Annotated in this window: 52 protein-coding genes and 1 tRNA gene (1 of these 53 cut by a window edge); 30 read left to right on the top strand and 23 right to left on the bottom strand. The window is 59.0% G+C overall.

Features of this window, described 5'->3' with window-relative positions; genetic code table 11:
• The 6 genes from rpsO to rbfA all read right to left on the bottom strand — a co-directional run.
• Nucleotides 1-19: the 5' portion of a 30S ribosomal protein S15 gene (gene rpsO, locus KMP13_RS14725; protein ID WP_215266713.1), read on the bottom strand. It extends 251 nt beyond the left edge of the window; 19 of the gene's 270 nt are visible here — the first part of the coding sequence; its start codon is at nucleotides 17-19; its stop codon lies beyond the left edge, outside the window.
• Nucleotides 20-193: 174 nt separating this feature from the next.
• The gene (locus KMP13_RS14720) at nucleotides 194-1168 is read right to left on the bottom strand and encodes a calcium-binding protein (RefSeq protein WP_215266712.1); all 975 of its coding nucleotides are present in this window, start codon (nucleotides 1166-1168) and stop codon (nucleotides 194-196) included.
• A 102-nt stretch (nucleotides 1169-1270) separates the two neighbouring features.
• Nucleotides 1271-1780, bottom strand: coding sequence for a DUF1643 domain-containing protein (locus KMP13_RS14715; protein WP_215266711.1), 510 nt, complete (start codon nucleotides 1778-1780; stop codon nucleotides 1271-1273).
• Between the two features lie 42 nt (nucleotides 1781-1822).
• On the bottom strand, nucleotides 1823-2731 hold the full coding sequence (gene truB, locus KMP13_RS14710; RefSeq protein WP_215266710.1) for a tRNA pseudouridine(55) synthase TruB: 909 nt from the start codon (nucleotides 2729-2731) through the stop codon (nucleotides 1823-1825).
• Nucleotides 2732-2824: 93 nt separating this feature from the next.
• Nucleotides 2825-3544, bottom strand: a complete 720-nt coding sequence (locus tag KMP13_RS14705; RefSeq protein ID WP_215266708.1) for a phosphodiester glycosidase family protein — start codon at nucleotides 3542-3544, stop codon at nucleotides 2825-2827.
• Nucleotides 3545-3576: 32 nt separating this feature from the next.
• Nucleotides 3577-3972: a 30S ribosome-binding factor RbfA gene (gene rbfA / locus KMP13_RS14700; RefSeq protein WP_215266707.1), complete on the bottom strand. Its 396-nt coding sequence runs from the start codon at nucleotides 3970-3972 to the stop codon at nucleotides 3577-3579.
• Nucleotides 3973-4061: 89 nt separating this feature from the next.
• Here rbfA and dapB point away from each other — a divergent pair, with 89 nt between their 5' ends.
• Nucleotides 4062-4871 (top strand): 4-hydroxy-tetrahydrodipicolinate reductase, encoded by an 810-nt coding sequence (gene dapB, locus KMP13_RS14695; RefSeq protein WP_215266705.1) that lies wholly within the window; start codon nucleotides 4062-4064, stop codon nucleotides 4869-4871.
• A gap of 129 nt (nucleotides 4872-5000) precedes the next feature.
• Here the strand turns inward: dapB and KMP13_RS14690 are convergent, their stop codons facing one another.
• Entirely contained in the window at nucleotides 5001-5201 is a 201-nt protein-coding gene (locus tag KMP13_RS14690; RefSeq protein WP_215266704.1) for a DUF1674 domain-containing protein, read from the bottom strand.
• Between the two features lie 95 nt (nucleotides 5202-5296).
• On the opposite strand from KMP13_RS14690, the gene KMP13_RS14685 reads away from it, so the two are divergent.
• The 7 genes from KMP13_RS14685 to KMP13_RS14655 all read left to right on the top strand — a co-directional run bounded on the left by KMP13_RS14685 (nucleotide 5297) and on the right by KMP13_RS14655 (nucleotide 13923).
• Nucleotides 5297-6559: an RsmB/NOP family class I SAM-dependent RNA methyltransferase gene (locus tag KMP13_RS14685; protein ID WP_215266702.1), complete on the top strand. Its 1263-nt coding sequence runs from the start codon at nucleotides 5297-5299 to the stop codon at nucleotides 6557-6559.
• Between the two features lie 114 nt (nucleotides 6560-6673).
• Nucleotides 6674-8416, top strand: a complete 1743-nt coding sequence (locus KMP13_RS14680) for a heparinase II/III family protein (protein ID WP_215266701.1) — start codon at nucleotides 6674-6676, stop codon at nucleotides 8414-8416.
• 24 nt (nucleotides 8417-8440) lie between these two features.
• A complete protein-coding gene (gene purH / locus KMP13_RS14675) occupies nucleotides 8441-10030 on the top strand; it encodes a bifunctional phosphoribosylaminoimidazolecarboxamide formyltransferase/IMP cyclohydrolase (protein ID WP_215266700.1) in 1590 nt (529 codons plus the stop codon).
• A 19-nt stretch (nucleotides 10031-10049) separates the two neighbouring features.
• Complete coding sequence (lspA, locus tag KMP13_RS14670; protein ID WP_215266699.1) at nucleotides 10050-10523, top strand: signal peptidase II; 474 nt, start codon at nucleotides 10050-10052, stop codon at nucleotides 10521-10523.
• Nucleotides 10524-10574: 51 nt separating this feature from the next.
• Nucleotides 10575-11090 carry a DUF3035 domain-containing protein gene (locus KMP13_RS14665; RefSeq protein ID WP_215266697.1) on the top strand — a complete coding sequence of 172 codons (516 nt, stop codon included), beginning with the start codon at nucleotides 10575-10577 and terminating at the stop codon, nucleotides 11088-11090.
• Between the two features lie 173 nt (nucleotides 11091-11263).
• On the top strand, nucleotides 11264-12610 hold the full coding sequence (locus KMP13_RS14660; protein WP_215266696.1) for a M16 family metallopeptidase: 1347 nt from the start codon (nucleotides 11264-11266) through the stop codon (nucleotides 12608-12610).
• Nucleotides 12607-13923 (top strand): M16 family metallopeptidase, encoded by a 1317-nt coding sequence (locus KMP13_RS14655; protein WP_215266695.1) that lies wholly within the window; start codon nucleotides 12607-12609, stop codon nucleotides 13921-13923. The genes KMP13_RS14660 and KMP13_RS14655 overlap by 4 nt, the downstream gene beginning before the upstream one ends.
• 122 nt (nucleotides 13924-14045) lie before the next feature.
• Here KMP13_RS14655 and KMP13_RS14650 read toward each other — a convergent pair whose 3' ends face one another.
• Both KMP13_RS14650 and deoC read right to left on the bottom strand, forming a co-directional pair.
• Complete coding sequence (locus tag KMP13_RS14650; protein WP_215266693.1) at nucleotides 14046-16382, bottom strand: aldehyde dehydrogenase family protein; 2337 nt, start codon at nucleotides 16380-16382, stop codon at nucleotides 14046-14048.
• A gap of 17 nt (nucleotides 16383-16399) precedes the next feature.
• Nucleotides 16400-17383 carry a deoxyribose-phosphate aldolase gene (gene deoC, locus KMP13_RS14645; protein ID WP_215266691.1) on the bottom strand — a complete coding sequence of 328 codons (984 nt, stop codon included), beginning with the start codon at nucleotides 17381-17383 and terminating at the stop codon, nucleotides 16400-16402.
• A gap of 198 nt (nucleotides 17384-17581) precedes the next feature.
• On the opposite strand from deoC, the gene KMP13_RS14640 reads away from it, so the two are divergent.
• From KMP13_RS14640 to KMP13_RS14610, 7 genes are read left to right on the top strand one after another with little or no spacing between them, the layout of a single operon-like run.
• Nucleotides 17582-18535 carry a metal ABC transporter solute-binding protein, Zn/Mn family gene (locus KMP13_RS14640; RefSeq protein WP_215266689.1) on the top strand — a complete coding sequence of 318 codons (954 nt, stop codon included), beginning with the start codon at nucleotides 17582-17584 and terminating at the stop codon, nucleotides 18533-18535.
• 3 nt (nucleotides 18536-18538) lie between these two features.
• Nucleotides 18539-19342 (top strand): metal ABC transporter ATP-binding protein, encoded by an 804-nt coding sequence (locus KMP13_RS14635; RefSeq protein ID WP_215266687.1) that lies wholly within the window; start codon nucleotides 18539-18541, stop codon nucleotides 19340-19342.
• Nucleotides 19343-19346: 4 nt separating this feature from the next.
• The gene (locus KMP13_RS14630) at nucleotides 19347-20552 is read left to right on the top strand and encodes a metal ABC transporter permease (protein WP_215266684.1); all 1206 of its coding nucleotides are present in this window, start codon (nucleotides 19347-19349) and stop codon (nucleotides 20550-20552) included.
• Nucleotides 20549-21478: a metal ABC transporter permease gene (locus KMP13_RS14625; RefSeq protein WP_215266682.1), complete on the top strand. Its 930-nt coding sequence runs from the start codon at nucleotides 20549-20551 to the stop codon at nucleotides 21476-21478. The genes KMP13_RS14630 and KMP13_RS14625 overlap by 4 nt, the downstream gene beginning before the upstream one ends.
• A 56-nt stretch (nucleotides 21479-21534) precedes the next feature.
• Nucleotides 21535-23451 (top strand): DNA mismatch repair endonuclease MutL, encoded by a 1917-nt coding sequence (gene mutL, locus KMP13_RS14620; protein ID WP_215266680.1) that lies wholly within the window; start codon nucleotides 21535-21537, stop codon nucleotides 23449-23451.
• Between the two features lie 11 nt (nucleotides 23452-23462).
• Entirely contained in the window at nucleotides 23463-24878 is a 1416-nt protein-coding gene (rmuC, locus tag KMP13_RS14615; protein ID WP_251363875.1) for a DNA recombination protein RmuC, read from the top strand.
• Complete coding sequence (locus KMP13_RS14610; protein ID WP_215266676.1) at nucleotides 24871-26226, top strand: adenylate/guanylate cyclase domain-containing protein; 1356 nt, start codon at nucleotides 24871-24873, stop codon at nucleotides 26224-26226. Before rmuC ends, KMP13_RS14610 begins: the two co-directional genes overlap by 8 nt.
• Here the strand turns inward: KMP13_RS14610 and KMP13_RS14605 are convergent.
• The 7 genes from KMP13_RS14605 to KMP13_RS14575 form a co-directional block, all read right to left on the bottom strand.
• Nucleotides 26219-27361 carry a saccharopine dehydrogenase family protein gene (locus tag KMP13_RS14605; protein ID WP_215266674.1) on the bottom strand — a complete coding sequence of 381 codons (1143 nt, stop codon included), beginning with the start codon at nucleotides 27359-27361 and terminating at the stop codon, nucleotides 26219-26221. The genes KMP13_RS14610 and KMP13_RS14605 overlap by 8 nt on opposite strands.
• Before the next feature lie 24 nt (nucleotides 27362-27385).
• The gene (locus KMP13_RS14600; protein WP_215266672.1) at nucleotides 27386-28438 is read right to left on the bottom strand and encodes a saccharopine dehydrogenase; all 1053 of its coding nucleotides are present in this window, start codon (nucleotides 28436-28438) and stop codon (nucleotides 27386-27388) included.
• Nucleotides 28439-28450: 12 nt separating this feature from the next.
• A complete protein-coding gene (locus tag KMP13_RS14595; protein WP_215266670.1) occupies nucleotides 28451-29065 on the bottom strand; it encodes a glutathione S-transferase family protein in 615 nt (204 codons plus the stop codon).
• Between the two features lie 17 nt (nucleotides 29066-29082).
• Nucleotides 29083-29736, bottom strand: a complete 654-nt coding sequence (locus KMP13_RS14590) for a histidine phosphatase family protein (protein ID WP_215266668.1) — start codon at nucleotides 29734-29736, stop codon at nucleotides 29083-29085.
• A gap of 168 nt (nucleotides 29737-29904) precedes the next feature.
• On the bottom strand, nucleotides 29905-30144 hold the full coding sequence (locus tag KMP13_RS14585; RefSeq protein ID WP_215266667.1) for a WGR domain-containing protein: 240 nt from the start codon (nucleotides 30142-30144) through the stop codon (nucleotides 29905-29907).
• Nucleotides 30145-30231: 87 nt separating this feature from the next.
• Complete coding sequence (locus KMP13_RS14580) at nucleotides 30232-30936, bottom strand: response regulator transcription factor (protein ID WP_215266666.1); 705 nt, start codon at nucleotides 30934-30936, stop codon at nucleotides 30232-30234.
• The gene (locus tag KMP13_RS14575; RefSeq protein ID WP_215266665.1) at nucleotides 30933-32840 is read right to left on the bottom strand and encodes a hybrid sensor histidine kinase/response regulator; all 1908 of its coding nucleotides are present in this window, start codon (nucleotides 32838-32840) and stop codon (nucleotides 30933-30935) included. The genes KMP13_RS14580 and KMP13_RS14575 overlap by 4 nt, the downstream gene beginning before the upstream one ends.
• A 229-nt stretch (nucleotides 32841-33069) precedes the next feature.
• Between KMP13_RS14575 and KMP13_RS14570 the strand changes: the two genes are divergently transcribed.
• From KMP13_RS14570 to KMP13_RS14560, 3 genes are all read left to right on the top strand, one after another.
• Nucleotides 33070-35043 (top strand): AMP-binding protein, encoded by a 1974-nt coding sequence (locus tag KMP13_RS14570; RefSeq protein WP_215266663.1) that lies wholly within the window; start codon nucleotides 33070-33072, stop codon nucleotides 35041-35043.
• 87 nt (nucleotides 35044-35130) lie between these two features.
• Nucleotides 35131-35949 carry an ABC transporter ATP-binding protein gene (locus KMP13_RS14565; protein WP_215266662.1) on the top strand — a complete coding sequence of 273 codons (819 nt, stop codon included), beginning with the start codon at nucleotides 35131-35133 and terminating at the stop codon, nucleotides 35947-35949.
• Between the two features lie 29 nt (nucleotides 35950-35978).
• Nucleotides 35979-36965: a branched-chain amino acid ABC transporter permease gene (locus KMP13_RS14560; RefSeq protein ID WP_215266658.1), complete on the top strand. Its 987-nt coding sequence runs from the start codon at nucleotides 35979-35981 to the stop codon at nucleotides 36963-36965.
• 30 nt (nucleotides 36966-36995) lie between these two features.
• Here the strand turns inward: KMP13_RS14560 and KMP13_RS14555 are convergent, their stop codons facing one another.
• Nucleotides 36996-37355, bottom strand: coding sequence for an SHOCT domain-containing protein (locus tag KMP13_RS14555; RefSeq protein ID WP_215266656.1), 360 nt, complete (start codon nucleotides 37353-37355; stop codon nucleotides 36996-36998).
• A 114-nt stretch (nucleotides 37356-37469) separates the two neighbouring features.
• Here KMP13_RS14555 and KMP13_RS14550 point away from each other — a divergent pair, with 114 nt between their 5' ends.
• The 6 genes from KMP13_RS14550 (at nucleotide 37470) to KMP13_RS14525 (ending at nucleotide 44171) form a co-directional block, all read left to right on the top strand.
• Nucleotides 37470-37742 (top strand): hypothetical protein, encoded by a 273-nt coding sequence (locus KMP13_RS14550; protein ID WP_215266655.1) that lies wholly within the window; start codon nucleotides 37470-37472, stop codon nucleotides 37740-37742.
• 41 nt (nucleotides 37743-37783) lie between these two features.
• Nucleotides 37784-38860, top strand: a complete 1077-nt coding sequence (locus KMP13_RS14545) for a branched-chain amino acid ABC transporter permease (protein WP_215266654.1) — start codon at nucleotides 37784-37786, stop codon at nucleotides 38858-38860.
• Nucleotides 38861-38945: 85 nt separating this feature from the next.
• Nucleotides 38946-40229 (top strand): ABC transporter substrate-binding protein, encoded by a 1284-nt coding sequence (locus tag KMP13_RS14540; RefSeq protein ID WP_215266653.1) that lies wholly within the window; start codon nucleotides 38946-38948, stop codon nucleotides 40227-40229.
• Between the two features lie 57 nt (nucleotides 40230-40286).
• On the top strand, nucleotides 40287-41141 hold the full coding sequence (locus tag KMP13_RS14535) for an ABC transporter ATP-binding protein (protein WP_215266651.1): 855 nt from the start codon (nucleotides 40287-40289) through the stop codon (nucleotides 41139-41141).
• Nucleotides 41142-41155: 14 nt separating this feature from the next.
• Nucleotides 41156-42352, top strand: coding sequence for a phenylacetate--CoA ligase family protein (locus KMP13_RS14530; RefSeq protein ID WP_215266649.1), 1197 nt, complete (start codon nucleotides 41156-41158; stop codon nucleotides 42350-42352).
• Between the two features lie 142 nt (nucleotides 42353-42494).
• Nucleotides 42495-44171 carry an ABC transporter permease gene (locus KMP13_RS14525; protein ID WP_215266647.1) on the top strand — a complete coding sequence of 559 codons (1677 nt, stop codon included), beginning with the start codon at nucleotides 42495-42497 and terminating at the stop codon, nucleotides 44169-44171.
• A 76-nt stretch (nucleotides 44172-44247) separates the two neighbouring features.
• Here KMP13_RS14525 and KMP13_RS14520 read toward each other — a convergent pair whose 3' ends face one another.
• The 3 genes from KMP13_RS14520 to KMP13_RS14510 form a co-directional block, all read right to left on the bottom strand.
• Nucleotides 44248-45261, bottom strand: coding sequence for an extracellular solute-binding protein (locus KMP13_RS14520; RefSeq protein WP_215266646.1), 1014 nt, complete (start codon nucleotides 45259-45261; stop codon nucleotides 44248-44250).
• Between the two features lie 204 nt (nucleotides 45262-45465).
• On the bottom strand, nucleotides 45466-45591 hold the full coding sequence (gene ykgO / locus KMP13_RS14515; RefSeq protein WP_005648635.1) for a type B 50S ribosomal protein L36: 126 nt from the start codon (nucleotides 45589-45591) through the stop codon (nucleotides 45466-45468).
• A gap of 87 nt (nucleotides 45592-45678) precedes the next feature.
• Nucleotides 45679-45753: transfer RNA gene (locus KMP13_RS14510), tRNA-Val, on the bottom strand.
• Between the two features lie 157 nt (nucleotides 45754-45910).
• On the opposite strand from KMP13_RS14510, the gene KMP13_RS14505 reads away from it, so the two are divergent.
• Complete coding sequence (locus KMP13_RS14505; protein WP_215266645.1) at nucleotides 45911-46771, top strand: N-formylglutamate amidohydrolase; 861 nt, start codon at nucleotides 45911-45913, stop codon at nucleotides 46769-46771.
• 10 nt (nucleotides 46772-46781) lie between these two features.
• On the opposite strand, the gene KMP13_RS14500 is transcribed toward KMP13_RS14505, so the two are convergent.
• Complete coding sequence (locus KMP13_RS14500; protein ID WP_215266644.1) at nucleotides 46782-48035, bottom strand: DNA polymerase IV; 1254 nt, start codon at nucleotides 48033-48035, stop codon at nucleotides 46782-46784.
• Between the two features lie 83 nt (nucleotides 48036-48118).
• Between KMP13_RS14500 and KMP13_RS14495 the strand changes: the two genes are divergently transcribed.
• Nucleotides 48119-48538, top strand: a complete 420-nt coding sequence (locus tag KMP13_RS14495) for an NUDIX hydrolase (RefSeq protein ID WP_215266642.1) — start codon at nucleotides 48119-48121, stop codon at nucleotides 48536-48538.
• A 399-nt stretch (nucleotides 48539-48937) separates the two neighbouring features.
• On the opposite strand, the gene pyrF is transcribed toward KMP13_RS14495, so the two are convergent.
• Nucleotides 48938-49666: an orotidine-5'-phosphate decarboxylase gene (pyrF, locus tag KMP13_RS14490; protein ID WP_215266640.1), complete on the bottom strand. Its 729-nt coding sequence runs from the start codon at nucleotides 49664-49666 to the stop codon at nucleotides 48938-48940.
• Nucleotides 49667-49907: 241 nt separating this feature from the next.
• On the opposite strand from pyrF, the gene clpB reads away from it, so the two are divergent.
• The gene (gene clpB, locus KMP13_RS14485; protein WP_215266639.1) at nucleotides 49908-52526 is read left to right on the top strand and encodes an ATP-dependent chaperone ClpB; all 2619 of its coding nucleotides are present in this window, start codon (nucleotides 49908-49910) and stop codon (nucleotides 52524-52526) included.
• 72 nt (nucleotides 52527-52598) lie between these two features.
• On the opposite strand, the gene KMP13_RS14480 is transcribed toward clpB, so the two are convergent.
• Nucleotides 52599-53078, bottom strand: a complete 480-nt coding sequence (locus KMP13_RS14480) for a fasciclin domain-containing protein (protein ID WP_215266638.1) — start codon at nucleotides 53076-53078, stop codon at nucleotides 52599-52601.
• Between the two features lie 304 nt (nucleotides 53079-53382).
• On the opposite strand from KMP13_RS14480, the gene KMP13_RS14475 reads away from it, so the two are divergent.
• The 3 genes from KMP13_RS14475 (at nucleotide 53383) to msrQ (ending at nucleotide 56480) form a co-directional block, all read left to right on the top strand.
• On the top strand, nucleotides 53383-54873 hold the full coding sequence (locus KMP13_RS14475) for an FMN-binding glutamate synthase family protein (protein WP_215266636.1): 1491 nt from the start codon (nucleotides 53383-53385) through the stop codon (nucleotides 54871-54873).
• 72 nt (nucleotides 54874-54945) lie between these two features.
• Nucleotides 54946-55857, top strand: coding sequence for a protein-methionine-sulfoxide reductase catalytic subunit MsrP (gene msrP, locus KMP13_RS14470; RefSeq protein WP_215266634.1), 912 nt, complete (start codon nucleotides 54946-54948; stop codon nucleotides 55855-55857).
• Nucleotides 55858-55859: 2 nt separating this feature from the next.
• On the top strand, nucleotides 55860-56480 hold the full coding sequence (gene msrQ, locus KMP13_RS14465) for a protein-methionine-sulfoxide reductase heme-binding subunit MsrQ (RefSeq protein WP_215266729.1): 621 nt from the start codon (nucleotides 55860-55862) through the stop codon (nucleotides 56478-56480).
• Nucleotides 56481-56926 lie beyond the last annotated feature (446 nt).

The following is a 56926-nucleotide window of genomic DNA, read 5'->3' as shown; positions in this document are numbered from 1 at the left end:
CTTCAGCAGTAATCGACATCGGGGTCTCCTTAAATAAGGTTAAAGGTGAATGGCGCAGGCCGGGATGTCGTCCAGCTCAGGCCCGTGGAGAAATCCGCAAGACTTCATGAGAATCCCTGCAGATGGGCGCGTATAGTCTGAATTTTGGACTTTGGCAAAGGCAAACTTGGGCGCTTTCCGCTGACCTGCGGGCTTATTGGACCGATGGCTCATCCCCGGTGACAATCATATGTAAGAAAATGTCGCTCATCTGGATTTCGGATTCGGCCGTGAGGCTGGCCACCAACTGTCCGTCTACATGAACTTCAATGTTGTCGGAGGCTTCGCTTGGTTCATGTATCGCGATTTCAGGCGGGGCTTCTGGATCAAATTCCCAAGGAATGACCAGCTCATCTTCTCCGGTCTCAAAATCCATGATTTCTATCGCGAAACCGTCATCGGCCTGGCTGGCGGTGATTTCATCCGCGCCTGTGCCCCCAGTAACAATATCATCGGCACCCGCAAAGATCGTGTCGTCCCCAGCGCCGCCATTCAAGTAGTCGCGCAACGCGTCGCCATCACCCAGCAACAGATCATTGCCATAGCCACCAAACAGCGTGTCTTCGCCGTCTCCACCTTCCAGCGAGTCGGCACCATCATTGCCATGTAGCGCATCATCGCCCGCATCTCCGGACAGAACATCGCCGTCCTGACCACCATGGACGGTGTCATCACCCTCTCCGCCATCCAAAGTGTCCGCACCGTAATGTCCAAACAGCTGGTCATCATCGGCGCCCCCTTCCAGCAGGTCGTCACCCTCTTCTCCGTGCAAAAGGTCGAAACCGTCCCCACCGTTGAGCGTATCGTCATCCTCGGCCCCAAACAGCGCATCATTGCCCGCGCCGCCCAAAACCGTGTCTTCGCCGGAACCACCGTTGATCTGATCCGCGCCTGCCAGACCTTCGATCTGTTCATCGCCGTCGCTACCAGAAATCGTATCGGCCTCTGCACTGCCAAGCAGCACGTCCAGTGACATAATATCCTCGTCTGAAGACGGGTCAGATCCATCGTCGAATGCGAAAGCATCGTCTGTGTCAGAATTGTCGGGGTGGTCATCATTGTCGGAGCCGTCGATCATCAGCAGACCGCTGGCGGCGATAAGTGTCATAACACCGGCAATCATAAACATCGCACAAAACTCCAACCCGCGCACAAACACACGCGCGGCCTAATCTTTACCCTCACATAGAACTTATAAAACAAATAGAGAACACCGGTTAATTTCCAATGTCTAAATTCGCCAAACCTGCGGTTTTTGCGCGTAGGAAATATAGAGCGGATGTTTGGGATGGCCCGCTTTGCTCAATCCCAGATGATGCAATGGACGCCCAGCAACGCGCAGGATTTCGGCGACCTTTGGCCCCTGTCCGCGATGTTCGCCGTGGGTGCCCCAGGCGCAGATCACCATATGCGCCCACGCCAACCCTTCGCGCAGAATGTCCATGTTATCAGGACCTTCCGGCGCTTCCGTCGCGCGCATGTCGCGGGGATCTGTGGCACGATAGGCAAAGATATTGGTGGCGCGAAACCCACCAAACCCCAAGGCTCGGGCGCGGCGTTCGCAGCGTTCAATGGTGGGGTCATTTTGAACTTCGGTCGCTTTGGACGGGTTCAGCATGATGAACATCACCCGCTGTGCGTCTGGCTCCCAGATCCGCGTCAGGCTATAGCGATAGGTCTCGCAATCTGAATACACAGCGGAGGAGGGCGCGTCGCCCTTGGTATGATGGCGCGTGATCATGCCCCGCGCCATGCCATGAGTTTTGTGGCCGTGCAAGTAGGCCTATTGGTTGAACACCCGGTTTGGATGCAGGCTGCCGGATTTGTAGACCCCAACTGCGACGGCTTTTCCTTCCAGTGACGCCCAGGCCTCATCACCGTATTCAACCGCATCATTTGGCATCACCATGCCGGGATTGCCGTTTCTCAGACGCACCGCGCCTTCGGCGGTACATTTGACCTCGGGCAGACCGTCCAGGCCCTGTTCCAGCGGGCGCAGATGGGTGTCCAATTCGGGCGTGCGTTCCATCCGCATGACGTCGTCCCATTTCATGCCCTCTTCCACATCAAAGGGACCGGACCAGATGCGGCGCAGCTCTTTGACGTAGGCATGACATCCCAACGCCGCGCCCAGATCGCGCGCGATGGAGCGGACATAACCACCCTTGCCACACGTCATTTCCAGCACAACATGGTCGGCATCGGGGCGGTCTATCAGGAACAGCTCTTCCACCCACAAGGCGCGCGCAGCCAGCTCAACGTCTTCGCCGTCACGCGCCAGTTTATAGGCCCGTTGCCCGTCGATCTTGACCGCAGAGAACTTGGGCGGCACCTGCTGGATGTCACCCAGAAACGGCACCAGCGCCTCTTTGATCTGCTCATCGGTGGGGCGCTCGTCGCTTTGAGCGATCACTTCCCCTTCGGCGTCATCGGTATTGGTAGCCTGACCCAGGCGTACGGTGAACGTATAGGCCTTCATCGCATCGGTGATAAAGGGCACGGTCTTGGTGGCCTCACCCAATGCAATCGCCAAAACGCCGGTGGCTTCGGGATCCAATGTGCCCGCATGGCCGGCCTTTTGCGCTTCCATCGCCCAGCGGACCTTGTTCACAACCGCGGTCGAGGTCATCCCTGCCGGTTTATCGATCACCAGCCAGCCGGAAATATCGCGCCCTTTGCGTTTGCGTCCCATTACGTGTCCTCGATGCTTGATGTGAGGCGCGCGGCGTAGCCCAAGCCTTGCGCCCTGTCAATTCTACATAGCCGCAATCGAGTGGGATTTACATCATTCCGCTTTGTCTTCGACGACGCCCACAATGGGCCCCATCATAAATCCCGCATCGCTGCGCCCGACCTGCGGGGCATGCAAACGTGAGATATTGCCATCGAAGTACAGCGCATTGGGCAGCTGCAAGTGGTCGCGAAACAGGCTGCCAAATTGATGAAACGTCACCGCATTGCGCGAGATGACAAAGACCGCGCGGGTGCCATCCGCCGACGTACCCACCCCGTTTCGGATAAAGAATGAGGTTGAATCGGGCAGAAACCGAGGGTGCAGCGCGCCGTCAATCACCAGCATCGGGCCGGATTGGGTGGCATAGTCGCAACGCACATCGCTGTCGCGGAAGGTCAGCGTCTCGTAAACATCTGCGCGACCCTGGCGGATGCAGAATATCCCATTGGGCAGCAGGCCAAAGTTGCCAGGTCCTGCATTGGGGACCAGCTTGGTGACTTCTTCGCCCTGTTCGACAAACAGCCCAACGGGAGAGCGATCCGTGTGATACATCCCGGCATTGGTGGCAAAGCTCAGCACTTTGCCTTGATCTGCCAGATCCGCATCCAGACGCGAAAAATGCCCATGCACGTCACCGCCGTCATCCTTCAGGAAAAGCTGCAACTGTTCTTGGGCCGCGTCGACCTCACACAGCGTATAGCGATTGCCGTCATGGGCGAGGTCACGGCATTCCACCGCTGCCGCAGACTGCGGCGCACCTGCCCATGCCATGCAGGTGCACAGCAGCAGACAGGCAGCGCGGATCACTCGTCAATATCGCGGCGCACCGCGTCCTGACCCAGCATCCGGCGGGTGTCGTCCATCTGGTCAAAGGTCTGATCCAGCTGGAACCGCAGATCGGGCGTGAACTTCAGACCCAGCTTTTTGCCAATCGCTCGGCGGATCTCGCCTTTGTTGCGCGCCAACAGCTGCACAACCTCATCCTGACCCTGTCCGCCCAAGGGCAAAACATAGGCGGTTGCGATTTTCAGATCCGGCGATGTGCGCACTTCGCCCACCGTGATCGACATACGGTTCAGGTCCGGATCATGGATATCCCCACGCGCCAGCACCTCCGACAAGGAGCGGCGGATCAGCTCGCCGACACGCAGCTGACGTTGGGAGGGACCGGGACCATCATGAAATTTGTTCTTAGCCATATTTCCGATCTATGCCGAAACGCACCCTTTGCCAAGCGCTCCTCGCCGCGTTAGGAGGAATTCAGCACGTTATGCAAAGGACCAGAGCGATGACTGACCTCCCCGGAATTGTGATCACCGGCGCCTCGGGGCGTATGGGACAAATGTTGATCAAGACCGTTCAGGAGAGCGACAAGGCGCGTCTGGTTGCTGCGGTTGAACGCACAGGCCACGACTGGATTGGCCGTGACCTCGGCGAAGCCATGGGGGGGGGCGCTATGGGGGTGACTGTCACCGACGACGCGCTGGCGGCATTTTCAACCGCCCAGGCAGTGATTGACTTCACCGCACCCGAGGCAACAATTGCGTTTTCGAAGCTGGCGGCGCAGGCCGGCTGCGTTCATGTCATCGGCACCACCGGCATGGCGGATGATCAAATCGCCCAACTTGCACCGGCGGCACAGGACGTGACGATCATTCGCGCTGGCAATATGAGCCTGGGCGTCAACCTCTTGATGCAGCTCACCAAAAAGGTTGCCGCGGCACTGGATGATGATTTCGACATCGAAGTGATCGAAGCCCACCACCACCACAAAGTCGACGCGCCTTCAGGCACTGCTTTGATGCTGGGCGAAGCCGCCGCTGAAGGGCGCGGTGTCAGCTTGGCCGAGGTCGAAGACCGCGCCCGCGACGGGATCACCGGCGCCCGCAAAAAGGGCGACATTGGCTTTTCCGTGATCCGGGGCGGAGACATCGTGGGCGAACACGACGTCTTGTTTGCAGCCGCCGGCGAACGCATCGTTTTGCGCCACATGGCCACCGACCGCGCCATTTTTGCCCGCGGAGCCGTCAAAGCGGCCCTGTGGGGCCAAGGCAAAGCGCCGGGTCAATACGATATGGTGGATGTTCTGGGGCTCTGATGTAAACGGCCCTATGGGCCGTGCCTCCGGCGGAAGTATTTAAGAAAAAGATGAAACGGGCGCGCAGTCAGACCTTCATCTTTTCAAAAATACTTCGGGGGTGCGGGGGCTGGCCCCCGCTGGAGCGGATCAAAAATCGACCGCGATGCCTTTTTTCTCCCAATCGCCAAACCGCACGGGTTCCGGGCCGTCACGCCCACCCAGTTCGGTTGGCAGCGGCGCTTCGGCTTCTGCGGCTTTGCGGCGCTCTTCGGCCTCGGCCAGAGCGCGCTGCGCGGCGGGCGGCAGGTCTTTCCACTCAGGTTTGATCTCGGGTGTCTCGTCGGTCATTGACGGGTTCCTTTATGCTCTGGGCATGATATACGCCGCTCTTCATCAGGAACAAGCGGTTCCCGCAACCACCCGCATCTCAAGAGGAGAGCCGGATGTCCGACGCAACCCAAGCGCGCCGTACCGTCATCTATTTGCTTGATCAGGTTTTGGGCGAACAGCGCCTACTGGCCGAAAGCTATGCCGCAGGGGTGTTGGATCGACTGGAGCCGCAAGATCGGGCACGGGCGCAACGGTTGGTGGCAGATACGCTGCGCAATCTGGAACGCTGTGACAAGATCCTGTCGAAATATCTGAAAAAAGCCACGCCTTTGCATGTGAAAAACGCTCTGCGCCTTGGGGTTTATGAGCTCTGCGCCGGTGGCGCGGCGCATGGTGTGGTCAATACGATCGTCAATATTGTGGCCCGTCACAAACGTCACGGCGCGCTCAAAGGTTTGGTGAATGCGGTTTTGCGCAAGGTTGCCGAACATGGGCCTGCCGAATGGGCGAAACTGCGCACCCCGCGCCTGCCGAAATGGCTGCGCAACCCGTTGGTGCAAGCTTGGGGACCAGATGCGATTCGGGTCATTGAAGACGCCCATCACGCGGGCGCCCCCCTTGATATCACGCCCAAAACCGACGTTGCAGGTGATGCCCTGAACGGAGACGTTCTGCCCACAGGCTCCATCCGATTGCAGGACGCGGCGCAAGTGTCGGCTTTGCCCGGGTTTGACGCGGGCGATTGGTGGGTGCAGGACGCCGCGGCCGCTATGCCGGCGCGTCTGTTGGCGACGCAATCCGGTGAAGCCGTGCTGGACCTTTGTGCGGCACCTGGCGGAAAAACCCTGCAATTGGCCGCATCCGGGGCAGATGTGACAGCCGTGGATATCTCTGAAACCCGTCTGGGTCGGCTGCGTGAGAACCTGGAACGCACCAAGCTTTCGGCCAAGGTCATTGCAGGCGATGTGCTGGAACAAAGCGGACAATATGATGCGATCATCCTTGATGCGCCCTGTTCTGCCACCGGCACCATTCGCCGCCACCCGGATCTGCCACATGCCAAGGATGGCAGCGACTTTGGCGCATTGATTGACCTGCAGGCACAGATGCTGGCCCATGCGTGGAGCCTGGTCAAACCCGGCGGGCGTATGGTGTTCTGCACTTGCTCGCTTCTGCCGGACGAGGGCGAATGCCAGGTGGAAGAGGCGCTGGGTATGTTCCCGGACATGGCGGCCGACCCTTCAGCTTTTGCACAGCTCGGAGTTGATTCGTCCTGGATCACCGAAGAAGGCGGCCTGCGCCTGCGGCCCGATTATTGGGCAGAGCGTGGCGGGATGGACGGGTTTTACATGGCTCTTCTGCGCAAATCTTCTTGAACGACACGACGGCATAGACTCAACCCCGGTGACTTGGCGTAGACAGCGCGCTATGGTCACGGGAAAAGGCCTGCAATTTTACACCTCTAGGCCGGGCGTTGAGACTATTTGAGCATGTCACACTACAGCCGAATTTCGACCAATGGGACACGATTTCTGAACCGTTGGTATGCCTATCGCGCGCGCCGACAACCCTCGGCGACGGGGTTTGTGTCGCAACCTGAACCGCGCACCATTGGCAGTTTTGCACGTGGGCGACAGCTGGTTGCAGGCAATCTCCTGTTTGCGGGCTACCTTTTGGAATCGCAAACAACCGGGCTGTGGGAAGTGGACGCGCCAGACCAGGCGTTTGATGCGGAACGCCACGGGTTTGCCTGGCTGGATGATCTGGCTGCCGTCGGAGATCTGAATGCCCGCAAAAAAGCCCAGACCTGGGTTTGGGGATGGATCGAGGCGCATGGCATGGGCGGCGGCATCGGGTGGAGCCCGGATCTGACGGGGCGGCGGGTCATTCGCTGGATCAACCACGCTTTATTCCTGCTGGCAGGCCGTGACAAAGCGGCGTCGGATGCATTTTACACCTCGCTTTCGCGACAAGCGTGGTTTCTGTCGCGCCGTTGGCAGGGTGCGACGCCCGGCTTGCCGCGTTTTGAGGCACTCACGGGGCTGGTCTATGCGGGACTGGCGCTGGAAGGGCGCGAAGAGCTTGCGGAACCTGCAATCAAAGCACTGTCTGACGAATGTACGCTTCAAATTGATGACCAAGGGGGGCTGCCGACGCGCAACCCGGAAGAGCTGCTGGAGGTCTTTACCCTGTTGACCTGGGCCGCCGCCGCGCTGAGCGAAAGCGGTCGCCGTGTGTCCGCGCCACATCTGGCCGCCATCGACCGGATCGCCCCGACCTTGCGCAGCCTGCGTCATACGGATGGCGGGTTGGCGCGGTTTCATGGGGGCGGACGCGGGATGGAGGGGCGTTTGGATCACGCCCTGGCCGCCGGTCCAACCAGCAAGAAACTGCCCGATGGCCTTGCGATGGGATATGCACGACTTTATGCGCGCCGCACCTCGGTGATTATTGATGCGAGCCTGCCGCCCAAGGGGGTTGCCTCCTATAACGCGCATGCCTCGACCCTGGCGTTTGAACTGACGTCGGGGCGGCGACCGCTGATAGTAAATTGTGGCTCGGGCGAAACCTTTGGGCTGGAATGGCGCCGCGCCGGGCGGGCCACGCCGTCGCATTCCACATTATGTCTGGCCGGCCATTCCATGGCGCGTTTAGCGCAACCGCAAAAGATCTCAAGCCGTGAAGCCTTGATCGACGGGCCGGCCCGCGTCCCGATCGAGGTCGAAGAGCAAAGTACCGAGACCAAGGTAGAGCTGGCCCATGACGGTTATGAACGCGACTTTGGCCTGACCCATGCGCGTACGCTTGAGCTGAGCGACGATGGGCGATCCCTGACGGGAGATGATATGTTGCTGGCGCTGGACGCCACAGGTCAGCAGCGTTTTGATCAGGCCAAACGCAGCGCCGGGGCGACCGGGATTGGTTATGATCTGCGATTCCATCTGCATCCGGATGTGGATGCACGCCTGGATATGGGAGGCGCGGCCGTGTCACTTGCGCTCAAAAGCGGTGAAATCTGGGTGTTTCGTCAGGACGGACGGGGCAATTTGCGGCTGGAACCCAGCTTTTATCTGGAAAAAGGCCGCCTGAAGCCTCGCGCTTCTCAACAAATCATTCTATCTGGCTACGCAATAGAGTATGCGACGCGGATCCGGTGGGTGTTAAGCAAGGCCCAAGACACTGCTGTTGCCGTTCGCGACCTCAACCGGGACGAGCCCGATAGTTTTGATTGAGCCTGACGAAGGACTGCCACACCCATGACCAATCTGCATCCCGTGCGCCGCGCGCTGCTTTCTGTTTCCGATAAAACCGGTCTTGTTGACCTAGGCAAGGCACTGTCCGCGCGCGGTGTGGAGCTTTTGTCCACCGGCGGATCCGCCAAAACGCTGCGCGACGCGGGCCTGACGGTCAAAGATGTCTCTGATGTTACCGGCTTTCCCGAAATGATGGACGGTCGTGTCAAAACTCTGCACCCCAAGGTGCACGGCGGCCTGCTGGCCCTGCGCGACAACGATGATCACGTCGCGGCGATGACAGAACACGGCATTGGTGAGATCGACCTGTTGGTGGTGAACCTCTACCCGTTTGAAGAAACCCTGAAACGGGGTGCCGCCTATGATGAGATGATCGAGAATATCGACATCGGCGGCCCAGCCATGATCCGCGCCGCCGCCAAGAACCACGGCTTTGTCACCACCGTGGTCGACGTCGAAGATTACAGCGCGCTGTTGACCGAACTGGACTCCAATGACGGTCAGACTTCTTATGCGTTCCGTCAGAAACTGGCACAGATCGCCTATGCCCGCACCGGCGCCTATGACGCAGCGGTCTCCACCTGGATGGCCAGCGCAATCGGCGAAGAGACCCCGCGCCGCCGGGTGTTTGCAGGCGAAGTCAAACAGACGCTGCGTTATGGCGAGAACAGCCACCAGAAAGCGGCGTTTTACACCGATGGATCCGAACGCCCCGGCGTTGCCACCGCCGTGCAGCTGCAGGGCAAAGAGCTCAGCTACAACAATATCAACGACACCGACGCAGCTTATGAGCTGGTGGCAGAGTTCAACCCGGATGAGACCGCAGCCGTTGCGATCATCAAACACGCCAACCCATGCGGCGTGGCAACCGGTGCAACACTGACCGAGGCCTATCAAAAAGCGTTTGATTGCGACCGCACCTCCGCCTTCGGCGGGATCGTGGCGCTAAACCAACCGCTGGATGCGGCAACCGCAGAAAAGATCACCGAGATCTTTACCGAAGTTGTTATCGCACCGGGCGCTTCGGACGAGGCAAAGGAAATCTTTGCCAAGAAAAAGAACCTGCGTCTGTTGCTGACTGATGCGCTGCCGGTCTCTCGTGCAGCCATCACTGCATACAAACAGGTTTCCGGCGGCGTTCTGGTTCAGGACAAAGACGTTGGATATGTTGATCTGGCCGATCTGAAAGTTGTAACTGAAAAGAAACCAACTGATGAGCAGATGCAGGACCTTCTGTTTGCGTGGAAAGTGGCGAAACACGTCAAATCCAACGCCATCGTTTATGTCAAAGGCAGCGCAACCGTTGGTGTTGGTGCTGGCCAGATGTCCCGTCTCGACAGCGCCAATGTCGCCGCCGCCAAGGCAGAGCGTATGGCCGCAGAACTCGGTCTGGACGAAAGCCTCGCCAAAGGGTCCGCTGTGGCATCTGACGCGTTCTTCCCTTTTGCTGATGGTCTTCTCGAAGCCGCAGCCGCAGGCGCGACCTGTGTGATCCAGCCGGGTGGCTCGATGCGCGACCAGGAAGTGATCGACGCGGCAAATGAAAACGGTCTGGCGATGGTCTTCACCGGCATGCGCCACTTCCGCCACTAAAAAACAGGATCGGCGTCTTATGCGTTTGATGGTTGCAGGCTGCGCACTGGCCTTTGGGCTGGATCAGCTCAGCAAAAATCTGGTGATCCACCGGATGGGCTTGGTGGATCGCTTTGCCATCGACGTCTGGCCGCCGATCCTGAATTTTCGCTACGGCGAGAACACCGGTATCAATTTCGGCCTGTTCGACGGCGCCGCCGATATGGGCCGCTGGATCCTGATCGGGGTGTCGATCCTGATCTGTATCGCGCTGTCTGTCTGGACCCTGCGCCAACCGCCTCACCGGGGGCTGCGCTTTGCGGCGGGTCTTGTGGCAGGAGGCGCGCTTGGGAATGTGCTGGATCGCGTGGTCTACGGCTATGTGCTCGATTTTCTGAACATGTCCTGCTGCGGTATTCACAACCCGTTTGTGTTCAATGTCGCGGATGTCTTTATCTTTGGCGGTGCGGCAGCTTTGATCCTCTTTGACGGTCAGCTGAAAAAGCCCACGTGACCTTACCTTCAAAATCCGCTAAGACGCGATAAACGGACCGGAGTTATTCTGATGCAGATCTCTAAAAGCTTGGTTGCTATCGTACTGCTTGTTGCGGTCTCTGCTTGTGGCAATGGCGGCCTGCATGATCTGCGCGCGCCCGGCACCGGGCCGGATGAGTTTCTGATCCAGCCCGCCCAACCGCTGGAAACCCCGCCAAGCTTTACGGAACTGCCACAGCCGACACCGGGTGGGTTCAACCGCACCGATCAAAACCCGCAGGCTGATGCGATCGCGGCTCTGGGTGGCGATCCGGCGGCAGTGGCCCCTGGAAATAGCGTGCCTGCGACCGATTCTGCACTGCTGGCCGCCACGGGGCGTTACGGCGTGCAATCCGACATCCGTCAGGATCTGGCCGAAGAAGACGCGAAGTTCCGTCGCCGTGAACAACGAACAGCGCGTATCAAATTGTTCCCGGTTGATCGCTATGGTGACGCTTACAAGCGCCAGTCGCTTGACCCATTTGCGGTGAACCAGGCCTACCGCAACGCGCAAACCGGCACGCCTTCGGCCCCTCCTGCGGAATAAATTCTCTAAAATCTGCTCACATCATCGCCATCGGTCTTGTTCCTGTGCCTAGGAATCGTAATTTGTATGGCAAAGATCACAGCTATAAAAGTGCCGACTCCCCTATCGGGAGGACAGCAGAGCAGTACCGGCGCAGTTACTTTGAACGCGCCGCATTTGACGGAGGACGACGTATGATCCGAAGGATCACATGCGCTTTGGCGCTGGTAATGGGCCTCGCAGGCAACGCCAGCGCAACCGAAGCAAAAGTCACGGCTTTTACTTTGGAAAACGGCATGGATGTTGTTGTGGTCGAAGACCACCGCGCGCCGGTAGTACAACAGATGGTCTGGTATCGCGCAGGCTCAGCAGACGAACCCGTGGGCCAATCCGGCGTGGCGCATTTTCTCGAACATCTTCTGTTCAAGGCGACCGACACCCTCGCCTCGGGGGAGCTTTCGGCTACGGTGGCGGCCAATGGCGGGCGCGACAATGCCTTTACCAGCTATGATTACACCGCCTATTTCCAACGGGTCGCGGCGGATCGTCTGGAACTGATGATGCAGATGGAAAGCGACCGGATGGTCAACCTGCGTCTGACCCTCAGCGATATCGAGACCGAGCGTGAGGTCATTCTGGAAGAGCGCAACCAGCGCACCGATAGCGATCCCGGCGCCTTGTTCCGCGAACAGATGAACGCGGTGCAATACCTCAACCATCGCTATGGTCAGCCCGTCATCGGCTGGCGTCATGAGATGGAAGAGCTGGAGATGGAGGACGCGCTGTCCTTTTATTCCACCTATTACGCGCCCAATAACGCCATTCTGGTGGTCTCGGGCGATGTCGACCCCGAACAGGTCCGCGCCCTGGCTGAGACGTATTATGGTGTGATCCCGGCCAACCCGGAGCTGCCTGAAACGCGTCTGCGCACGTCTGAGCCACCACAAATCAGCGCGCGCCGGGTCAGCTACAAGGATCCTCGTGTGGCGCAACCCTATGTGATGCGCACCTATCTTGCCCCCGAACGCGACAGCGGCGCCCAGGAAAAAGCCGCTGCGCTGTTTATGCTGGCGCAGTTGCTGGGTGGTGGCAGCACATCGTATCTGACCAACGCCTTGCAGTTTGACCAGCAATTGGCGGTCTATACCACGGCTTATTACCGGGGCACGTCGCTCGATGACACGACCTTTACCTTCCTGGTGGTGCCCGCACAGGACGTGAGCCTGGAACAGGCCGAAACGGCGCTCGACGACACATTGGCGGCCTTTATGGAAGAGGGGATCGACGAAACCCAGTTGGAGCGGATCAAGCTGCAACTGCGCGCGGATGAGATCTATGCCCGCGACGATGTAGACCGGATTGCCAACCGATATGGTCGCGCGCTGACCTCCGGGTTAACGGTCGAGGACGTGCAAACCTGGCCGCAAATTCTTCAATCCGTGACAGCCGATGAAATCATCGCTGTGGCACGTGAAACACTGCGCTCTGAAACCTCGGTCACGGGATGGCTGATGCAAGACGAGCCGGAGGTGACTCAATGACCCCGCTAAGACTTTTTGCAGCTCTCTGGTTCGTGCTGCTGGCAGCCCTGCCGGCCCGCGCGATCGAGATCAAAGAAGTAACTTCGCCCGGGGGCTTCAAAGCCTGGTTGGTTGAGGACCCCTCCATCCCCTTTACCGCGCTTGAACTGCGGTTTCGCGGCGGCACCTCGCTGGACGTGCCAGAGAAACGCGGCGCTGTGAACCTGATGACGGGCCTGTTGGAAGAAGGCGCCGGCGATCTGTTGGCGCAGGATTACGCCCGTGCGCTGGAAAGCCTGGCGGCGAATTTCTCCTATTCCTCAGATCGCGACACCGTGTCGATCTCGGCGCGCTTCCTCAGCGAAAACCGGGACGAAGCGGTGGAACTTCTGCGCCAAACCCTGCAGGAGCCGCGCTTTGATCAGGACGCTTTAGATCGCGTGCGGGCCCAGGTTCTGGCAGGTTTGCGGTCCGAAGAAACGGACCCCAACGACATCGCGGGCAAAGTCTTTGCAACCATGACTTACGGCGATCACCCCTATGGCACGCCGGAAAATGGCACCTTGGAAACCGTGACGGAGCTGACGCGCCAGGACATCTTTGACGCCTATGAGGCGGTGTTTGCAAAAGACCGCATCTATATCAGCGCGGTGGGCGATATCTCGGGCGACGAGCTTGGCGCAATCATGGATGCGCTGCTGAGTGATTTACCTGAGATCGGCTCACCGATGCCGGGTCCGGTTGATCCGGTTTTGGTCGAAGGGGTTGAGATCATTGACTTCGAAACCCCGCAATCGGTTGCCATTTTTGGACAGCCCGGATTGGATCGGGACGATCCGGACTTTTTCTCGGCCTTTGTGCTGAACCAGATTCTGGGTGGCGGCTCTTTCAACAGCCGCCTGATGAAGGAAGTGCGTGAAAAACGTGGCCTGACCTATGGCGTCTATTCTTATCTGCTGCCCCGTGATCTGGCTGCGGTCTATCTCGGCTCTTTTGCATCCGCGAATGAGAAAATGGCCGAAGCCGTGGATGTGGTGCGCAGCGAATGGAGCCGGATTGCGACCGACGGCGTCACAGCCGAAGAATTGCAAGATGCCAAAACTTATCTCACCGGAGCCTACCCGCTGCGGTTTGATGGCAACGGGCGCATCGCCTCCATTCTGGTTGGCATGCAGATAGACGGCCTGCCCATCGACTATGTCGAGACCCGCAATGACAAAATCAACGCGATCACACTGGATGAGGCCAACCGAGTGGCAGGTGAGCTTTATGATCCCTCCAACCTGCAATTTGTGATTGTCGGTCGCCCCGAAGGCCTTCAGGCGACCCAATAACGAACGTCCATTATCTATCTGGTCCCAAACGGTAAAAGAGCGCCCTTTTGGGCGCTCTTTTGCTGGACAAGACCCTGTTCCAGATATCTGGAGCAGGGCCCGCTTGGGGCAGGGGGCAACGGTTATTCGCCGTAGGGAACCCAGATGTTTTTGACCTCGGTCGCTTCCTGCAAAATCCGCTTGCTGTGATCCGTGGACCAGTCCAATGCGTGGCCATTGTTGACCCAGCTGCGTTTGAGATTGCTGGCTGCCGCCTCTTCAACCGTTTGGCTGAGGGGGCTGGAAGAGTGGCACCAGACCGCGTCCAGATTCATATGGGCGGCAAGAGTTGGGGCCAGATCACCATGTGCTCCGGTCAGGATGTTCACCACACCGGCGGGCACGTCAGATGTTTCAAGAACTTGGTAGAAATCTGTGGCCGCCAGCGGGAAAGGCTCGGATGCGGCAAGGATCACGCGGTTGCCCATGGCAATTGCCGGCGCCATCAGTGAGATAAGACCCAACAGCGGTGCCTCATCTGCACAAAGGGCGCCGATAATCCCGACGGGTTCCTTCATTGCCAAGGCAACGCCCCGGATCGGTACATTGTGCACCTGCCCGTCGTATTTATCCGTCCAAGCTGCTGCCGTGAACAGACGTTGGATAGACGCCTCAACCTCTGCCGCACCGGCGTCGGTGCCTGTCATTGCATCAATGCGTGTTGCGAACTCATCCGCGCGGGCTGAGAGGTTTTCGCCGATGTAATACAGGATCTGCGCCCGCAGGTGACCGGTTGTTTTGGCCCAGCCTGCCGCGGCGGCTGCAGCTTCAACCGCGTTGCGCACGTCTTTGCGGCTGCCTTTGCCCACTTGGCCCAGCAAATCGCCGGTAGGACCATAGATCCCTTGTACATAGCCGCTGTCAGGGCGCGTTTGCTTGCCACCGATGTACATTTTTGCCGTGCGGTCGATCGCATCACGTGGCGCGCCGTTGCCGGTGAACGCTTTTACGGGGCTCAGCTTTTTGGTCGCGGCGGGATTTTTGCAATAGGCCTGCAAGCCTTCCCAACCGCCTTCACGACCAAAACCGCTTTCGCGCACACCGCCGAAACCAGCGGCGGCATCGAACATATTGGTGCCGTTGATCCACACCACACCGGCCGCCAGTTTCGGAGCGATATCCAGAGCGAGGTTTACATTCTCACTCCAGATCGTCGCGGCCAGACCGTAGCGGGTGTTGTTGGCCACTTGCACCGCCTCTGCCGGGGTGCGGAAGGTGGTGGAGACCAAAACCGGGCCAAAGATCTCTTCCTGCATCAACGTATCTGCCGGATGCAGTTCTTCGATCAGGGTCGGCGGGAAGAAACATCCCGCTTCGGGCATCTCGACCTTGGGCTGGTACATCTGACCTGCGGTATTGGCCTCGACCAGCGTTTGGATGGTCTGCAATTGCACCGGATCGACAACCGCGCCGACGTCGATGGATTTGTCCAGCGGGCTGCCCAGACGCAGGCGATCCATCCTGACCTTTAGTTTCCGGTGAAACGCGCCCGAGATGCTTTCTTGCACCAACAGGCGTGACCCCGCACAACAGACCTGACCCTGGTTGAACCAGATCGCATCCACCAGACCTTCGACGGCGGAATCCAAATCGGCGTCGTCAAACACGATATAAGGCGACTTGCCCCCCAGTTCGAGCGTCAGCGATTTGCCGCTGCCCGCCGTTGCCTGACGGATCTTGCGCCCCACTGCGGTGGAGCCGGTAAAGGCGATTTTGTCGACCTTGGCGTTGACGATCATCTCACCCACGGCACCATCGCCGGTGATGATGTTGACCACACCCGCGGGAACCCCGGCCTCAGCGCAGATCTCCGCAAACAGCAGCGCGGTGAGCGATGTGTATTCTGCCGGTTTCAGCACCACGGTATTGCCCATGGCCAGCGCCGGTGCGATTTTCCATGCCAGCATCAACAGCGGAAAGTTCCAGGGAATGATCTGGCCGCACACGCCGAGCGCTTTGGCACCGGGCAGTTCGCTTTCCATCAGCTGCGCCATGCCCGCGTGATAGTAGAAATGCCGCTGTGCCAAGGGGATATCGATGTCGCGAGATTCGCGGATCGGCTTGCCGTTGTCCAGGGTCTCAAGCACCGCAAACAGGCGGGCGTGCTTCTGGAGTAAACGCGCCAAAGCATAAAGCACCCTTGCACGCCCGGGTCCGCCCATTTTTTCCCACGCAGGCTGTGCGGCGCGTGCTGCCGCGACGGCGGCCGCGACATCATCGCTGGTAGCTTGGCTCAGCCGTGCCAGTTCGACGCCGGTTGCGGGATTGCGCGATGCAAACCCGTCGGTTGTGACGGTGAATTCTCCGCCGATGAAATGGCCAAACGCCCGCTTATGACCTTCCAGCCAGGTTTGCGCTGCACTGTCGCTTTCTGGAGCGGGGCCATAGTCCATGGTCTCAAAGATCTCTTTTACTGTCATTGTCTTGGTCCCTCGCATCAGCCGATTGCGTGGCGGTTGGCGGCGGAATAGGTGCCGGTTAGGTGATGCTCTAGCTGGCGTTCAATATCGCCAAGCAGCGATGATGCGCCAAAGCGGAACAGGTCCGGCTGCAACCAGCGGTCACCCAGCTCTTCTTTGATCAGGCTCAGATAGACCAAAGAGTCCTTTGCCTTGGAAATCCCACCCGCCGGTTTGTAGCCCACCCGGATCCCGGTCGCGTCGTAATAGTCGCGAATGGCACGGATCATCACCAAAGAGACGGGCAGGGTGGCATTGACGCTTTCTTTCCCGGTCGAGGTTTTGATGAAATCAGCACCAGCCATCATGCAGACCAGCGAGGCGCGTGCCACGTTGCGCAAAGAACCCAGTTCACCCGTGGCCAGGATCGCTTTGACATGGGCCTCGCCGCAGTGTTCGCGAAAGGCCTTCATCTCATCGTATAGCGCCTGCCAATTGCCTTCCAACACGTGACGGCGTGAGATGACGATATCGATCTCGTCTGCACCGGCGGCAACACTGGCGTCAATCTCTGCCAGTCGCAGCGGCAGGGGGGAGAGGCCGGCCGGGAAGCCCGTGGATACAGCTGCCACCGGAATACCCGTACCCTGCAAGGCACCAACAGCCGCTTCGACCATGTCGTGATAGACACAGACCGCACCGGTGGTCAGACCGTCAAAGCCCAGTTCGGCCAACAGATCCGCCCGCACCGGTTGGCGCGCCTTGGCACACAGCCGACGCACCCGGGCTTGGGTGTCATCACCGGACAGGGTGGTCAGGTCGATCATGGTGATCGCTTTGAGCAGCCAGGCGGCCTGATAGTCCTTTTTGACCGACCGACGCGCGGCCAATTGCGCACAGCGCCGCTCAATCGCAGAGGTATTGGCCTGCGCGCGCGCGACCCAGTTCAGATCCAGCGCCATGCCGGGATTTCGCGGCGCGCTCAGATGGGCATCGGTGTCGGGTTTGGTTTGACGGTTCATCATCGTCCTCACATATCTTGCGTGAACCTCGCATGCAGATGCCCGTTTTTCAACCAAACCTCACCCGTTTCCGCCCTGAATTTTGATCAACTGGACAAATTTCAGTGACGTTCTTGAGAATAATTCGCAATAGCATTGACACAGTTGCAAATCGTTCTCAATATCACTCAAAGTTAGGACAAAAGGATTTCGAATCTCATGTTGACCCGTCGTATTGCCATTGCTGCTGTTACTGCTCTTCTGGCCCTGCCAGTGGCGGCGCTGGCCGCGCCACTTAAAATTGTGGCCACCACGGGAATGATTGCGGATGCCGCCCGTCAGGTCGGCGGAGATGAGGTTACGGTCACCGCGCTGATGGGGCCGGGGGTTGACCCGCACGCCTACCGTCAGACCCGCACCGATATTGTCGCCATGACCCGCGCAGATCTGGTTCTGTGGCACGGTCTCTATCTCGAAGCGCAGATGCAAGACTTTATGCATGACCTGGAAAGGCGCCGCACCGTTGTCGCGGTTGCCGAGGCCCTGCCCAAGGATGTGCTGCGCGGGCATGACGATTACGCTGATAAATTCGACCCGCATGTCTGGATGACCCCTCTCCTGTGGAAAGACGTCGTGACCGAAGTGCAGCGCGCACTGTCCGAGGCCCGCCCCGAAGCGGCAGAGACATTTGCCACCAACGCCGCCGCGCATCTGGCGGATCTAGACGGGCTGGTCACCTATGGCCGCTCGGTTCTGGACAAAGTGCCCGCGGACAACCGGGTCTTGCTGACCGCACATGATGCCTTTGGCTATTTTGGCCGCGACTACGGTTTTGAGGTTCTGGGCGTTCAGGGCATCTCAACCCAGTCCGAGGCCGGGTTGAACCGGATTTCCGAACTGGTGAACATGCTGGTTGCGCGCAAGATTACGGCCGTCTTTGTCGAAAGCTCAGTCTCTGATCGCTCTGTGCGCGCCCTGATCGAAGGCGCCGCCGCACAAGGCCACACGGTCAAGATCGGCGGTGAGCTGTTCTCGGACGCGATGGGCGCAGATGGCACCTACGAGGGGACATATCTCGGCATGCTCGACCATAATTTCACCACCGTTGCATCGGCCCTTGGCGCGGATGTGCCCACCCGTGGCATGAACGGCAAGCTTTCGGCGGGATTTTAAACCATGCTCGACCTGATCTGCGAAGACGGCACCACATTTACGGAAAACAGCCTCGCCCAAAGCCCGTTGGCCATTCGTGGGCTGACGGTCACCTACGGGCAGAAACCGGCGGTTTTCTCGGTGGATATGACGGTGCAACCCGGTGAAATGACCGCGATCATCGGCCCCAATGGCGCCGGTAAATCCACCATGCTCAAGGCCGCATTGGGCGTGATCCCATCGGTCTCTGGCCGGGTGCAGGTCTTTGGCAAACCGCTGCCAAGCCAACGCGCCCGTGTCGCCTATGTGCCGCAGCGCGCCAGCGTGGATTGGGATTTCCCAACCCGCGTGATCGATGTGGTTCTGATGGGGCTGTACCGTCAGGTCGGCCTGTTGGGTCGGATCCGGGGCCAACACCGCGCCTCTGCACTGGACTGTCTGACCCGCGTTGGCATGGCTGATTTTGCGGATCGTCAGATCGGCCAACTGTCTGGCGGTCAACAACAACGCGTCTTTCTGGCGCGCGCTTTGGCCCAGAATGCGGATCTCTACCTGCTTGATGAACCTTTTGCAGGCGTGGATGCCGCCACCGAAAAGGCGATTATCACCGTTCTGAAATCCCTGCGCGCCGAAGGCAAAACCGTTGTTGTGGTGCATCATGATCTGGCAACCGTGGCTGAGTATTTCGACAATGTGTTCCTGATCAACACCCGCAAAGTTGCCGAAGGACCGGTTGAGACCACCTTCAACTCGGTCACGTTGCAGGCGGCCTATGGTGGACGGCTGGCGGCGACACAGGTTGAACAGCTGAACCAGATCACCGGGTAAACCGATGATTTGGGACGCGCTTTTGCTCCAGCTTGGCTACAACGCCACGCTGGTCTCGGTTGGCGCTGCGCTTTTGGGTGCGGCGGCGGGTATCACCGGCACTTTCCTGTTCTTGCGTAAACGCGCGCTGGTGGCCGATGCGGTCAGCCACGCGACCCTGCCTGGCGTTTGTATCGCTTTTCTGGTGATGGCGAGCCTTGGCGGTGACGGGCGCAACCTGATCGGCCTGTTGGTTGGATCGGCTTTGTCGGCCTGGGTGGGCCTGTGGTGCCTCAACTGGCTGACCCTGCGCACCCGACTGGCCGAAGACGCGGCGATCGGCGCAATCCTGTCCACTTTCTTTGGCTTTGGCGTGGTGCTTTTGACCGTGATCCAGACTGCAGGGATCGGCCGCCAAGCCGGGCTCGAAGGGTTCCTGCTCGGCTCCACCGCTGGCATGTTGTTCAACGACGCGCTGCTGATCGCAGGCGGCGGTGCAGCAACTCTGGTGATCATCGCGCTGACCCGCCGCGCGTTGACATTGGTCTCCTTTGATCCGGAATATGCCTCAGCCCAAGGGATCAACGTGCCCCAGGTCGATATGTTGATGATGGGGCTGGTTATGGCGGTCACAGTGATTGGCCTCAAAATCGTTGGTCTGATCCTGATTGTCGCCCTGCTGATCATTCCCGCCGTCACCGCGCGGTTCTGGTCCGAACGGTCCGACATCGTGGTGCTTCTGGCCGGGCTCTTTGGCGCGGCTGCGGCCTATGTCGGCGCGGGCGTCTCTGCCTCGGCGCCGAACCTGCCCACCGGACCGTTGATTGTGTTGATGAGCGCGGGCCTTTTTGCCCTGTCGCTGTTCTTTGCCCCCAGCCGAGGCGTCTTGGCCGCAGTCATCCGCCAACGCCGGTTCCAACGCCGGGTGCATCTGCGTCAGGGGCTGTTGGCTCTGGCCCAAGGGCAGCCGATCTATGAAAACCTCACGCTGCGTTTGTTGGGTCGCGCCGGTCTGGTGCGCCGGGATGGCGTGGCGACTGAGACGGGACGCGCCCGTGCGGCCAAAGCGTTGAGGGACGAAAAACGCTGGGAAATCCTGCGCCGCGATCACGCGCAGGAACCCGCCGCCGAGCTCTATGATGGGCTGCGCGCTATCGAAACCGTGCTGACCCCTGATGAAATCCGAGAGATCGATGCCAAAATCGGTGCGCCCCAGGAGATTCCCACATGAGCGGCGCTGAATTTGTCCCCCTCTCCCTGCCGCCCATCGCCATTGGCACCTGCGCAGCGATTGCCTGTGCCTTGCCGGGGAATTTTCTGCTGCTGCGCCGTCAGGCCTTGATCGGTGATGCGATCAGCCACGTGGTGTTGCCGGGGATCGTGGTGGCTTTCATTCTCACTGGTGTGATCTCCACCTGGCCGATGATGATTGGTGCGGCCGGCGCTGCCCTGATCGCGGTGCTTTTGATAGAGGGGATCCGCCGTTTGGGCCGCATTGAACCCGGTGCCGCGATGGGCGTGGTCTTTACCACCATGTTCGCTGGCGGGGTTTTGCTGCTGGAACAGACCGACACATCCAGCGTGCATCTGGACGTGGAACATGCGCTTTATGGCAATCTGGAAAGCTTGATCTGGCTGGACGCCACCGGCTGGGCTTCGCTGCTGGACCCGCTGGCGCTGGCCGGTTTACCGCCCGAGCTGCCGCGCATGGCATTGGTGCTGGTGCTGACGGGGCTGTTTATCGCGATCTTCTGGCGTGCTCTCAAGATCTCAACCTTTGATGAAGGCTTTGCGCAATCGGTCGGGATCACCACCACCCCGCTTGGCCTGGCGCTGGTGGTGGTGGCGGCCGTTGCCGCCGTTGCGGCCTTTGATGCGGTGGGGTCGATTATCGTGATCGCCATGTTCATCTGCCCTCCGGCAGCGGCCCGGATGATGACCAACCGGCTGGAACGCCAAATCGCCTGGAGCGTTGGTTTCGCGGCCCTTTCCGCCATCCTGGGCTATGTGCTGGCGGGCTACGGCCCCTTGTGGTTGGGCCTTTATGATGCGGTATCTGCGGCTGGTATGATCGCCACCGTCTCCGGCGTGATCCTCGCCGTCGCCGCGCGCTTTGGCCCCTGCCGCACCCGCGCCGGAGCGCCCGCAGGCGTCTGACCACCGCCAAATTCGCTGCTGGCGGAATCATGGCCCTCCATGCTAAATTTAGAGGTATGAGCATCGCCAACCCCCAAATCAGCCCCAAACCACAAGGCGACACCCGCCCTGTCATCCGCCAACTGGACGACAGCGCCATCAACCGTATTGCAGCGGGTGAGGTGGTCGAACGTCCTGCCTCGGCGGTTAAGGAGCTGGTGGAAAACGCCATTGATGCCGGCGCCACCCGCATCACTGTTGAGGTCGCAGACGGTGGCAAAACCCTGATCCGGGTCACCGATGATGGGGTTGGCATGACGCCCGATGATCTGCCACTGGCCCTGTCGCGGCACGCCACGTCCAAGATTGACGGCTCGGACCTGTTGAACATCCACACCTTTGGGTTTCGCGGCGAAGCGTTGCCCAGCCTGGGCGCGGTGGGCCGCCTGACGATCACCAGCCGGGCCAAAGGGCAGGACGCGGCGCAAATCCGTGTCTCGGGCGGCACGATGGAGCCCGTGAAACCTGCCGCTCTGCGCGCAGGCACCATTGTCGAGTTGCGCGATTTGTTCTTTGCCACGCCTGCACGGTTGAAATTCATGCGCTCGGACCGGGCCGAAAGCCAGGCGATTTCTGACACCATCAAACGGCTTGCCATGGCCGAACCTTCGGTTGGGTTCATCCTGCGCGATGTGTCGGGCGGCGGGGACGGGCGGGTGACCTTTCGCGCCGATCCTTTGTCGGGCGACCTGTTTGACGCGCTGCACGGGCGGCTGTCCCATGTGATCGGTCGCGATTTTGCCGAAAACGCCCTGCGGATTGATGCCACACGCGAAGGGCTGCGCCTTTATGGCTATGCCGCGCTGCCGACCTATTCGCGGGGTGCGGCGGTCAGCCAGTTCCTGTTTGTGAACACGCGTCCGGTAAAGGACAAGATGCTGACCGGTGCCCTGCGTGCTGCCTATATGGATTTCCTCAGCCGCGACCGTCACCCGGCGGCGGCCCTGTTTATCGACTGCGATCCGACCCTAGTTGATGTGAACGTCCACCCCGCCAAATCCGAGGTCCGGTTTCGCGATCCCGGCCTTGCGCGCGGGATGATCGTCTCCTCCCTGCGCCATGCTTTGGCCGAGGCCGGACATCGCGCGTCTTCAACCGTCGCCGGGGCCACTTTGGGGGCGATGCGTCCCGAAGAGCCAACCGCCAGCGGCGCCCCGCGGGCGTATCAGATGGAGCGTCCGTCCTCTGGTGCGCGGGCTGCATCCTATGCTGCGCAACGTCCGGATTTCATGCCTGCGCCGCCACATCCCACAGCCGCACACGGCTTTGCGGATATGGCCGACAGCTACAGCGGACGCGTGGTGACCACGCCTGACCCCGCGACGGACGCAAGCGTTGACGCGAAAACCGAACATCTCCCCCTTGGTGCGGCGCGCGGGCAGGTGCATGAAAACTACATCATCGCCCAGACCCAGGACGGCATGGTCATCGTTGACCAACACGCGGCCCATGAACGTCTGGTCTATGAACAATTGAAAACTCAGATGGCCGAAAACGGTGTCACGGCCCAAGGGTTGCTGATCCCGGAAATCGTGCAATTGTCAGACGGCGACTGTGCCCGCCTGCTTGAAGTCGCGGAAGACCTGCGCAAATTTGGCCTCAGTATCGAACCTTTCGGCGGAAATGCTGTGGCGGTGCGTGAAACACCTGCGATCCTGGGTGAAGTCAACGCCGAAGCCATGTTGCGCGACATTCTGGATGAACTCGCCGACCAAGGCGAAAGCCAACTGGTGCAATCCCGGCTCGAGGCGATCCTCAGCCGGGTCGCCTGTCACGGATCGATCCGCTCGGGACGCCGTATGCGCGGGGAAGAGATGAACGCCCTGCTGCGCGAGATGGAAGCGACTCCCCATTCCGGCCAATGCAACCACGGCCGACCCACATATGTAGAACTCAAACTGGCCGACATCGAACGGCTTTTTGGCCGCAGCTAACGGAGCGCGATTTGGAAAACCTAAACCTGCCGTTTGACCCCGCCGCCCTGACGGCGCTGCATTATGCGGTCGCGGGACTGGTCGCGTTGACGCTGTTCCTTCTGGTGAACCTCAACCGCAGCCGCGCGGCAATCGCACAGGCGCAACGGGAAAACAGCGATCTGCGCAGTCACGTCGCCGCATTAGAGGCCGAGGTCGCCCGGCTGCCGGATTTGGAAGGGGAGACCAAAACCCTGCGTCGGATCCACGAAAACGAGCTGGTTGCCCGTCACAAGGCCGAGGCCGAAATTAAGACGATGTCTGCACAACACGCCGCCCGCCTGGAAGAGCTGCGCCAGATGAACCAGCAGATGGAGCATAAGTTTTCCTCGCTCGCGTCGGGCGTGTTGAAACAGAACTCCGAAAGCTTCCTGAATCTGGTCAGCGAACGGTTCCAGACCCACAGCAAAACCGCAGATCAGGATTTGGCTAAACGCCACCAAGCCATCGAAAGCCTGGTCAAACCGCTGGACGAAAAGCTTGGCAAATTTGGCGAACGGATCAAGGAAATCGAGCAGGCCCGCAACGAGGCCTATGGCGCGATCAAGGAACAGGTGAAGAATCTGGCCGATGGTCAAGCCGCGCTGGGTGGCGAAACCCGGCGGTTGGTGCAGGCCCTGCGCGCCCCTAAAACCCGCGGTCGCTGGGGTGAGATGCAGATGCGTCAGGTGTTCGAGATGGCCGGCATGAGCGAACACGTGGATTACGAGCTGGAAAAGTCCATGGACACCGACGCAGGCCAGCGCCGCCCCGACGCTGTGGTACGCATTCCCGGCGGTCGCTCGATCATCGTCGATGCCAAAACCCCACTGGAAGCCTATCTGGACGCGATTGAGGCAGAGACGCCACAGGAGCAAGAAACCCATCTGCAGCGCCACTCGCAACACGTTCGGACCCACGTGAAACAATTGTCCTCCAAGGCCTATCAATCCGCTCTGGGAGAAACCCCGGATTTTGTGGTCATGTTCATCCCAGGTGAGACATTCGTATCGGCAGCGGTCGAGGCGGACGCGGGTCTGATCGAATATGCCTTTGAACATAAAGTCTTGATCGCGACGCCAACCACGTTGATGGCGCTGGTCAAATCCATCGCCTATGGCTGGCAACAAGAGAAAATGGCCGAAAACGCAATCGAAGTGCAGAAAACGGCCAAGGATCTGTATGATCGATTGAACACGTTTTCTCGCAATCTTGCCTCGGTTGGGAAATCCCTCTCGGCTTCGGTCAACCACTACAACAAAGCGGTGGGATCGTTGGAATCCCGCGTCTTGCCCTCGGCCCGCCGGTTTGAAGCGATGGGCGTTGTCTCGCAAAGTGGTGAGTTGGAAGACCCCGGTGCCGTCGAAGTGGAGCCACGCCAGATGACGTTGCTGGGCAGCGATGGGTGATCTGCTGAAGCCGTTTCGCAGCACAGGGCAGGCCAGCGTGGCGCGCTCGCTGCTGCGCGAGGCGCAGATTGATGCGGAACGCGTGGTGGCGCGGCTGCGGATCGCCGTCTCAATCGGTTTGTTCCTGACGATCTTTTTTGTGGTGACCGAAGTCCCGGTTGAGGGTCGCGCCTATATCCACCGGCAGATCCTGATCGCGGTTGCAACCCTTGCAGCCTATATGGTGCTGGGTATTCTGAGCCTGTGGATGCTGCATCGCGGCTGGTTCCGCGCCTGGATGATCTGGATTGTAGCCACAGCGGACTGTTTGTTTTTAGTGGCAAATTCCACGCTGAGCGTGGTGAACTCGGGCCTGCCGGGGGACAATGTTTTTGTTATGCCGTCGGTCTGGTTGATGCCGATCACCCTGGCCTTTGCGGTGCTGCGGTTCAATCCCGCGATCCAGATCTATACGGTGGTGATGATCGTGGTTGGCCATGGTCTGTTGCTGCCGATCATGCCGGATGTGGTGGTCGAGGACACGCTGCGCCAACTGCAATCTACCCTGCGCCGACAACCGAATGTGGCGCGTCTGGCGATGGTTGCTTTTGCCGGCAGTGTTTTGGTGGTCGCCGCCCTGCGCACCCGCAGGCTGTTGCGCCATTCCATTCGCGAAGCCACCCAAAAGGCCAAGCTGACGCGCTATTTGCCGGCCCAGATTGTTGGCGATTTGGCCGAACAGGACCCGGATGCCCTGCGCCAGGGACAACAGCAGCAGGCGGCAGTGCTGTTTGTCGATATTCGTGGATTCACCCGCTGGTCAGAAGGACGCGCGCCGGATGAAGTGGGCGCCTTTATCACCGAATTCCGCCGCCGGATTGAACGGGCGGTCCAAGCCCATGACGGTGTCATCGACAAATACATCGGCGACGCGGCGATGGTGTTTTTCGTGGGGGAGCAAGAGGCCGCCCGTGGGATTGCCTGCGCGCAGGCGATCTTGGCTGAGATTGCGACCTGGTCGGATCGGTTGCGGGCAGATGGCGAAGATCCTGTTGCCGTGGGTGTCGGTCTGCATCTGGGGCCGGTGTTTCTGGGCGTTGTCGGCACGCAGGAACGGTTGGAATACACGGTTTTGGGCGACACGGTGAATGTCGCTGCGCGCTTGCAGGATGCCTGTAAACCGACGCAGCAAAAACTGATTGTTTCGGCGGATACCTTGGACGCAGCCCTGCCCGCAAACGCGCCCGCGCGCGCGGGGTGGATTGCGCTGCAAATGTCGGGCTTGCGCGGGCGATCGGGGGAGGTTGCCCTCTTTGGATGGGCGCAAGGCGCGTCTGGTGACGCGCCCTCCACCACGTCACTCAGCTGAGATGGTCGATGACTGCAACATGTTGGGCGAGCTGTGAAATTTCACCCATCCAGGCAGTAATCAATTCCAGATCGGCAGTGGCCGCCTGGACACCGGGTTTCAGCTTTTGCGCCAATACCGCCTCAATCGCGAGGGATACGGGGACCGAGACAAGTCGCGCCATCGCCGTGCCGCGCGCATCACCCCAAGCGTCCAACACATAGGATTTATGCCATTGTTCCACATTCTCTTTTTCGGCCTTTAGCGCCACACAGAGCACCACGCGGTCGGCCTCGTCCGTGTCATATGCGTTCTCTGTCCAGAACTGATCTGACATCGCTTTGAGGCGGGCGTCACCTGCGGCGCCGTCCAGTGTTTCGACCTCAGCAAAGACGTCTTTCCAGGCCTCGGCCCAGCCGTTCAGCCGCAAGGTGCCACGCACGAAATCGCGGACCTTCCAGTCGGGGGCAAATTCGTACTGCGTCACAAAGGGCAACGAGTCGCGGTTGGGGTAGACCTCAAAGCTTTCGGGTGATGGCAAAGGGGCGGTGTAGGTGGAGATCGCGTCCCACGGCCGGGCCACATCCAGCGTTTCAAAGTTACGCAGCGAACGGGACGGCGAGCGCAGCGCCTTTAGAACGCCAAGCGGGGACCAGCTGAATTTGTAGCGGAAGGGGTTGGGTGTTTTCGGGATCCCGCCGCAATAGGAGATGAAGCTCAGGTCGTTATCCGCGTCACAGGCGGGTGAGGTTTTGTAGGCGTCCACCAGCGCATGGGCCATCAAGTGGTCGATGCCGGGATCCAACCCGATTTCATTGACCAGACAGAGGCCCGCGGATTTGGCTTGTGCATCCAGCGCGCGCATTTCTGGCGAGATATAGGAGGAAGAGACAAAATGCGCCTGTTTGGAGATCGCAAGCTGAGCCAAGGGCACATGCAGATCACCGGGCAGCATGGAGACCACTATGTCGCCCGCCTGCAGCGCGTCCGTGAGATCGGCGATCGAAAAGACGCGAACATCCTGGGTCAAATCGCCGACCGCGTCCTGCGCTTTGGCCGTGGTTCGGTTCCAGACAGTGACCGCGTGTCCGTTTTCCAACAGGCGACGCAAGCCGGGAATGGCCGAAAGGCCAGTTCCACACCAATGAATTGTCATCAAATTTCTCCCAGAGCGGGCCGGTTAATCCGGCACATGTTTTTTGAATGTCTCAAATGCGCGGCCCCATACGCCTGCCTGCAGATCGCCAAGGGTCAAGAGCGACGGCAAGAGCTGCGCGGCGTAATCCTCGGAGCTTTCCAGCGGCAGGAGAGAGGGCAGATTGTCGATGGCCATCACATCCAGCACCGGCGCGTCGGCCACACGGACCACGGGGTCGTCCCAGCTGGTGGCGGTGTCATAGACCGGAACCGGGTTGTAATCGCTGTCGGGGTCACAGGCGATATCGCCAATCGCCGACAAGGCGCGGTCTGCGGTCAGGGCGGTCGTGGGCACAAAGACCGGCGTGCCGGGGCGGGCCAGGATTGAGTTGAAGAACAGATTGTGCTGCAGGATTTCCGGGAATGGGCCCCCTGCTGCGGTTTCTTCCATGTCCCATTTGGTCACGGGGACGCCCATTGTTTCGCATAGATCCGCAGCGCCGGACCCAACGCGGCCTTTGGCACCGATGACAATGGCATTGGGGCGCGAGGTTTTCAGGTCGGACATGGCGCTGGCAAGTTCGGCGATCAGATCGTCCTTGTTGGCATAGGAGCTGACCGCATCACACTGCGCACCATATTGTTGCGCGATCCAAGCTTTCAGCGTGACGGCCGCACCGGCGTAGCCCGCCCAATAGCCAAAGGCGGCAACGCGGCGACCGTTTTCTTCCACCAGATATTCCAGATCATAGAGCGTGCCATCGCCGGCCTTGAACCGATCCAGCAGGGCTTTGCCAGAGTGCTGCCCTTTGAAGGCATGGCCGAACATGATGTGGCGATGGGGCAGGGGGGTGCCGTCCTCCGGCAGTTCTTTGAGGCCAAAGACGATGGCGTCGTGCGGGGCATCGGGCCAGCTGTTTTCTGCGGTGATGGCGCAGCCTGCGTCAACGTAACCTGGAAGCGGAATGATCCGGGTGGCGCTTTCTTCAACCGTAACTGTAATCCCAGCGTCGATCAGGGCTTTGGCCCCGGCGGGTGTCAGCCCTACGCGATCTTCGTTGGCTCGTTGTTCCGCGCGCACCCAAAGATGTGTCATATCCGTCGTTCCTTACATCATCCCGCGTTCCTGAACGGCTCTGACCGATGCGCGGGACTCCATCATCTTGATAAAGTCTTGGATCTTGGGGAAATCATCCAGGTTGACCCCATCGTCCTGAAGCCAAGTACAGATCACATAGAGATATATATCCGCAAGTGAGAATTGATTGCCCAGGACAAAGGGACCTTGCAGCATATGTTCACTGACATATGCGCAGCATCCGGCCATGTTTTCGGGCACTTTTTTGCGCATATCGTCAAGCGACGTCTCAAGGCTGGCCCACCGGGCGCCGCGTTGTCTGTGGGCGTGGTTCACATGCATGGTGGACGCGAAATAGAACATCGCTTCGCGCATGCGGGCCACCTGCACCGGGTCACTGGGGCGCAGACCTGCATCCGGCGCAAGGTCCGCGACATATTCCAACAACGCCCCGGCTTCGGTCATTGTGTTTTCACCGTGGACCAATGTGGGCACGCGCGCCTTGGGGTTCAGGCTGGTGTAGGGTTCTTTGGTCTGGGCACCATTGGCGAAATCCACTTTGACCGCTTCGAACTCCAGCCCTGCTTCTTCCAAGGCGATGCCAACGGTGCTGGCTACACTGTGGCGTGAGAAATACAATTGCATGAGTGTTCTCCTGAGAACTAGAGGTGGGTCTGCGCGAACCGCCGGTCCTGGGCCTCGAGATGGGGCACCGCGTTGAACAGATCGGGGCTGATCACGCCGTTCGCGATATAAAGTCGGTGGAGCGAAGAATTCATCGTGGCCAATACAATGCGGGCTGTGGCCTTGGGGTCTAGGTCCAGACAGAATTGCATGATCATGCCAACCACTCCGCCAGAGGTCACGACCAGCGCTGGGCCTTCGCCTGCTGCGATCTCTTGCAACGCGGCTTGGGTGCGCGCCTGGAAATCCGACCAGGTTTCATATGGCTGTGCAATGCGACCCTCGGACCAAGCAGAGAAGACCTTTACCACGTTGTCGGCAAAATCTTCGCGCTCGGTTGGGATCGGTTCGCCAAACTGCTCTTCCAACGCTTTGGCGAGGGAGAAATACTGCATCTCGTTCAGGCGCGGATCTTGCACAATCGAGTCTGCAAAACCCATGGACTGTGCGGTTTCCACATGGCGAGTCAGGGTGCCGGAAAAGACGCGCGGGTAGTGATATCCGGTGGCACGCAGGTGATCGCCGAGCCAGCGCGACTGTTGGTGGCCAAGGTCGCTCAACTTGTCATAACTTGCTTCGTCGCGCGCGCCGGTATTGGCCTGTCCGTGGCGGACCAGGGTTATCTGGCTCATGGGGGTCTCCTGCCTGTCGTCCCTCAGGATTTAGGCAGGTGTGCGGTTCGTGAACAGGGGGAAAATAACATATTCCATTTTTGTATGTTTCGCACGCGAAACAAGTTTCTGGAATATGACCGAGCGCCGCATTTACGCAATGCAGCGCGGCGGCGGATGTGTCGCGCCTTAAGCGTCCAGCGTGTCGCGAAAATAGCCTTTGTTGATCATGCGGTTGCGATGTTCATCAGCAGCAATCGAGGCCTCGCGCAGGTTGCCATAGATATTAATCATCGTATGGCCATCGCTGCCCGACACCCCCCATTCGCGCAACACGGAAATCTCGGAAAAGAGGTTCATCGCCAATTCGATCCGATAATACCGCGGGGGCTGGAGTTCGCTTTGATTATAGAGCAAACAGGTCGTCATAGGGTTATGCTATCGTGAGAATACCTATGATTCAACCTATATATGGATGAATTTGCACGGTTAACAACTATATATTGTTAACCTTTATTACCATTGCACGTCATCCAGAAAAATATACCCGGCGCCGTAGATCGTTTTGATCAGCTTGGGGTTTTTGGGGTCGTCCCGCAGCTTGGTTCTGAGGCGGGAAATGCGTACATCCATAGCGCGGTCAAAGCTTTCGCCGGCCGCACCACCCAGGTGTTCCTGCATCTGTGCGCGTGAGATCAGCCGTTTGGGGTTTTCCAGAAACAGGCGCAGTACTTCGCCTTCGGCCTGAGAAAACGGCACGTCTTCTCCGTTCTCATCGCTCAGCAGAAACCGGTCGAAATGCGCCTGCCAGCCGGTGAACCGTGCGCTGTTTTTTGCCGAGGCGCCATGTCCCGCGCGGGGACCACTGCGCAGGCGGGCGCGGACGCGGGCGACTACCTCGATAGGGTCAAAGGGTTTGGTGATGTAGTCGTCGGCGCCAAGTTCCAGCCCCGCCACCCGGTCCTGCACCTGCGCGCGACCGGAAATGATGATCACCGCAGCCCCGTGGTCCTGGCCCAGACGGTGCACCAGCGCCAACCCATCGGTGTCGGGCAATGACAGATCGATCAGGCAGACATCCGGGGTGATCCGCTTCAACGCGGCCTCAAACTCACGCGCGCGGCCAAAGGATTGCACCCGGAACCCCGCGTCCTCCAGCGTTTCGCACAGCAGCTGACGGATGTCCGGCTCGTCATCCAATATGGTGACCAGCGCGCTCATGTCGGGGTCTCCGGTCGGATCAATGCGGCCAGCTGCGCGGTTGTGAAGGGTTTTTGCAAAACGGGCGCTTTCTTGAGGGCAGAGCGGAATATCGGGTCGGCGGTCACAGCCGAGGTCATCAGGATCACCGGTGGCCAAGGGCGGGTGCGGTCCAGTCCGTCCAGCAGATCTAACCCGGTTTCGCTGCCTTTGAGTTTGACGTCGGACAAGATTAACACAATTTCCGGCAGATCACGCGCCAGGGCAAGGCCGTCATTGGCGGTCTCGGCCTCGATCACCGAATAGCCGAGATCGGTGAGCATGTCGCGATAGGTGGCACGCAGTTCTTCGCTGTCTTCCACCAAAAGCGCCATGCCGCCCTTGGCATCGGGGGCCAGGCGGAACGGCAGGCGTAATGTGACGCTGGCGCCCGAGATTGTGTTGCCCAACCGGACATCGCCGCCGTTCAGTTTCACCATATCATAGACCATCGCCAGCCCAAGGCCGGAGCCATTGCTGCCCTTGGTGGTGAAAAACGGGTTCAGCCCCTGTTCCAGCGCCTCGGGCGAGAAGCCAGGCCCGGTGTCGATAACGCTGATTTCGATCCATGTGCGGCCGACCTCATGCGCACTGACAGTGATCTGGCCAGAGGCCCCACAGGCGTCGCGGGCGTTCAGGATCAGGTTCAGCAATGCATCTTGCAACTTACCTGCGTCCAGCAGCAGAGCGTGTGGTTTGGTGTGATTGATCACCGACAAACCTACACCGCGCGGCAAAGAGGGTGAGGCGAGGATTTTCAACTCTTCCAGCAGTGCGGCGAGGATGGTGGCCTGGGGACGCAAAGGACGCTGCCCAGTCATCTGCGAGATCCGGTGCAGCAGGCGTCCGCCCCGTTCGGCGGCGGATTGGGTGGCGGTGATCAGCTGCGTGGCTTCAGCACCCAGATCCATTTTGGACAGCTTGCTTTGAATGCCTAGGATCACGGTCAACAGGTTCGAAAAATCATGCGCCAGCCCGTTGGTCATCTGCGCGGCCATATCCCGGCGCCGGGTCTGTTGCAGGGCGACACGGGCCTGGGTTTCCTCGGTCACATCCATCGACAGGACATAGACACCGCCGCCGCCATCCGGGGTCAGAGCGACACGAATGCGGCGGCTGTCGTGATCTTCGGTAAATTCAAACACCGGACGTTCGCCTTTGTAGGCGGCAATCAGATGAGGTTCGATTCGGGCAAAGGCAGAGATGCCCAACGCCTCAGCGATGTGCAGGCCTAGAATTTCGGTGGGGCGGCCCGGAAACACGCTGCTGAGACGGCGATTGGTAAAGGTGTAGAACCCACGTTCGTCCAGATGGGCGATATGGGCGGGCATCATCTCGGTTGTCAGTCGAATGCGGCTTTCGCTGATGGCGACATCGCGTTTTGCCGCCGCAAGGGCGGTGTTTGACGCGGCAAGTTTGCGGTTGGTGGCCGACAGTTCCTCGGTATGGGCGATGAGCTGACCCGACAGCTCTTCAGACCGGCTGCGCAGCATGGCCTCGATCCGTTTGGGGCGGGTTATATCGGTATAGACCGTGACCCAGCCGCCTTCTGGAAGGGGGGACCCTTCGATAGAGATCACCTGACCGTTGTGGCGCGCCCGTTCAAAGTAATGCGGATCGAACGTTTTTGCCTGGGCGACGCGGCGCGCTACAAAGGCGTCGAGATCGGCGATCGCGCCATAATCACCGCTTTGCGCGATAAAGCGGATCGTGTCTTCAAACGGCGCGCCGCGGGTGACCAATGCCTCTGGCAGGTTGAACATATCCTGAAAGCGCTGGTTGCAGACGGCCAGACAGAGGTCGCGGTCATAGATCGACATGGCCTGGGCGATCAGGTTCAACCCGGCCTGGGTCATTGTGGCGTATGATGCGTCAGTCCGGTCCATGAATGCCTCTCATGGGTACCATCGAACGCGTATTTGGCAAGCATGTCGACCGTTTTGTGCCGCGACGTTTCTGAAGCCTTAACGAAAGTGGGCCGCTGAAACAATTCGTAATGATTGGGAAAACTTACTGACAAGATTAACTATGATTATGCATTCAGTCCCACTCCCGGGGCCGATGGTGTTGGAGGACACGCGGCCAAACATGGGGGGCGGGTTGGGAGGAGAACATATGGCAGAGGTGCGTGCGAATGCAGGCAGGGAGATGTCCCTGCCGACCTTGTTGCAGCGAAATGCTGAGAGATACGGAGATCGGCCCGCCTACCGCGAGAAGGAATATGGGATCTGGCAAAGCTGGACCTGGGCCGAAACCGAAAAAGAAGTCGAGGCTTTGGCGCTGGGCCTGTTGGACCTGGGGCTAAAACCCGGTGATTATGTCGCCGTTATTGGCCGCAACCGCCCCTATTTGTATTGGTCCATGGTGGCCGTACAGGCGGTAGGCGGTGTGCCTGTGCCGCTTTATCAGGACGCGGTGGCCGAGGAGATGGCCTATGTGTTGGCCAATTGCGGTGCGCGGTTTGTGATTGCGGGCGATCAGGAGCAGGTCGACAAGGTTCTGGAGGTACAAGAGCAGCTGACCGCGCTGGAGCAGATGATCTACCTCGATCCCAGGGGGATGCGCAAATATGACCACGGGCAGCTACACAGTTTCAAAGCTTTGCAGGCCCAAGGTCGCAAGGCGGCGCTGGCCCTGGCGGATGAGCTGAACGCGCGGCGTGCGGCGTTGGATTATGCCAGCACCTGCGTGATGCTTTATACGTCGGGCACCACGGGCAAGCCCAAGGGTGTGGTGCTCTCCAACCGTAATGTGATCGAGACTGCGCGCAATTCGGCGCAGTTTGATCAGCTAAGTTCTGATGACAGTATTCTGTCCTACCTGCCGATGGCCTGGGTTGGGGATTTCATCTTTTCCGTGGCGCAGGCCTATTGGTGTGGGTTCTGCACCAACTGCCCCGAAAGTCCCGAGACCATGATGACCGACCTGCGCGAGATCGGGCCGACCTACTTCTTTGCCCCACCACGGGTATTTGAGGGACAGCTGACCAGCGTGATGATCCGGATGGAGGATGCAGGGTCATTGAAACGACGCATGTTCCACCATTTTCTGGCGCACGCCAAAAAAGTTGGTGGGCGCATTCTGGATGGCAAACCGGTGGGCTTGCTGGACCGTCTAAAATATGTGCTAGGCAATGTGCTGGTCTATGAACCGTTAAAGGACACGCTGGGCTATGGTCGAATTCGGGTGGGGTATACGGCCGGTGAGGCGATCGGGCCGGAGATTTTCGACTTTTACCGCTCGCTTGGGATCAATCTGAAGCAGCTTTATGGGCAGACCGAAGCGACCGTTTTTATCACCCAGCAGCCTGATGGCGAAGTTCGGGCGGACACTGTTGGGGTGCCCTCGCCCAATGTGGAGCTGAAGATCGACGAGACCGGTGAGATTTTCTACCGCTCGCCGGGGGTGTTTGTGGAGTATTTCAAGAACCCGGAATCCACTATGAAGACCAAGGACAAAGACGGCTGGGTGGCGACCGGGGATGCGGGGTTTATTGAAGCCGCAAGCGGACATTTGCGGATCATCGACCGGGCCAAGGACGTGGGAAAAATGGCCAACGGTGCGATGTTTGCCCCCAAATTTGTTGAGAATAAGCTGAAGTTTTATCCCGATATCCTGGAAGTTGTTCTGTTTGGCAACGGGCGGGACCGCTGTGTGGCATTCATCAATATCGACCTGACTGCGGTGGGGAATTGGGCTGAGCGCAACAATATCGCCTATGCTTCGTACCAAGAGCTGGCGGGGCATCCGGAGGTGTTGAAATCCATCGCTTCTCATGTGGGAGAGGTGAACCGGTCGGTGGCTGAAGACGAGATGCTGTCCGGCTGTCAGGTGCATCGCTTTGTAGTCTTGCACAAGGAACTGGACGCCGATGACGGCGAGATGACCCGGACCCGGAAGGTGCGCCGCGCCTTTGTGGAAGAAAAATATCAGGACATTCTGGCAGCGCTGTATGCGAGTGAAAGCCGCGTCTTTGCCCGCACCGAGGTGACTTATGAGGATGGGCGCAAAGGTGAGGTCAGCGCCACGTTGGAGATTTTGGATGCGGAGATTTCGGCATCCGTGAAGCAATTGGAGGCGGCAGAATGAGGGACGCTGGAACGACGCTCGCCCGGCTGCGCCGAACATCGCCCCGCCCACCGTCCCGTTGGGCGATCTGCACAGATGGAGCGTAGTATGTTGGATCAGTCAGTAGAGTTTGTCACGGCCGACGGGCGTACCATCGGCGGCGTGGTGATGGAGATGAAACACATCACGCTGCGTTTTGGCGGGGTGGAGGCGATCAAGGATATCTCATTCGACATTCGCGAAGGGGAAATTCGCGCCATTATTGGTCCTAACGGGGCAGGCAAGTCGTCGATGTTGAACGTGATGTCTGGCTTCTATGTGCCGCAAGAGGGTGAGGTCTGGTTTCACGGCAAGAAACGCAAACCCATGCGCCCCTATGAGGTGGCGCGTCAGGGCATTGCACGCACGTTCCAGAACATCGCCTTGTTCCAAGGGATGAGCGTTTTGGACAATGTGATGACGGGTCGGTTGAACCACATGTCGGCGAACCTGTTTCAGCAGGCCTTCTGGAAAGGACGCGCCGAGGCTGAGGAAGTGGAAAACCGCGAGAAGGTCGAACAGATCATTGATTTCCTTGAGATCCAGGCGATCCGCAAAACGCCGGTGGCGCGGCTACCCTATGGGTTGAAGAAACGGGTCGAGCTGGCGCGGGCGCTGGCAGCGGAGCCGAAGCTGTTACTCTTGGATGAGCCGATGGCAGGAATGAACGTAGAGGAGAAAGAGGACATGAGCCGCTTTATCCTGGATGTGAATGACGAGTTTGGCACCACGATTGCCTTGATCGAGCACGACATGGGCGTGGTCATGGATCTGAGCGACCGGGTGGTGGTGATGGATTACGGCAAGAAGATCGGCGACGGCACGCCGGATGAGGTGCGTAGCAACCAGCAGGTGATCGATGCCTATTTGGGGGTGGCCCATGACTGATCTGCGCACGATGACACAGGAGAAACATCATGTCTGAACAGCTGGTTTTTGCAATGGAAGTCACGCTGAACGGGTTAATGTCCGGGGTTCTATACGCGCTGGTCGCGTTGGGCTTTGTGTTGATCTACAAGGCGTCCGGAATTTTCAATTATGCACAGGGCGTTATGGCGCTGTTTGCAGCCATGACCTTGGTTGGGATCATGAACGGGCAGGTGCCTTTCTCCCACCTTATTAACGCAGTTTTTGGCGGCCACATCACCCATTTTGGATGGAACCTGCCGGGGGCGCTGGCGATTGGGCTGACGGTCGGGGTCATGATCTTGTTGGCTTGGTTGGTGCAGGTGTTGGTGATGCGCCATTTGGTCGGACAAGAGCCGATCATCCTGTTTATGGCCACCATTGGCTTGGCCTATTTCCTGGAAGGGTTGGCGGATCTGATGTGGGGATCCGAGTTGAAGACCTTGGATGTTGGGCTGCCGCAGGGCATCAACCTGTGGATCGACGAGACCACGTTCCAAATCTTTGATTATGGTTTCTTTATCGACAATTTGGATCTGGTTGCCACTGTGATCGCCGGGCTGTTGGTCGCGGGGCTCGTGATGTTCAGCCAGTACACCAAACAGGGGCGGGCCATGCGCGCGGTGGCTGATGACCATCAGGCGGCGCTCTCGGTTGGCATTTCACTGAATTTCATCTGGGTTCTGGTGTGGTCGCTGGCCGGGTTTGTGGCTTTGGTTGCGGGCATTGTCTGGGGCACCAAATCTGGTGTGCAGTTTTCCCTATCGCTCATAGCGCTCAAGGCGCTGCCGGTTTTGATGTTGGGCGGCTTTACCTCGATCCCTGGTGCCATTGTGGGCGGGTTGATCATTGGGGTGGGCGAGAAACTGTTTGAATTCGCCATCGGCCCGCTGGTGGGCGGTGCGACCGAGAATTGGTTTGCCTATGTGCTGGCGCTGGTCTTTTTGGTGTTCCGTCCGCAGGGGCTGTTTGGGGAGAAGATCATTGAACGCGTGTGATCGCCTCTCTCACCAGCCGATGCGGATGGGTCAATGTTCAAGCCGTTTCGCCGCCTTGACCAGAATGGCTGCAAAAACGGTCACGACCAGTGTCACGGCAATTGTTAGATCGCCGATGAGTTGGGCCAAAACAAAGGTCATTATTCCGGCGCCAAGGAGCCCGACCAGGAGCAGGCTCCACAGGCCTTGGTTGTTGGCCTCTTGCCCCGGACGGTCTTGCTCTGAACGGTCATGCGCGCGGTTCGCCGTGTTCGGCGCTTCGGCGACAATTTGCACATCTTCGACCTGGCCAAGGAGACGACCTTTGGCCTCTTCATACACGCTGTGGGAAATATCCCCGCGCTTCCGGGCGGCATCCAGCCGCCGGAGATCCTCCAGAATTGCAGTCATGTCTTCCACTCACTTTACCCACATTAAGACTAGCGCAGAGAATTGGGCAAAATGTGGCCAAGGAGCGAAATTCGACAAATGGGTTAACGGATGGTTAACACAGGGGGCGCAGCCATGATTAAGTTTTTGGCAGTGGTAAATGTTGTTGCGTGGTCAGTGTTTTGGGCCTTTGGCTATCTGGCGTTGAGCGCTGAGGGTTACTCAGATCACCAGATTTTGGTCGCCAGCCTGTTGGCGGCGGTGGGCTTATTTACCGGAATTTCTACCTATCTTAGGCTGGTGCAAGCCTCTGAACGATCGGGATATGCCCAGTCTTCGGCCGGGATGACCCGCGAAATCCGAAATGAAGCGCAGGAAAAATGGGAGAAACGTCATGAATTGGGCTGAAACAAGGCAGCTGCAACGCGGTGACGTTTGGGGAGGTATCTATGTTTTATCGTGAGGCCGGGGATTTCAAGACATCCTATGTTGCGGACGGGCAGACCTTCCCGATCCGGTTCGATCGGATGCGCTATTATGCGGTGCTGGTTGCCGCCTTTGGGGTGATCCCGTTTTTCATCAATGACTATTGGGCCAATGCGATCCTGTTGCCGTTTCTGATCTATGCGATTGCGACGATTGGGTTGAATATTCTGGTGGGATACTGCGGGCAGGTGTCGCTGGGCACCGGCGGGTTCATGGCGGTGGGGGCCTATGGCTGTTACAAGCTGATGACCACTTTTCCCGAGGTGTCGATGATCGTGCATGTGCTGTTGTCGGGCGGGATCACGGCGGCGGTTTGCGTCGTGTTCGGGCTGCCGTCGCTGCGGATCAAGGGCTTCTATCTTGCGGTGGCGACCTTGGCGGCGCAGTTCTTTCTGGTCTGGCTGTTCAACCGGGTGCCGTGGTTTTACAACAATTCCGCTTCGGGCCAGATCAGCGCGCCGGAGCGCGAGGTGTTCGGCATTGTGATTACCGGCCCTAATGCTTCAGCCTGGGCGACTTATCTGTTCTGTCTGATTTTCCTAACGTTCTGTGCGCTGGTGGCGCGCAATCTGACGCGCGGTTCAGTGGGGCGCAGTTGGATGGCGATCCGAGATATGGATATCGCGGCCGAGATTATTGGCGTCAATCCGATGAAGGCCAAGATGACCGCCTTTGCCGTGTCGGGGTTCTTCATCGGCGTATCCGGCGCGCTGTTCTTTTCGGTCTATCTGGGTGCGGTTGAAGTGGGGGAGGCTTTTGGCATCCAGAAGTCATTCCTGGTTCTGTTCATGGTGATCATTGGCGGTCTGGGGTCGATCTTTGGCTCCTTTGCCGGGGCGGCGTTCTTGGTGCTGTTGCCGGTGGTGTTAAAGGTGTTGGGCGTCGATGTGCTGGGCTGGCCCACGGATATCGTGGTGCATTTCCAGCTGGTGATAGTGGGGGCGTTGATCGTGTTTTTCCTGATCGTGGAGCCCCACGGGTTGGCGCAGATGTGGCGTGTGACCAAGGAGAAGTTGAGACTTTGGCCGTTCCCGCACTGACGCGGGTATGGACACATGTGGCGGGAGGAGGACGCGATACGCGGCCCGTCAAATTATCGGATATTTCATGGGAGGAACGAAACCGATGATACGCAATTTGATGAGTGCCGCGCTGGCGGTAACCTTGGTCTCAGGACCAGCCGCCGCGGATCTGGTCTTTCCGGATTTGAGCTATCGCACCGGGCCCTATGCGGCGGGCGGTGTGCCATTCTCGGACGGATACAACGACTATTTCACCCTGGTGAACGAACGCGACGGCGGCATCGGCGGCGTCAAGGCGCAGGTGATCGAGTGTGAGACCGGCTATAACACCGAAAAAGGGGTTGAGTGCTATGAGGCGACCAAGGACAAAGGCGCGCTGATCTATCAACCGCTGTCCACTGGCATCACCTATCAGTTGATCCCCAAAGTGACGGCAGATGGCATCCCACTTCACACGATGGGATATGGTCGGACCTCGGCGGCGAACGGCAAAGTATTCAGCCATGTGTTCAACTACCCGGCCAATTACTGGAACGGTGCCTCGGGCGTGATCAACCATCTGTTGGAGGAAAACGGGGGTGATCTGTCGGGCAAGAAGATCTCGCTGGTGTATCACAACTCGTCGTATGGCAAGGAGCCGATCCGCACGTTGGAGGAGCTGTCGGAAAAACACGGCTTTGAACTGAAACTGCTGCCCGTCGACCATCCCGGCCAGGAACAGAAATCCCAATGGCTGCAGATTCGCCGCGATCGCCCGGATGTTGTGGTCATGTGGGGCTGGGGCGTGATGAACCAGGTCGCCATTCAAGAAGCCGCCAACATCCGCTTTCCGATGGAGAATTTCATTGGGGTCTGGTGGTCCGGTGCCGAGCATGACGTGATTGCCGCGGGCGCAAAGGCCAATGGCTATAAGGCAGTGACCTTCCACAATGTGGGCGATGACTTCCCGGTGTTTGACGATATGCAGAAATATGTGGTCGATGCCGGTCTTGCGGCGGGGGCTGGCGACAACGTCGGCAAGGTCCTGTATAACCGGGGCCTGTATGCGGCGATGCTGGCGGTAGAAGCCGCCAAGACCGCGCAAGAGATGCATGGTGTGGCCGAGATTTCGCCCGCAATGATGCGCGACGGGATGGAAGCCCTGGTGATTGATGAGGCCAAGATGACCGGTCTTGGCATGCCGAACTTTGGTCCGACGTTCAACGTGTCTTGTGAAAACCACGGCGGTCTTGGGCTGGTGGGCGTGACCCAATGGGACGCGGAAAACCAGACTTGGTCGTTGATCTCTGATTTTCAGGAGACCGATGGTGACGTGATCAATGCGCTGATCACCGAAGATTCCACCGCCTTTGCGACGGAAAACAATATCGCACAGCGTTGCGAGTAACGACGACACGCCCCGGCCGGGCACACTGGCCGGGGTATCCAGAGGCGAGGAGGACACATGTTGGACATTGCACAGGCTGAGGACGGTGCCAAAACCGATGATGAGGCGCAGACGTCACTGCTCGACGTGAATAATATCGAGGTGATCTATAACCATGTGATCCTGGTGCTGAAGGGTGTGAGCCTGTCGGTCCCCGAAGGGGGCATCACCGCGCTTTTGGGCGGCAATGGCGCGGGCAAGACCACAACGCTCAAGGCGATTTCCAACCTGTTGCAGTCCGAGCGGGGCGAGGTGACCAAGGGCACGGTGAATTACCGTGGTCAAAACGTGCACCAACTGGACCCGGCGGCCCTGGTCAAACGGGGTGTGGTTCAGGTGATGGAAGGGCGCCATTGTTTCGAGCATCTGACGGTCGAGGAAAACCTGCTGGCCGGCGCCTATACCCGCAGCGATAGCGCCGCCGAGGTGAAGCGCGATCTTGAGATGGTGTATTCCTATTTTCCCCGTCTGAAAGAGCGCCGCAAAAGCCAGGCTGGATATACCTCGGGCGGTGAGCAGCAGATGGTTGCAATGGGCCGCGCCTTGATGAGCCGGCCAGAGACGATCTTATTGGATGAGCCGTCCATGGGCCTGGCACCGCAACTGGTTGAGCAGATCTTTGAAATTGTCAAAGCAGTGAACGAGCAGGAAGGCGTGACGTTTCTGCTGGCGGAACAGAATACCAGTGTCGCGCTTAGGTATGCGCATTACGGCTACATCCTGGAATCAGGCCGTGTGGTGATGGATGGCCCGGCGGCCGAGCTGCGGGAAAACCCGGACGTCAAAGAGTTCTACCTCGGCATGTCCGAGGAGGGCCGCAAAAGCTTTCGCGATGTGCGGTCGTATCGGCGGCGCAAACGGTGGTTGAGTTGAGGGGGACAGATCGTATGGAATTTTTTGACACGTTGGAAACCCGGTCAAAAGACGCGCGTCATGCGGATCTGTTGGCAGGGGTGAACCAGCAGATTGCCTATCTGTGCAACACCCCCGGCGCTTATTTGCAGGATGTGGCCCCGCTGGCGGATCTTGGGGAACTCGCGCGCCTGCCGGTCTTGCGCAAAGCGGATCTAGTGCGGGCCCAAAAGGACAATCCGCCCTTTGGCAATGTGCCGGTGGGCGATATCCTGCATGTGTTCCAATCGCCGGGTCCGATTTATGAACCCGGTAGCGCGGGCCATGATTGGTGGCGGTTGGGTCGATTTCTGCATGCCGCCGGAATTGGCCAAGGGGATGTGATCCAGAACTGCTTTGGCTATCATCTGACGCCGGCCGGCATGATCTTTGAAAGCGGTGCGCGCGCAGTGGGGGCACGGGTTTTGCCCGCGGGCACCGGTCAGACCGAATTGCAGGTGACCGCGGCGCGCGATGTTGGGGCGACTGCCTATGCCGGGACGCCGGATTATCTGAAAATCATCCTCGACAAGGCCGATAGCATGGGGGTGCAGCTGGGTATTTCCAAAGCCGTTGTGGGCGGCGGCGCGCTGTTTCCCTCCCTGCGCCAAGAATACGCCGACCGTGGGATCACGTGTTTGCAGAACTATGCAACCGCCGATCTGGGTAATATCGCCTACGAAAGCCCGGCGATGGAGGGGTTGATCGTCGACGAACATGTGGTGGTAGAGATCGTGACGCCGGGCACCGGCACCCCGGTTGTGCCGGGTGAGGTCGGAGAGGTCGTTGTGACCTCGCTCAACCCTGACTATCCGTTGGTCCGCTTTGCCACCGGTGATCTGAGCGCGGTGTTGGCGGGGGTGTCTCCGTGTGGGCGGACGAATGTGCGGATCAAAGGCTGGATGGGGCGCGCCGATCAAACGACCAAGATCAAGGGGATGTTTGTGCGCCCTGAACAGGTTGCGGTGCTTGTCGACAAACATAGCGAGATCCAGCGCGCGCGCGTCATTGCCAGCCGCGAAGGTGAGATGGACCAGATGACCGTGCAGATCGAGGCCGAGGGCGGCGATCAGATGCAATTTGCCCGCTCCGTTGTCGAAGTCCTCAAGCTGAAAGGGCAGGTCGAAGTGGTCGCCCCTGGCGCGCTGCCGCGTGACGGTCTGGTGATCGAGGATCAGCGGGTTTACGATTGATCGCTGATGCATGGCGGCGTGACCAAAGCGTGGCCATGCGACATTGCACATGGGCCCTGCATGGGTTTCCGGCTGGTATTCCTGACGATATTGGTAGAAATAGGGTCACCATCTGACACCAGACTGATATCGGGGCACGTGCATGACCGCCACAGATACCGAAAAGACATATGCCGCCCATGGGCGCCGGGGCGGCTCTCGTGCGGGTTCTGGCGCGTTCAAGGCGGTCGGTCTGGTGATTGCCGCCGCCTGTTTGCTGCCGATGGTCGCTGTTTTGTTGGCGGCTTTGACCGGCGGCTTTGATGCGGTTGGCCATCTGGCAGAGACGGTTTTGCCCCGATACGCCGGGACAACAGCGGCCTTGGTCGCCATGGTTGGGATCGGCACATTTGCCATTGGGGTCGGTGCCGCCTGGTTGGTGACGATGACGCGTTTTCCGGGCGTGCGCCTGTTTGAAATGCTGTTGGTGCTGCCGCTGGCCTTCCCGGCCTATGTTCTAGCTTATGCCTATACACATGTGTTGGACCACCCCGGTATCGTTCAAGCGACGTTGCGCGATTTCACCGGCTGGGGGCCGCGCGAGTATTGGTTCCCGGAAATCCGGTCTCTGCCCGGCGCGGCGGTGATGCTGGTTCTGGTGCTTTACCCTTATGTCTATCTGCTGGCGCGGGCGGCGTTTTTGCAGCAGACCGCAGGCGCGTTTCTGGCGGCGCGCGCGCTTGGCAATACCTCGCTGCAGGCGTTCTGGCGTGTCAGCCTGCCGATGGCGCGCCCGGCGATTGCCACCGGTGTTTTGCTCGCGATCATGGAGACGGTCGCGGATTTTGGTACAGTGTCCTATTTCGGGGTGCAGACCTTTGCCACCGGGATCTACACCAGCTGGTTTTCCCTGGCCGACCGTACAGGGGCCGCACAATTGGCGCTGTGCCTTCTGGCGTTTTCCCTGATGCTGTCGGTGGGAGAGCGCGTCAGCCGGGGCCGCGCGCGCTATCACCAAGCTGGCAAACAACATACCAAGATGCCCCCGGCCGAACTGTACGGCCTGCGCCGAGTTGCGGCCTGGGTGCTGTGTGGCCTGCCGATCCTGTTCGGCTTTGTCCTACCAGTGATCATTCTGGTCAATATGGGGCTCGAGTCCGAACAAAACCTGCTGAGCCGCCGCTATGTGCGGTTTCTCCAGAACTCTCTGACCTTGGCGGGAACGGCGGCGCTGATCACTGTAGTCGCGGCGGTCTGTCTGGGCGTGTACCAGCGGTTGCAGCCGGGGCGTCTGTCGTCCGGCGCGTCCTATGTGGCGCGGCTGGGGTATGCGGTGCCGGGCGGGGTGATCGCGGTTGGGCTGATGGTGCCGTTTGCGGCGTTCGACAATGCGCTCGATGCCTGGATGCAGGCGACATTTGATATTCGCACCGGGTTGTTGGTGACCGGATCGATCTGGCTGTTGGTTGCGGCCTATATGGTGCGGTTCCTGTCCGCCGCGCTTGGCGCATACGAAGGCGGGCAGTCCACGGTTCATGCCAATATGGATGCAGCGGCGCGCTCGCTGGGCCAATCCCCCATTGGGTTGTTGCGCCGGGTGCATTTGCCCTTGTTGACGCCCAGCCTGCTGACCGCGCTATTGATTGTCTTTGTCGATGTGATGAAAGAGCTGCCCGCGACCCTGATCATGCGCCCGTTCAACTATGACACGCTGGCGGTACAGGCCTATCGGTTGGCCTCGGACGAGCGGCTAGAAGGGGCGGCGGTGCCGTCGCTGGTGATTGTCGCCGTTGGCCTGATCCCGGTTATGCTGATCTGCCGACAGGTCGGTCGGCGCTGATCCAAAGCCGCCGTGTGGGCACGAAAAAGGCGCAGGGTGAACCGCGCCTTTTCACTGGTTAAACCGTGGAAGTGGATTACTTCCAATTCACCTCGTTAAAGATCTTCTGTGCGGTTGGGATGTTCTTGGCCACGTCCGACAGGATCACATCGTCGGCTTTGAACGCACCCAGTTTCGCAACGCTTGGGGCCAGTTCAACACCTGCCACAACCGGGAATTCATCGTTGCCATTCGAGAAATACTGCTGCGCCGAGTCAGAGGCGAGGTATTCGAGGAATTTGACAGCGTTGTCCTTGTTCGGGGCATTGGCGGCAATGCCGGCGCCGGACAGGTTCATATGCGCGCCTTCGCCTTCTTGCGAGGGGAAGGTCCAGCCGATGCTGTCGATGTGATCGGACACGCCTTTGACGTCTTTGCGGATCGCGCGGGCAAAGTAATAGGTGTTGGAGACTGCAATTTCACATTCGCCAGAGACGACGCCGCGCAGCTGGTCTGTATCACCACCTTGGGGGTCACGCGCCATGTTGGCTACGATGCCAGCGGCCCAGTCTTTGGCAACGTCTTCACCGTGGTGGGTCACGATCGAGGCCAGTAGGGTCTGGTTATAGCTGTTGGTGGACGAGCGGATGCAGACCAGACCTTTGTATTCCGGCTTGGCCAGATCCAGATAGGTGGCCGGCGGGGTGGCGACGTCTGCTTTGTCAAAGAAGATGATGCGCGAACGCTGGGAGAAGCCGAACCACTGGTTGTCGGCGTCTTGCAGGTTGGCGGGGATCTTTTCTTCCAGCACGGCGTTGTCGATGGCTTGCAGCACGCCTGCGTTTTTGGCACGGGCCAGACGCGAGGTGTCGACGGTCAGCAGGATATCGGCGGGAGAGTTCGCACCTTCGGCTTCCAAACGGGCGAGCAATTCGTCCGCTTTGCCTTCGATCCGGTTGATCGTGATGCCGGTGGCCTCTTCGAAATCCGAATAGAGACGTTCATCGGTGTCATAGTGGCGTGAGGAATAAAGGTTCAGCTCACCTTCGGCAGCGGCTGTGGTTGCGATGGCAGCGGTCAGTGCGCCCAGGAAAATCGATTTTGTGGTCATCTTATGTGCGTCCCGTATGCGGAAGAATTCTGACGGGATTAACCCGACTGAAAAAGTCAATTAAAGGTTTTTACGAGAGATGCAAATGAAATCCAACAATAACACTCGGAATAATCCTGTGCGCTTTGTCGTAGCCCATGGGGACAAAACAAAAAAAGACCGCATCGGGTGATGCGGTCTTTTTAAAATTCCGTAGCGTGGATCTTAACCCTGGCGCGCTTTAAACTTGCGCTGGGTTTTGTTGATCACATAAACGCGGCCCTTGCGACGCACAACGCGGCAATCACGGTGCCGGTTCTTGAGCGAGCGGAGCGAGTTCTTGACCTTCATGGCCTCTCTCCTGTTCCTGCGGCGCGCGAACCAGCGCCTGGGTTAACGGGTGTCGTGATCTGGGATCAGATCAAAACAATGAAATCATGGTGGGCGATACAAGGTTCGAACTTGTGACCCCTTCGATGTCAACGAAGTGCTCTACCACTGAGCTAATCGCCCCTGATTACCTGCACTTCACTGCCCCCTCAAAGTAAAGGGGCGCGGAGATCCGCGCCGGTGAAGGGGTCTATAATAAGAGTCGCACGAGGGCGCAAGAGCTTTTGGCAAAGGAAATTCCGGTCTAAGGTGTTTCTTGTAACAAATTTTCGGAGTCGGAATGACGGATACTGCTTTTCATTTGGAAATGCCGCGCGTTCTGCGGTCCGGGGTGGTTTTTGCCTCCCCGCACAGCGGCGATCATTACCAGGAAAGCTTTCTGAAACAGTCCGTTTTGGACGATTTGCAGATTCGCAGCTCGTCCGACGCGTTTGTGGATCAATTGTTTGGCGATGCGCCACGTCTGGGGGCGCCTTTGTTGGTGGCCACGGCGCCGCGGGCCTATGTGGATTTGAACCGCGCACCGGATGAATTGGATCCGGCTTTGATTCTGGATGTGCAGAAAAAGGGGCAGAACCCGCGCATCGCCTCTGGGCTGGGGGTGATTCCACGGGTGGTGGCCAATGGGCGGTCCATTTATTCCGGCAAACTACCCCGCAGAGAGGCTGAACGGCGGCTTGATAAATACTGGCACCCCTACCACACACAGCTCAACCATCTGTTGTTGCGGGGAAAACGCCGGTTTGGCGCGTCGGTTCTGATCGATTGCCATTCGATGCCCCATGAAGCTATCGGAGAGCCGCATCTGCGCAACACCCGCAAGCCCGAGGTCGTTTTGGGAGACCGTTTTGGCGCCTCCTGTAGTGGTGAGGTGATGGAACAGGTCGAATCGGCCTTTGAACGTGCGGGGCTGACGGTTGCGCGCAATGCGCCCTTTGCCGGGGCCTATATTGCGCAGACCTATGGCCGTCCGTCCCACAATCAGCACGCCGTCCAGGTTGAGATCGACCGGTCCTTATACATGGACGAAGATAGGATCGAACCGCACCGCGGATTTGAGGACCTGCGCGCAGTTCTGGCTGAGGTGACGGCCGAGTTGATTGCGATGGGGTTGGACCAGCGGCCAATCGCGGCGGAGTAGCATCCAGGCGTCAGCGCAGCGCGCGCCCTTTGAGAATCGCACCTTCACCGAATTTCTGGCGAATCTTGTCTGCGGCACGTTCTGCATCGGCGCGTTGTCCGGCCTGAGGGTCCAAAAGATCTGCGGTCATATCGGCCTGGGTTTCCGGCACCAGATCAGAGATGCCACAGCCAATCAGACGAAACGGTCCTTCATCGACCGCGTGCTCCAACAATTCACGCGCCGTGCGGTAGATCTGATCTGCGATCTGGGTGGCATCTCGCAAGGAGGTGCGGCGGGTCAGCGCGGAATGGTTGGCGCGTTTCAATTTCAACGTCACCACACGCCCGGCCAGCGCGCGGGCCTTGGCGCGGTCGGCGACCTTTTCCGCCAGCCGCCACAGATGCCCGTCCAGTGTTTTCATGTTCTGGGTGTCTTCAAAAAACGTGGTCTCGTTTGAGATAGACTTTAGCGGCGTACGCGATGACACCCGCCGGTGGTCTTGTCCACGGGCCAAATGATACAGACGATCGCCCATGCTGCCGAAGCGGTTTATCAGATCCTGCTGCTCCCAACGCAGCAGATCGTTGAAGGTGCGAATCCCGGCCTTGTCCAGCGATTCCTGTGCGGCCGGGCCAATGCCCCAGATCAGCCGGACCGGTTTGTCGCGCAAGAACGTCTGTGTTTCCGCCTTGCCAATCACCGAAAACCCGCGGGGTTTGTCGAGGTCTGACGCGACCTTGGCCAGGAATTTATTGTGGCTCAACCCGATGGAGCCGGTAATGCCCAGCTCGTCCTTCATCCGTTTGACCAGCCGCGCCAACATGACGGCGGGCGGGGCCCCGTGCAGTTTTTCGGTGCCGGTCAGATCCATAAAGGCTTCGTCCAGCGACAGGGGTTCAATCACCGGTGTCAGCTCATCCATCAGTGCGCGCACCTGGCGGCTGACCTCGACATAGGCTTGCATCCTTGGTTTCACGACCACCGCATCGGGGCAGAGTTTGAGCGCCTGAAACATTGGCATGGCCGAACGCACACCACGGATGCGCGCCAGATAACAGGCGGTCGACACCACACCGCGTTTTGCGCCGCCCACGATCACCGGTTTGTCGGCCAGCTCTGGATTGTCGCGTTTCTCCACACTGGCGAAAAACGCATCGCAATCCATATGGGCGATCGACAGGTCAAACAGCTCCTCATGGGCAAGCACGCGCGGGCTGCGGCACTTGGGGCAGCGGCGGGCGGGAGCGATCAGGCTCAAACATTCGCGGCAAAGAGCGTGCATTGGGACTGCTGTCGGTTGCGGGATCCAGGTTCACATCCTATCTACCCTACACAGAAATGTCTTTAGCGATTACAGGGACAGCGATGTCATTTACGGGTGCAAAACTGGCTCTGTTTCTGGGGCAAAAACTGGTGGTCATCCTGCGCGATGACAAACCGGACATTCCATTTCCGGCCTTTTGGGATTTGCCCGGCGGCGGGCGCGAAGGTGATGAGAGCGCCAAGGCCTGCGCTTTGCGTGAAACCCATGAGGAAATCGGGTTGGAGCTGGAAGAGCTCGATATCGTTTGGGCGCGCGAATACAGGGGCGAAGCCGAGACCTCGTGGTTTTTTGCCGCGCATTTGCCGGAGGATGAGATCAGCAAGATCCAACTGGGCGATGAGGGGCAACGCTGGGAGATGATGACGCCCGAAGACTATTGCGCCCATCCCAAAGCGGTGCCCAATTTCAAGCTCAGACTGCAGGAATACCTGGACGCAAAGAGCGTTGAGATTTGGGATTGATGGTGGATTTGCACTTGCTGGACCGCTCCAAAACAAAGTCCCCCGCAGATGCGGGGGAAAGTTGACGGGCTACAGGAAGAACAACCCGTCAGGGGAGTGTCCTAACCATAGGATCCTGTATTTTCTCGATTTCGCAAAGGTTTGCGGGTGGTGAATCTATGGGGGAAGAATCGCTTGTGCTTTTAAAGTCACAGGCAAATTTTTTACGAGACCTGAACGAATCCGGAAAAACCTCACGTTCCCAATTGGTTGACGTAATTGCCGCAAACGTCAACTGTTGTGATGTGAGCGGATCTTGGCCGTCGGGAAAATATTTCTCGTCGGCGCGAATTTAAGCGAATTCATTTCCAAAACGTTAATGGGCGGGGGTCCGTTGAATTAGGGAACTCGCAGCCAGTTTTAGCGGTTTGGGTTTTGCGCCTGTGGGCTTGCCAATTCTGCCAGGATCGCAGCGGCGGCCGCTTGGGGATCTGCGGCTTGCCAGACCGGGCGGCCGACCACAATGTGATCTGCACCATCGGCAATGGCATTGGCAGGTGTTGCCACCCGTTTCTGGTCACCAAGGTCAGCACCAACCGGGCGCACGCCGGGGGTGACGATCAATTTGCCTTCTGCTTCGGGCAGGGCGCGGATCAATGCGGCCTCTTGCGGGCTGGCGATGACGCCATCTGCCCCAGCAGCCAGGGCATTTCCGGCCCGTTCGACCACCAGATCCTTGATCGCACCGTCCTTGATCAACGCGCCGTCCAGATCCTGACGATCCAGCGAGGTGAGGATGGTCACCGCGAGGATTTTCATATCCTTGCCACCCGCGCCTTCTTTGGCGGCTTTGACCACATATGGGTCGCCGTGCACGGTCAGGAAATCCAGATCAAACTGCGCCAGACCGCGCACCGCGTTCTCCACCGTCGCACCAATGTCGAACAGTTTCATATCCAGAAAGATGCGCTTGCCGTGTTCCTGTTTCAGCTCATTGGCCAGCGCCAACCCGCCACCGGTCAACATGCCCAGGCCGATCTTGTAGAATGAAACCGCATCGCCGATCTGCTCGGCCAGTTTCAATCCCGACAGCGCATCGGGCACGTCCAAGGCGACAATCAGGCGGTCGTCTGCTGTGGTCTGGGTCATTATACTACACTCCGGTCTGGTGGGGATCTGCGCCGTTCTAATGCTGGGACGCACAGCTGAAAACCCCCGAATCCCAGTGAGTCCCTGCGAATTTGCGCCAGATCAGGGAAATCTAAGCGAATTTGGCGCATAGTCTTGAAGTGGCGGGGAATCTGCCCAAATCTGAGGGTGAGGCCCGAACCGGGACGTGCTGCCAAGCGGGCGTTCCAAGTGATCCGGGCGCTTGAAAAAGGAGAACGTGATGGACTTGAACAAGTTCACTGAGCGGGCACGCGGTTTTGTGCAAGCGGCGCAGACAATTGCCCTGCGCGAAGGGCACCAACGGATGGTGCCGGAACATTTGCTAAAAGCAGTGATGGATGATGATCAGGGGCTGTCCAGCAACCTGATTTCGCGGGCAGGCGGCAACCCTGGCCGCGTGGCAGAGGCCGTGCAGGCGGCCGTTGATAAACTCCCCAAGATCTCGGGCGATGCAGGTCAGATCTATATGGATGGCCAAACCGCCAAAGTTCTGGATGAGGCCGCCAAGATTGCCGAAAAGGCTGGCGACAGCTTTGTGCCGGTTGAACGCCTGTTGATGGCGCTGGCGTTGGTGAAATCCAAGGCCAAGGATGCGCTGGTGGCGGGCGACGTCTCGGCGCAGAAGCTGAATGAGGCGATCAATGACATTCGCAAAGGGCGCACCGCCGACAGCGCAACCGCCGAAGAGGGTTATGACGCGTTGAAGAAATACGCGTTGGATCTGACGGAACGGGCCCGCGCGGGCAAGATCGATCCGATCATTGGCCGGGACGAGGAAATCCGCCGCGCGATGCAGGTGCTGAGCCGCCGGACCAAGAACAATCCAGTGTTGATTGGTGAGCCTGGCGTGGGGAAGACCGCGATTGCAGAAGGTATGGCTTTGCGGATCGTCAACGGCGATGTGCCGGAATCCTTGCGCGACAAACAGCTGTTGTCGCTGGATCTGGGCGCCTTGATCGCCGGTGCGAAGTATCGCGGTGAATTTGAAGAACGGCTCAAGGCGGTGCTGACCGAGGTTGGCGAAGCCGCCGGTGAGATCGTGCTGTTTATTGATGAGATGCACACGCTTGTTGGTGCGGGTAAATCCGATGGCGCCATGGATGCGGCGAACCTGATCAAACCGGCGCTGGCCCGGGGTGAATTGCATTGTATCGGGGCCACCACCCTGGATGAATACCGCAAATATGTGGAAAAAGACGCAGCCCTCGCGCGGCGGTTCCAACCGGTTCTGGTAGAGGAGCCAACGGTTGAGGATACCGTATCCATTCTGCGCGGCATCAAAGAAAAGTATGAGCTGCACCACGGGGTGCGGATTGCCGATGCGGCGCTGGTTTCGGCGGCGACTTTGTCGAGCCGGTATATCACCGACCGGTTCTTGCCGGACAAGGCGATCGATCTGGTGGATGAGGCCGCAAGCCGTCTGCGGATGCAGGTCGACAGCAAACCCGAAGCGCTGGATGCGTTGGACCGGCAGATCCTGCAATTGCAGATCGAGGAACAGGCGCTGAAACTGGAAGAGGATGCGGCCTCCAAAGATCGGTTGGAACGCTTGCAAAAGGAACTGTCGGATCTGCAGGAGCAATCGTCCGAGATGACCGCGCAGTGGCAGGCGGAACGGGACAAGCTGGCCTCGGCCACGGTTGTGAAAGAGCAGCTGGATAAGGCGCGCGCCGATCTGGAAATTGCCAAACGCGAAGGCAATCTGGCCCGCGCAGGTGAGCTGTCTTATGGCGTGATCCCGACGTTGGAAAAACAGCTGGCCGAAGCGGATGGTAAGGAACAGCAGGGCCGTATGGTCGATGAGGCTGTGCGCCCGGAACAGATTGCTGGTGTGGTTGAACGCTGGACCGGCATCCCGACGTCGCGGATGTTGGAAGGCGAGCGTGAGAAACTGTTGCGGATGGAAGATGAGCTGCATGCGCGGGTCATCGGCCAGAACGCTGCCGTCACTGCTCTGTCCAACGCGGTGCGCCGCGCGCGGGCAGGTCTGAACGATGAAAACCGCCCGCTCGGCTCGTTCCTGTTTCTGGGGCCAACCGGCGTGGGTAAGACCGAGCTGACCAAAGCGGTCGCCGATTTCCTGTTTGACGATGACAGCGCCATGGTGCGGGTTGATATGTCCGAGTTTATGGAGAAACACGCGGTCGCCCGTCTGATCGGCGCCCCTCCGGGCTATGTCGGGTATGACGAAGGCGGTGTGTTGACCGAGGCCGTGCGGCGCAAACCCTATCAGGTTGTGTTGTTTGACGAGGTTGAGAAAGCGCATCCGGATGTCTTTAACGTCTTGTTGCAGGTTTTGGATGACGGCCAGTTGACCGACGGGCAGGGGCGGACGGTTGATTTCAAACAGACGCTGATCATCCTGACGTCGAACCTTGGTGCGCAAGCGTTGAGCCAGCTGCCCGAAGGGGCGGATGCGTCGGATGCCAAACGCGATGTGATGGACGCGGTCAAAGCGCATTTCCGGCCCGAATTCCTGAACCGGCTGGATGAGACCATCATCTTTGACCGTTTGGCGCGCGAGGATATGGACGGCATCGTCTCGATCCAGTTGGGGCGTTTGTTCAAACGTCTGGCCGGCCGCAAGATCGAACTGACCCTGGATGAGGCGGCCAAGACCTGGTTGGCCGATGAAGGCTATGATCCGGTCTTTGGCGCGCGGCCCCTGAAACGGGTGATCCAACGGGCGCTGCAAAACCCGCTGGCGGAGATGCTGCTGGCCGGGGACGTCAAGGACGGCGATGCAGTCACGGTTTCCGCCGGGAGCGAGGGTTTGGTGATTGGCGATCGTGTCGGCAGTTCCGAGCGACCGCGCCCGGATGATGCGGTGGTGCATTAAGCCCGAGACCGGTGTCCGATTTTAAACGAACAAAACGCGCCGAGGGTTCGGCGCGTTTTTCAGTGGGTCGCCTTATTTGGGCAGGATAACCTGATCAATCACATGGATCACCCCGTTTGAGGCCGCGATATCGGCCTGCACCACGGATGCGCCATCCACGGTGACACCGCCGGTGGTTCCGATGGTCACGTCACTGCCCTGAACGGTTGTCGCCATCATCCCATCGCTGAGGTCGGCGGCCATGACTTTGCCCGGAACCACGTGGTAGGTGAGGATGGAAACCAGCTGATCTTTGTTCTCCGGTTTCAGCAATGTTTCAACTGTGCCATCCGGCAGGGCAGCAAATGCGTCATCTGTTGGGGCAAAGACTGTAAAAGGCCCGTCCCCTTTGAGCGTGTCCACCAGTCCTGCGGCCTGAACCGCGGCAACCAATGTGGTAAAGCTTCCGGCGCCCACGGCGGTATCAACAATATCCTTGGAGTGCCCATCCGCGCAGGCGGGAAGAGCAAATACGGTTACAGCGCTCAGAGTCATAAAAGTACGGCGTAGCATGGGTGTTCTCCTGTTTGACCAAGATGCCTCCGGTTTGGAAGCAATGACGCAGCTACGGTGGATGGACCGCTTTGGTTCACATCTGCGCGCTAAAGTTCAGCTTGATTTCGCGGGGGTGCGCGCTAAGCCACGGAATGTTTTTTGGTCGACTCACATTTCTGTGATGCGCATTTCACTGTTTTGCGGGAATAACACAGTTGTGTGAGTTCTCTTTGGCGTTAGCGACCCGGTGCCCTTATCGACTGTATAAAGGATCGCAAGTTTGGGCCACGTGGACTGACGCGCAGCCCTGAAGGAGGACGCCATGGGTTTTGCCATGAACGCATTAGAAGTGCTGGTATATGTTTTTGTTTTAGCGATCGGTGCTTTGACGTTTGTGGGGCTGGGCCTCTTTGTCATTGACCGTCGCCAGACCGAGGACGCAATCCGTCGCAACTACCCGGTGATCGGGCGGTTTCGTCATTTGTTCTCTGAGCTGGGGGAGTTCTTCCGTCAGTATTTCTTTGCCATGGACCGCGAGGAGCTTCCCTTTAACCGGGCGCAACGCGATTGGGTGGGCCGTGCAGCCGAGGGCGAGGGGAACACAATTGCCTTTGGTTCTACCCGGAATATCGCCGTGCCGGGGACGCCGATCTTTGTGAATGCGCCCTTTCCGAAACTGGATGCGGATTTTGCCAAGACCGCGCCGTTGGAAATTGGTCCCACCGCGCGCATGCCTTATCATGCGCCCTCGATCTTCAATATCTCGGGGATGAGCTACGGCGCGTTGTCGAAACCCGCCGTGCAAGCGCTAAGCCGTGGTGCCAAGGAGGCCGGCGTCTGGCTCAATACCGGTGAAGGGGGGCTTAGCCCGTTTCATCTGGAGGGCGGCTGTGACATCGTCTTTCAGATCGGCACCGCCAAATACGGTGTGCGTCGCCCCGAAGGGGGGATCAGCGACGACAAGCTGCGCGCGGCAGCGGCCCATGATCAGGTCCGCATGTTCGAGATCAAACTGTCCCAAGGCGCCAAGCCGGGCAAAGGTGGCATACTGCCCGCCGCCAAGGTCAACGCAGAGATCGCCGCCATTCGGGGCATTCCCGAAGGCGAGGCCAGCATCTCTCCGAACCGCCACCCCGAGGTCGCCAGCTGGGATGATCTGCTGGATATGATCGCCCATGTGCGCGCGGTCACCGGCAAACCCGTGGGAATCAAAACCGTGGTCGGCGGTGAGGCGGTCATGCGTGAGATGTTCATGAACATTGCCGCGCGGGTTCAGGACGCGCCGGATTTCATCACCATTGATGGCGGCGAAGGGGGCACCGGGGCCGCGCCCATGCCCTTGATGGATCTGGTGGGCATGTCGGTGCGCGAAGCGCTGCCATTGGTGTGTAACCTGCGCGATGAATATGGGCTGCACGATCGCATTCGCCTGATTTCCAGTGGCAAGCTGGTGAACCCCGGCGATGTGGCCTGGGCTTTGGCGGCAGGCGCTGACTTTGTGACTTCGGCGCGGGGGTTCATGTTCTCCCTCGGCTGTATTCAGGCGCTCAAGTGTAACAAGAACACCTGCCCGACGGGTATCACCACCCATGACCCCCGGTTTCAAAAAGGTCTGGTGGTCGAAGAGAAATACAAACGCGTCGCCCGCTATGCCCAAGAACTGGTGCATGAGGTCGAAGTGATCGCCCATTCCGTCGGCGTCTCCGAGCCGCGCCAGATCCGCCGCCGCCATGTGCGGATCATGCAGGACGGCGGGTATTCGCGTCCTATGAACGAATTGATGCCAGGTTACAGTGCCGTCGCGGAGTCGTGACGGGATATGTTTTGAGGCCATTCTGGCCCCCGGCTTAAAAGATGCACCATATATAAGAAAAGGAGTGCGCCAGTGGCACACCGTTGGAAAAACAACCTGTCGGCCGATGACGTGACATCCGAAGCCCTGTTTTGGAACCGTCGCAAAATTCTGGCCGGGCTGGCTGGAAGCGGCCTTGCGGCTGCAACCGGGCAATCCGTTCAGGCCGCCGAAGGCGAGGCGCTGACCTCCAATACCTGGGAAGATGTGACCAGCTATTGCAACTTCTATGAATTCGGCACCGGCAAAAGCGACCCCTCGCTGTTTGCCCGCAAGATGACGACTTCTCCCTGGAGTGTTGAAATCGACGGGTTGGTCGAACGTCCCGGTGCCTATAGCTTTGACGATATCATGTCCGAGATGACCATCGAGGAGCGCATCTACCGGTTCCGCTGTGTTGAAGCCTGGTCGATGGTGGTGCCGTGGAACGGATTTGAACTGGCGGACCTGCTGAATCTTGCGGGCGTGCAGGATGGGGCGAAATACGTCTCCTTTGAAACGCTCTATCGGCCCAATGAAATGCCGGGCACGGTCTATCCGGTTCTGGACTGGCCCTACCGCGAAGGTCTGCGCCTGGATGAAGCGATGCACCCGCTGACCATGATGGCGACCGGGATCTTTGGCAAACCGCTGCCCAACCAGAACGGCGCGCCTTTGCGTCTGGTGGTGCCGTGGAAATATGGGTTCAAATCGATCAAGTCGATTGTGAAGATCACCCTGACCGACACCCAGCCCGAGACCAGCTGGAACATGGCCAATGCGCGTGAATACGGCTTCTACTCCAATGTGAACCCAAATGTGGATCACCCTCGTTGGAGCCAGGCATCTGAACGTGTGCTCGGTGGCGGCCTGTTTGCCAAACGTCAGGACACGCTGATGTTCAACGGTTACGAGGAAGAGGTTGCCCACCTGTACGACGGCATGGACCTCGCAAAGTTCAACTGATGATGACATCTGTAAAGGACCAGCTGAACAGGCTGGTCCGCACTGTTCCCACCTGGTGTCTGTATGTGCTTGGCGCTTTGCCCGCGCCCTGGCTGTTCTACCTTGGTCTGACCGGCGGGCTTGGCGTTGACCCAGTCAAGGCAATCGAGCACCGCTATGGGGAACTGGCGCTTCAGTTCCTGATTGCCTCGCTGGCGATTACTCCGCTGCGGCGTCACCTGGGCCTGAACCTGATCAAGTTCCGCCGCGCGCTTGGCCTTTTGTGTTTCTTCTATGTGTCCTGTCATTTGCTGGTCTGGCTGGTGCTGGACGTGCAGATCCTGGCGCAGATCCTCAAGGACATTGTCAAACGTCCCTATATCACCGTCGGCATGACCAGCTTTGTCCTGCTCCTGCCTTTGGCTGTGACCTCAAACAACGCCTCCATCCGCAAATTGGGGAATCGTTGGCGCAAATTGCACCGTTTGGCCTATCCAGCCGCGGTTCTGGGTGCGGTGCATTACATCTGGCTGGCAAAAGGCTTCCAGATCGAACCTTTGGTCTATCTTTTTGTGGTGATTTGCCTGCTGATTCTGCGCCTTCCCGGGCTAAAATCCGGAAAACGCCCGATTTCGGCAACCTGAGCGCCCTCAGTAGACGTCTTTTTTTAAGCAAAATGACGTCTGGATGAAAAAAATGCGAAATTACTGAATTTAGGGGTTGCGGGTATATTGGGTTGGGACTAGAACCCCCTTCACCGGCGGCGCTGAGGCGCTACGGGGCGCGGCGGAGACGCTGCGGGACACACCGGAGAGACGGTTGTGACGGGTCGGAAAGACGACTTTGACGCTCAGGATAGACTGGGGTGACGCTTAGGAAAGACTGAGGGACGCTCTGGAGAGACAGGGGCATTTGGATAAAGACTGAGGCGGTGGCGCAGGAAGATTTTGCGCAACGGTCTTGTTTTTGGCCTCTGGGTCTTTGAATTCTGAGTGTTGCTCTTTGACATTGTTGTATATCTGAAGAGATATGTGGGCGGTTTGGTTTATTTCGATGGATCAACGTCTGTATATCAACGCTAGTAGGGTTT

The organism is Epibacterium ulvae (genome assembly GCF_018678075.1).
GTDB classification, from domain to species: Bacteria; Pseudomonadota; Alphaproteobacteria; order Rhodobacterales; family Rhodobacteraceae; genus Epibacterium; species Epibacterium ulvae_A.
This window is presented reverse-complemented; position numbering and strand designations above follow the sequence as displayed.

Bases quoted from the DNA above. Each gene is read 5' to 3' on its own strand.
- KMP13_RS14655 (WP_215266695.1), top strand. From the start codon at position 12,607: ATGACCCCGCTAAGACTTTTTGCAGCTCTCTGGTTCGTGCTGCTGGCA.
- KMP13_RS14525 (WP_215266647.1), top strand. From the start codon at position 42,495: ATGACCGCCACAGATACCGAAAAGACATATGCCGCCCATGGGCGCCGG.
- purH (WP_215266700.1), top strand. From the start codon at position 8,441: ATGACCAATCTGCATCCCGTGCGCCGCGCGCTGCTTTCTGTTTCCGAT.
- clpB (WP_215266639.1), top strand. From the start codon at position 49,908: ATGGACTTGAACAAGTTCACTGAGCGGGCACGCGGTTTTGTGCAAGCG.
- KMP13_RS14665 (WP_215266697.1), top strand. From the start codon at position 10,575: ATGCAGATCTCTAAAAGCTTGGTTGCTATCGTACTGCTTGTTGCGGTC.
- KMP13_RS14635 (WP_215266687.1), top strand. From the start codon at position 18,539: ATGCTCGACCTGATCTGCGAAGACGGCACCACATTTACGGAAAACAGC.
- KMP13_RS14640 (WP_215266689.1), top strand. From the start codon at position 17,582: ATGTTGACCCGTCGTATTGCCATTGCTGCTGTTACTGCTCTTCTGGCC.
- KMP13_RS14480 (WP_215266638.1), bottom strand. From the start codon at position 53,078: ATGCTACGCCGTACTTTTATGACTCTGAGCGCTGTAACCGTATTTGCT.
- KMP13_RS14570 (WP_215266663.1), top strand. From the start codon at position 33,070: ATGGCAGAGGTGCGTGCGAATGCAGGCAGGGAGATGTCCCTGCCGACC.
- KMP13_RS14705 (WP_215266708.1), bottom strand. From the start codon at position 3,544: ATGGCATGGGCAGGTGCGCCGCAGTCTGCGGCAGCGGTGGAATGCCGT.
- KMP13_RS14610 (WP_215266676.1), top strand. From the start codon at position 24,871: ATGGGTGATCTGCTGAAGCCGTTTCGCAGCACAGGGCAGGCCAGCGTG.
- pyrF (WP_215266640.1), bottom strand. From the start codon at position 49,666: ATGACCCAGACCACAGCAGACGACCGCCTGATTGTCGCCTTGGACGTG.
- KMP13_RS14565 (WP_215266662.1), top strand. From the start codon at position 35,131: ATGTTGGATCAGTCAGTAGAGTTTGTCACGGCCGACGGGCGTACCATC.
- ykgO (WP_005648635.1), bottom strand. From the start codon at position 45,591: ATGAAGGTCAAGAACTCGCTCCGCTCGCTCAAGAACCGGCACCGTGAT.
- KMP13_RS14560 (WP_215266658.1), top strand. From the start codon at position 35,979: ATGTCTGAACAGCTGGTTTTTGCAATGGAAGTCACGCTGAACGGGTTA.
- KMP13_RS14585 (WP_215266667.1), bottom strand. From the start codon at position 30,144: ATGACGACCTGTTTGCTCTATAATCAAAGCGAACTCCAGCCCCCGCGG.
- KMP13_RS14545 (WP_215266654.1), top strand. From the start codon at position 37,784: ATGTTTTATCGTGAGGCCGGGGATTTCAAGACATCCTATGTTGCGGAC.
- KMP13_RS14590 (WP_215266668.1), bottom strand. From the start codon at position 29,736: ATGAGCCAGATAACCCTGGTCCGCCACGGACAGGCCAATACCGGCGCG.
- lspA (WP_215266699.1), top strand. From the start codon at position 10,050: ATGCGTTTGATGGTTGCAGGCTGCGCACTGGCCTTTGGGCTGGATCAG.
- KMP13_RS14720 (WP_215266712.1), bottom strand. From the start codon at position 1,168: ATGTTTATGATTGCCGGTGTTATGACACTTATCGCCGCCAGCGGTCTG.
- KMP13_RS14495 (WP_215266642.1), top strand. From the start codon at position 48,119: ATGTCATTTACGGGTGCAAAACTGGCTCTGTTTCTGGGGCAAAAACTG.
- KMP13_RS14650 (WP_215266693.1), bottom strand. From the start codon at position 16,382: ATGACAGTAAAAGAGATCTTTGAGACCATGGACTATGGCCCCGCTCCA.
- KMP13_RS14660 (WP_215266696.1), top strand. From the start codon at position 11,264: ATGATCCGAAGGATCACATGCGCTTTGGCGCTGGTAATGGGCCTCGCA.
- KMP13_RS14605 (WP_215266674.1), bottom strand. From the start codon at position 27,361: ATGACAATTCATTGGTGTGGAACTGGCCTTTCGGCCATTCCCGGCTTG.
- KMP13_RS14600 (WP_215266672.1), bottom strand. From the start codon at position 28,438: ATGACACATCTTTGGGTGCGCGCGGAACAACGAGCCAACGAAGATCGC.
- msrQ (WP_215266729.1), top strand. From the start codon at position 55,860: ATGACATCTGTAAAGGACCAGCTGAACAGGCTGGTCCGCACTGTTCCC.
- KMP13_RS14530 (WP_215266649.1), top strand. From the start codon at position 41,156: ATGGAATTTTTTGACACGTTGGAAACCCGGTCAAAAGACGCGCGTCAT.
- mutL (WP_215266680.1), top strand. From the start codon at position 21,535: ATGAGCATCGCCAACCCCCAAATCAGCCCCAAACCACAAGGCGACACC.
- KMP13_RS14500 (WP_215266644.1), bottom strand. From the start codon at position 48,035: ATGCACGCTCTTTGCCGCGAATGTTTGAGCCTGATCGCTCCCGCCCGC.
- KMP13_RS14520 (WP_215266646.1), bottom strand. From the start codon at position 45,261: ATGACCACAAAATCGATTTTCCTGGGCGCACTGACCGCTGCCATCGCA.
- KMP13_RS14630 (WP_215266684.1), top strand. From the start codon at position 19,347: ATGATTTGGGACGCGCTTTTGCTCCAGCTTGGCTACAACGCCACGCTG.
- KMP13_RS14475 (WP_215266636.1), top strand. From the start codon at position 53,383: ATGGGTTTTGCCATGAACGCATTAGAAGTGCTGGTATATGTTTTTGTT.
- KMP13_RS14580 (WP_215266666.1), bottom strand. From the start codon at position 30,936: ATGAGCGCGCTGGTCACCATATTGGATGACGAGCCGGACATCCGTCAG.
- KMP13_RS14505 (WP_215266645.1), top strand. From the start codon at position 45,911: ATGACGGATACTGCTTTTCATTTGGAAATGCCGCGCGTTCTGCGGTCC.
- KMP13_RS14625 (WP_215266682.1), top strand. From the start codon at position 20,549: ATGAGCGGCGCTGAATTTGTCCCCCTCTCCCTGCCGCCCATCGCCATT.
- deoC (WP_215266691.1), bottom strand. From the start codon at position 17,383: ATGAACCGTCAAACCAAACCCGACACCGATGCCCATCTGAGCGCGCCG.
- KMP13_RS14690 (WP_215266704.1), bottom strand. From the start codon at position 5,201: ATGACCGACGAGACACCCGAGATCAAACCTGAGTGGAAAGACCTGCCG.
- KMP13_RS14540 (WP_215266653.1), top strand. From the start codon at position 38,946: ATGATACGCAATTTGATGAGTGCCGCGCTGGCGGTAACCTTGGTCTCA.
- KMP13_RS14550 (WP_215266655.1), top strand. From the start codon at position 37,470: ATGATTAAGTTTTTGGCAGTGGTAAATGTTGTTGCGTGGTCAGTGTTT.
- KMP13_RS14535 (WP_215266651.1), top strand. From the start codon at position 40,287: ATGTTGGACATTGCACAGGCTGAGGACGGTGCCAAAACCGATGATGAG.
- KMP13_RS14575 (WP_215266665.1), bottom strand. From the start codon at position 32,840: ATGGACCGGACTGACGCATCATACGCCACAATGACCCAGGCCGGGTTG.
- KMP13_RS14680 (WP_215266701.1), top strand. From the start codon at position 6,674: ATGTCACACTACAGCCGAATTTCGACCAATGGGACACGATTTCTGAAC.
- rbfA (WP_215266707.1), bottom strand. From the start codon at position 3,972: ATGGCTAAGAACAAATTTCATGATGGTCCCGGTCCCTCCCAACGTCAG.
- KMP13_RS14685 (WP_215266702.1), top strand. From the start codon at position 5,297: ATGTCCGACGCAACCCAAGCGCGCCGTACCGTCATCTATTTGCTTGAT.
- KMP13_RS14595 (WP_215266670.1), bottom strand. From the start codon at position 29,065: ATGCAATTGTATTTCTCACGCCACAGTGTAGCCAGCACCGTTGGCATC.
- truB (WP_215266710.1), bottom strand. From the start codon at position 2,731: ATGGGACGCAAACGCAAAGGGCGCGATATTTCCGGCTGGCTGGTGATC.
- KMP13_RS14715 (WP_215266711.1), bottom strand. From the start codon at position 1,780: ATGATCACGCGCCATCATACCAAGGGCGACGCGCCCTCCTCCGCTGTG.
- KMP13_RS14555 (WP_215266656.1), bottom strand. From the start codon at position 37,355: ATGACTGCAATTCTGGAGGATCTCCGGCGGCTGGATGCCGCCCGGAAG.
- dapB (WP_215266705.1), top strand. From the start codon at position 4,062: ATGACTGACCTCCCCGGAATTGTGATCACCGGCGCCTCGGGGCGTATG.